57 protein-coding genes, 1 tRNA gene and 1 pseudogene (2 of these 59 running past the window's edge) are annotated in these 55,899 nt (G+C 71.5%); 39 read left to right on the top strand and 20 right to left on the bottom strand.

The window, feature by feature from the left end; all coding sequences use genetic code 11:
• From ITJ64_RS16300 to ITJ64_RS16235, 14 genes are all read left to right on the top strand, one after another.
• Positions 1 to 424: the 3' portion of a MazG family protein gene (locus tag ITJ64_RS16300; protein ID WP_194681742.1), read on the top strand. Its footprint begins 263 nt before the window's first position; the window shows 424 of its 687 coding nt (coding positions 264-687); its start codon lies off the left edge, out of view; it ends in the stop codon at positions 422 to 424.
• Positions 425 to 734: 310 nt separating this feature from the next.
• A complete protein-coding gene (locus ITJ64_RS16295) occupies positions 735 to 2,354 on the top strand; it encodes a cell wall-binding repeat-containing protein (protein ID WP_194681741.1) in 1,620 nt (539 codons plus the stop codon).
• Positions 2,355 to 2,394: 40 nt separating this feature from the next.
• A complete protein-coding gene (gene hisS / locus ITJ64_RS16290) occupies positions 2,395 to 3,648 on the top strand; it encodes a histidine--tRNA ligase (protein ID WP_194681740.1) in 1,254 nt (417 codons plus the stop codon).
• 72 nt (positions 3,649 to 3,720) lie between these two features.
• On the top strand, positions 3,721 to 4,185 hold the full coding sequence (locus ITJ64_RS16285) for a MarR family transcriptional regulator (RefSeq protein WP_194681739.1): 465 nt from the start codon (positions 3,721 to 3,723) through the stop codon (positions 4,183 to 4,185).
• Between the two features lie 74 nt (positions 4,186 to 4,259).
• Entirely contained in the window at positions 4,260 to 5,456 is a 1,197-nt protein-coding gene (locus ITJ64_RS16280; RefSeq protein ID WP_370545276.1) for an MFS transporter, read from the top strand.
• 142 nt (positions 5,457 to 5,598) lie between these two features.
• Entirely contained in the window at positions 5,599 to 7,281 is a 1,683-nt protein-coding gene (locus ITJ64_RS16275; protein WP_370545227.1) for an MDR family MFS transporter, read from the top strand.
• Between the two features lie 23 nt (positions 7,282 to 7,304).
• Positions 7,305 to 7,766 carry a MarR family winged helix-turn-helix transcriptional regulator gene (locus tag ITJ64_RS16270; protein ID WP_194681738.1) on the top strand — a complete coding sequence of 154 codons (462 nt, stop codon included), beginning with the start codon at positions 7,305 to 7,307 and terminating at the stop codon, positions 7,764 to 7,766.
• Positions 7,763 to 8,371, top strand: a complete 609-nt coding sequence (locus ITJ64_RS16265) for a TetR/AcrR family transcriptional regulator (protein WP_194681737.1) — start codon at positions 7,763 to 7,765, stop codon at positions 8,369 to 8,371. The genes ITJ64_RS16270 and ITJ64_RS16265 overlap by 4 nt, the downstream gene beginning before the upstream one ends.
• A gap of 50 nt (positions 8,372 to 8,421) precedes the next feature.
• The gene (gene eno / locus ITJ64_RS16260) at positions 8,422 to 9,702 is read left to right on the top strand and encodes a phosphopyruvate hydratase (protein WP_194681736.1); all 1,281 of its coding nucleotides are present in this window, start codon (positions 8,422 to 8,424) and stop codon (positions 9,700 to 9,702) included.
• A gap of 82 nt (positions 9,703 to 9,784) precedes the next feature.
• A complete protein-coding gene (locus ITJ64_RS16255) occupies positions 9,785 to 10,264 on the top strand; it encodes a septum formation initiator family protein (RefSeq protein ID WP_370545226.1) in 480 nt (159 codons plus the stop codon).
• Positions 10,261 to 10,776 carry a DUF501 domain-containing protein gene (locus tag ITJ64_RS16250; RefSeq protein WP_194681734.1) on the top strand — a complete coding sequence of 172 codons (516 nt, stop codon included), beginning with the start codon at positions 10,261 to 10,263 and terminating at the stop codon, positions 10,774 to 10,776. The genes ITJ64_RS16255 and ITJ64_RS16250 overlap by 4 nt, the downstream gene beginning before the upstream one ends.
• Entirely contained in the window at positions 10,776 to 12,029 is a 1,254-nt protein-coding gene (locus tag ITJ64_RS16245) for a S8 family serine peptidase (protein ID WP_194682201.1), read from the top strand. Before ITJ64_RS16250 ends, ITJ64_RS16245 begins: the two co-directional genes overlap by 1 nt.
• Positions 12,030 to 12,071: 42 nt before the next feature.
• Positions 12,072 to 13,643: an FAD-dependent oxidoreductase gene (locus tag ITJ64_RS16240; protein ID WP_194681733.1), complete on the top strand. Its 1,572-nt coding sequence runs from the start codon at positions 12,072 to 12,074 to the stop codon at positions 13,641 to 13,643.
• 142 nt (positions 13,644 to 13,785) lie between these two features.
• A tRNA-Leu gene (locus ITJ64_RS16235) sits at positions 13,786 to 13,862 on the top strand.
• A gap of 53 nt (positions 13,863 to 13,915) precedes the next feature.
• Here ITJ64_RS16235 and ITJ64_RS19410 read toward each other — a convergent pair.
• Genes ITJ64_RS19410 through ITJ64_RS19005 form a run of 4 tightly spaced genes read right to left on the bottom strand, consistent with a single transcriptional unit; the run spans position 13,916 to position 15,643 of the window.
• Entirely contained in the window at positions 13,916 to 14,143 is a 228-nt protein-coding gene (locus ITJ64_RS19410) for a tyrosine-type recombinase/integrase (RefSeq protein WP_370545225.1), read from the bottom strand.
• Positions 14,144 to 14,156: 13 nt separating this feature from the next.
• On the bottom strand, positions 14,157 to 15,038 hold the full coding sequence (locus ITJ64_RS16230; protein WP_370545224.1) for a site-specific integrase: 882 nt from the start codon (positions 15,036 to 15,038) through the stop codon (positions 14,157 to 14,159).
• A gap of 9 nt (positions 15,039 to 15,047) precedes the next feature.
• Complete coding sequence (locus tag ITJ64_RS16225; protein ID WP_194681732.1) at positions 15,048 to 15,419, bottom strand: ImmA/IrrE family metallo-endopeptidase; 372 nt, start codon at positions 15,417 to 15,419, stop codon at positions 15,048 to 15,050.
• A complete protein-coding gene (locus ITJ64_RS19005; RefSeq protein ID WP_228508700.1) occupies positions 15,416 to 15,643 on the bottom strand; it encodes a hypothetical protein in 228 nt (75 codons plus the stop codon). Before ITJ64_RS19005 ends, ITJ64_RS16225 begins: the two co-directional genes overlap by 4 nt.
• Here ITJ64_RS19005 and ITJ64_RS16220 point away from each other — a divergent pair.
• On the top strand, positions 15,632 to 16,156 hold the full coding sequence (locus ITJ64_RS16220) for a class C sortase (protein ID WP_370545223.1): 525 nt from the start codon (positions 15,632 to 15,634) through the stop codon (positions 16,154 to 16,156). The genes ITJ64_RS19005 and ITJ64_RS16220 overlap by 12 nt on opposite strands.
• On the opposite strand, the gene ITJ64_RS16215 is transcribed toward ITJ64_RS16220, so the two are convergent.
• Entirely contained in the window at positions 16,149 to 17,783 is a 1,635-nt protein-coding gene (locus ITJ64_RS16215; protein WP_194681731.1) for a right-handed parallel beta-helix repeat-containing protein, read from the bottom strand. The genes ITJ64_RS16220 and ITJ64_RS16215 overlap by 8 nt on opposite strands.
• A gap of 308 nt (positions 17,784 to 18,091) precedes the next feature.
• Between ITJ64_RS16215 and ITJ64_RS16210 the strand changes: the two genes are divergently transcribed.
• On the top strand, positions 18,092 to 18,430 hold the full coding sequence (locus tag ITJ64_RS16210; RefSeq protein ID WP_194681730.1) for a hypothetical protein: 339 nt from the start codon (positions 18,092 to 18,094) through the stop codon (positions 18,428 to 18,430).
• A 72-nt stretch (positions 18,431 to 18,502) separates the two neighbouring features.
• Positions 18,503 to 19,516, top strand: coding sequence for a glucose-6-phosphate dehydrogenase (coenzyme-F420) (gene fgd, locus ITJ64_RS16205; protein WP_194681729.1), 1,014 nt, complete (start codon positions 18,503 to 18,505; stop codon positions 19,514 to 19,516).
• Between the two features lie 36 nt (positions 19,517 to 19,552).
• On the opposite strand, the gene ITJ64_RS16200 is transcribed toward fgd, so the two are convergent.
• Positions 19,553 to 19,960: a hypothetical protein gene (locus ITJ64_RS16200; protein ID WP_194681728.1), complete on the bottom strand. Its 408-nt coding sequence runs from the start codon at positions 19,958 to 19,960 to the stop codon at positions 19,553 to 19,555.
• A 50-nt stretch (positions 19,961 to 20,010) separates the two neighbouring features.
• Between ITJ64_RS16200 and ITJ64_RS16195 the strand changes: the two genes are divergently transcribed.
• Complete coding sequence (locus tag ITJ64_RS16195; protein ID WP_194681727.1) at positions 20,011 to 20,721, top strand: hypothetical protein; 711 nt, start codon at positions 20,011 to 20,013, stop codon at positions 20,719 to 20,721.
• Between the two features lie 23 nt (positions 20,722 to 20,744).
• Here ITJ64_RS16195 and ITJ64_RS16190 read toward each other — a convergent pair whose 3' ends face one another.
• Positions 20,745 to 21,383: a flavin reductase family protein gene (locus tag ITJ64_RS16190; RefSeq protein WP_194681726.1), complete on the bottom strand. Its 639-nt coding sequence runs from the start codon at positions 21,381 to 21,383 to the stop codon at positions 20,745 to 20,747.
• A gap of 92 nt (positions 21,384 to 21,475) precedes the next feature.
• A complete protein-coding gene (locus tag ITJ64_RS16185; RefSeq protein ID WP_194681725.1) occupies positions 21,476 to 24,007 on the bottom strand; it encodes an Ig-like domain-containing protein in 2,532 nt (843 codons plus the stop codon).
• Between the two features lie 170 nt (positions 24,008 to 24,177).
• Between ITJ64_RS16185 and ITJ64_RS16180 the strand changes: the two genes are divergently transcribed.
• The 7 genes from ITJ64_RS16180 to ITJ64_RS16150 all read left to right on the top strand — a co-directional run bounded on the left by ITJ64_RS16180 (position 24,178) and on the right by ITJ64_RS16150 (position 31,886).
• Positions 24,178 to 24,900, top strand: a complete 723-nt coding sequence (locus ITJ64_RS16180; protein WP_194681724.1) for a TetR/AcrR family transcriptional regulator — start codon at positions 24,178 to 24,180, stop codon at positions 24,898 to 24,900.
• Positions 24,897 to 26,210, top strand: a complete 1,314-nt coding sequence (locus ITJ64_RS16175) for an MFS transporter (protein WP_194681723.1) — start codon at positions 24,897 to 24,899, stop codon at positions 26,208 to 26,210. Before ITJ64_RS16180 ends, ITJ64_RS16175 begins: the two co-directional genes overlap by 4 nt.
• A gap of 73 nt (positions 26,211 to 26,283) precedes the next feature.
• On the top strand, positions 26,284 to 27,546 hold the full coding sequence (locus ITJ64_RS16170; protein ID WP_194681722.1) for an alanine racemase: 1,263 nt from the start codon (positions 26,284 to 26,286) through the stop codon (positions 27,544 to 27,546).
• Positions 27,543 to 28,877, top strand: coding sequence for a D-arabinono-1,4-lactone oxidase (locus ITJ64_RS16165; protein WP_194681721.1), 1,335 nt, complete (start codon positions 27,543 to 27,545; stop codon positions 28,875 to 28,877). The genes ITJ64_RS16170 and ITJ64_RS16165 overlap by 4 nt, the downstream gene beginning before the upstream one ends.
• Positions 28,874 to 30,325, top strand: a complete 1,452-nt coding sequence (locus ITJ64_RS16160) for a glycoside hydrolase family 1 protein (protein WP_228508697.1) — start codon at positions 28,874 to 28,876, stop codon at positions 30,323 to 30,325. Before ITJ64_RS16165 ends, ITJ64_RS16160 begins: the two co-directional genes overlap by 4 nt.
• An 86-nt stretch (positions 30,326 to 30,411) precedes the next feature.
• Positions 30,412 to 30,978 (top strand): LemA family protein, encoded by a 567-nt coding sequence (locus tag ITJ64_RS16155; protein ID WP_173181474.1) that lies wholly within the window; start codon positions 30,412 to 30,414, stop codon positions 30,976 to 30,978.
• A gap of 35 nt (positions 30,979 to 31,013) precedes the next feature.
• Positions 31,014 to 31,886: a M48 family metallopeptidase gene (locus ITJ64_RS16150; RefSeq protein ID WP_194681720.1), complete on the top strand. Its 873-nt coding sequence runs from the start codon at positions 31,014 to 31,016 to the stop codon at positions 31,884 to 31,886.
• Between the two features lie 244 nt (positions 31,887 to 32,130).
• On the opposite strand, the gene ITJ64_RS16145 is transcribed toward ITJ64_RS16150, so the two are convergent.
• Positions 32,131 to 33,321 carry a DNA glycosylase AlkZ-like family protein gene (locus ITJ64_RS16145; RefSeq protein WP_194681719.1) on the bottom strand — a complete coding sequence of 397 codons (1,191 nt, stop codon included), beginning with the start codon at positions 33,319 to 33,321 and terminating at the stop codon, positions 32,131 to 32,133.
• Between the two features lie 126 nt (positions 33,322 to 33,447).
• On the opposite strand from ITJ64_RS16145, the gene ITJ64_RS16140 reads away from it, so the two are divergent.
• Genes ITJ64_RS16140 through ITJ64_RS16110 form a run of 7 tightly spaced genes read left to right on the top strand, consistent with a single transcriptional unit; the run spans position 33,448 to position 40,481 of the window.
• A complete protein-coding gene (locus tag ITJ64_RS16140; protein WP_194681718.1) occupies positions 33,448 to 34,596 on the top strand; it encodes an ABC transporter substrate-binding protein in 1,149 nt (382 codons plus the stop codon).
• A complete protein-coding gene (locus ITJ64_RS16135) occupies positions 34,593 to 35,483 on the top strand; it encodes an ABC transporter permease (RefSeq protein ID WP_370545222.1) in 891 nt (296 codons plus the stop codon). The genes ITJ64_RS16140 and ITJ64_RS16135 overlap by 4 nt, the downstream gene beginning before the upstream one ends.
• Positions 35,480 to 36,427, top strand: a complete 948-nt coding sequence (locus ITJ64_RS16130) for an ABC transporter permease (RefSeq protein ID WP_194681717.1) — start codon at positions 35,480 to 35,482, stop codon at positions 36,425 to 36,427. Before ITJ64_RS16135 ends, ITJ64_RS16130 begins: the two co-directional genes overlap by 4 nt.
• Positions 36,424 to 37,542 (top strand): ABC transporter ATP-binding protein, encoded by a 1,119-nt coding sequence (locus tag ITJ64_RS16125; protein WP_194681716.1) that lies wholly within the window; start codon positions 36,424 to 36,426, stop codon positions 37,540 to 37,542. The genes ITJ64_RS16130 and ITJ64_RS16125 overlap by 4 nt, the downstream gene beginning before the upstream one ends.
• Before the next feature lie 48 nt (positions 37,543 to 37,590).
• A complete protein-coding gene (locus tag ITJ64_RS16120) occupies positions 37,591 to 38,823 on the top strand; it encodes an AI-2E family transporter (protein ID WP_194681715.1) in 1,233 nt (410 codons plus the stop codon).
• Entirely contained in the window at positions 38,816 to 40,060 is a 1,245-nt protein-coding gene (gene ilvA / locus ITJ64_RS16115) for a threonine ammonia-lyase (protein WP_194681714.1), read from the top strand. Before ITJ64_RS16120 ends, ilvA begins: the two co-directional genes overlap by 8 nt.
• 46 nt (positions 40,061 to 40,106) lie before the next feature.
• Positions 40,107 to 40,481: a hypothetical protein gene (locus ITJ64_RS16110; RefSeq protein ID WP_194681713.1), complete on the top strand. Its 375-nt coding sequence runs from the start codon at positions 40,107 to 40,109 to the stop codon at positions 40,479 to 40,481.
• 324 nt (positions 40,482 to 40,805) lie between these two features.
• Here ITJ64_RS16110 and greA read toward each other — a convergent pair whose 3' ends face one another.
• Positions 40,806 to 41,294, bottom strand: coding sequence for a transcription elongation factor GreA (greA, locus tag ITJ64_RS16105; protein ID WP_173181466.1), 489 nt, complete (start codon positions 41,292 to 41,294; stop codon positions 40,806 to 40,808).
• A gap of 60 nt (positions 41,295 to 41,354) precedes the next feature.
• Positions 41,355 to 41,843, bottom strand: a complete 489-nt coding sequence (locus tag ITJ64_RS16100) for a DUF4307 domain-containing protein (RefSeq protein WP_194681712.1) — start codon at positions 41,841 to 41,843, stop codon at positions 41,355 to 41,357.
• A gap of 126 nt (positions 41,844 to 41,969) precedes the next feature.
• On the opposite strand from ITJ64_RS16100, the gene mca reads away from it, so the two are divergent.
• Both mca and ITJ64_RS16090 read left to right on the top strand, forming a co-directional pair.
• Positions 41,970 to 42,827, top strand: coding sequence for a mycothiol conjugate amidase Mca (mca, locus tag ITJ64_RS16095; RefSeq protein ID WP_194681711.1), 858 nt, complete (start codon positions 41,970 to 41,972; stop codon positions 42,825 to 42,827).
• Complete coding sequence (locus tag ITJ64_RS16090) at positions 42,824 to 43,156, top strand: hypothetical protein (protein ID WP_194681710.1); 333 nt, start codon at positions 42,824 to 42,826, stop codon at positions 43,154 to 43,156. Before mca ends, ITJ64_RS16090 begins: the two co-directional genes overlap by 4 nt.
• Here the strand turns inward: ITJ64_RS16090 and ITJ64_RS16085 are convergent.
• Positions 43,146 to 43,904, bottom strand: a complete 759-nt coding sequence (locus tag ITJ64_RS16085) for a hemolysin III family protein (RefSeq protein WP_194681709.1) — start codon at positions 43,902 to 43,904, stop codon at positions 43,146 to 43,148. The genes ITJ64_RS16090 and ITJ64_RS16085 overlap by 11 nt on opposite strands.
• An 84-nt stretch (positions 43,905 to 43,988) precedes the next feature.
• On the opposite strand from ITJ64_RS16085, the gene ITJ64_RS16080 reads away from it, so the two are divergent.
• The 3 genes from ITJ64_RS16080 to ITJ64_RS16070 all read left to right on the top strand — a co-directional run bounded on the left by ITJ64_RS16080 (position 43,989) and on the right by ITJ64_RS16070 (position 47,021).
• Positions 43,989 to 44,777, top strand: coding sequence for an isoprenyl transferase (locus tag ITJ64_RS16080; protein ID WP_194681708.1), 789 nt, complete (start codon positions 43,989 to 43,991; stop codon positions 44,775 to 44,777).
• Between the two features lie 219 nt (positions 44,778 to 44,996).
• Positions 44,997 to 46,367, top strand: a complete 1,371-nt coding sequence (locus tag ITJ64_RS16075) for a PhoH family protein (RefSeq protein ID WP_194681707.1) — start codon at positions 44,997 to 44,999, stop codon at positions 46,365 to 46,367.
• A gap of 96 nt (positions 46,368 to 46,463) precedes the next feature.
• On the top strand, positions 46,464 to 47,021 hold the full coding sequence (locus ITJ64_RS16070; RefSeq protein ID WP_194681706.1) for a prepilin peptidase: 558 nt from the start codon (positions 46,464 to 46,466) through the stop codon (positions 47,019 to 47,021).
• A gap of 2 nt (positions 47,022 to 47,023) precedes the next feature.
• Here ITJ64_RS16070 and ITJ64_RS16065 read toward each other — a convergent pair whose 3' ends face one another.
• From ITJ64_RS16065 to xseA, 5 genes and pseudogenes are all read right to left on the bottom strand, one after another.
• Positions 47,024 to 48,466 (bottom strand): class II fumarate hydratase, encoded by a 1,443-nt coding sequence (locus ITJ64_RS16065; protein WP_194681705.1) that lies wholly within the window; start codon positions 48,464 to 48,466, stop codon positions 47,024 to 47,026.
• A gap of 110 nt (positions 48,467 to 48,576) precedes the next feature.
• Positions 48,577 to 49,254, bottom strand: coding sequence for a carbonic anhydrase (locus ITJ64_RS16060; protein WP_304607875.1), 678 nt, complete (start codon positions 49,252 to 49,254; stop codon positions 48,577 to 48,579).
• Positions 49,251 to 49,919 (bottom strand): DUF4245 domain-containing protein, encoded by a 669-nt coding sequence (locus ITJ64_RS16055; RefSeq protein WP_194681704.1) that lies wholly within the window; start codon positions 49,917 to 49,919, stop codon positions 49,251 to 49,253. The genes ITJ64_RS16060 and ITJ64_RS16055 overlap by 4 nt, the downstream gene beginning before the upstream one ends.
• Before the next feature lie 2 nt (positions 49,920 to 49,921).
• Positions 49,922 to 50,143, bottom strand: coding sequence for an exodeoxyribonuclease VII small subunit (locus tag ITJ64_RS16050; protein ID WP_179548722.1), 222 nt, complete (start codon positions 50,141 to 50,143; stop codon positions 49,922 to 49,924).
• A 114-nt stretch (positions 50,144 to 50,257) separates the two neighbouring features.
• Positions 50,258 to 51,580, bottom strand: a pseudogene (gene xseA / locus ITJ64_RS16045) (exodeoxyribonuclease VII large subunit); the annotation flags it as partial.
• A gap of 84 nt (positions 51,581 to 51,664) precedes the next feature.
• Here xseA and ITJ64_RS16040 point away from each other — a divergent pair.
• Positions 51,665 to 52,699 (top strand): 4-hydroxy-3-methylbut-2-enyl diphosphate reductase, encoded by a 1,035-nt coding sequence (locus ITJ64_RS16040; protein ID WP_194682196.1) that lies wholly within the window; start codon positions 51,665 to 51,667, stop codon positions 52,697 to 52,699.
• A 73-nt stretch (positions 52,700 to 52,772) separates the two neighbouring features.
• Here ITJ64_RS16040 and ITJ64_RS16035 read toward each other — a convergent pair whose 3' ends face one another.
• Entirely contained in the window at positions 52,773 to 53,432 is a 660-nt protein-coding gene (locus tag ITJ64_RS16035) for a DUF6264 family protein (RefSeq protein ID WP_194681702.1), read from the bottom strand.
• Between the two features lie 8 nt (positions 53,433 to 53,440).
• The gene (gene fbaA / locus ITJ64_RS16030; RefSeq protein ID WP_194681701.1) at positions 53,441 to 54,466 is read right to left on the bottom strand and encodes a class II fructose-bisphosphate aldolase; all 1,026 of its coding nucleotides are present in this window, start codon (positions 54,464 to 54,466) and stop codon (positions 53,441 to 53,443) included.
• 128 nt (positions 54,467 to 54,594) lie between these two features.
• On the opposite strand from fbaA, the gene glpX reads away from it, so the two are divergent.
• On the top strand, positions 54,595 to 55,575 hold the full coding sequence (gene glpX, locus ITJ64_RS16025; protein ID WP_194681700.1) for a class II fructose-bisphosphatase: 981 nt from the start codon (positions 54,595 to 54,597) through the stop codon (positions 55,573 to 55,575).
• 157 nt (positions 55,576 to 55,732) lie between these two features.
• Here the strand turns inward: glpX and rmuC are convergent, their stop codons facing one another.
• Positions 55,733 to 55,899 carry the final stretch of a DNA recombination protein RmuC gene (gene rmuC / locus ITJ64_RS16020; protein WP_194681699.1) on the bottom strand. It continues 1,432 nt past the right edge of the window, so the window shows 167 of its 1,599 coding nt (coding positions 1,433-1,599); its start codon lies off the right edge, out of view — the gene reads right to left on this strand; its stop codon occupies positions 55,733 to 55,735.

Below are 55,899 nucleotides of genomic sequence, written 5' to 3'. Positions count from 1 at the left end.
GATCCAGGATGTCGCCGCGCACATGACCGCGAAGATGGTCGGCCGCCACCCGCACGTCTTCGGCGACCTCGACCTCTCGACCGCGGGCGACGTCGAGAACGCCTGGGACTCGTTCAAGGCCGTCGAGAAGCCCGGCCGCACCAGCGTGCTCGACGGGGTTCCGCTCGGCATGCCCGCCCTCGCCCTGGCCGACAAGCTGCTCGGCAAGGCGGCCAAGCTCGGGGTCGCCCCCGCCTCGGCCCCCGTGCCCGCCACCGAGGACGAGCTCGGCGCCGAGCTCCTCGCCCTCGTCGCCGGCGCCCGCGCGGGCGGCCTCGACGCCGAGCGCGCCCTCCGCACCGCGCTCCGCACCCTCCGCGCCGACATCACCGCCGCCGAGTCGACGGCCCGCACCGCCGCCGACACGACCACCAGCGCCGACTGACCGACCCCCACCGCTACGCTGTCCTCGGTGGGGTCGGACCGAGGGGGTTCTCATGGGCGCACGCATGCGCGTACTGGTGGTGAGCGGGCTCCTGGCCCTCATCGCAACGGGCGGGGTCGTCGCACCGGCGGCAGCGGTGGACGCCACGCCGGTGGTCTCCCCGGCGGCTCCGGCTTTCAATCGGCGGCTGACAGCCTTCTACCAGATGGACCCTTCCGATTCGACAGCGGAGATCCCGTCGGATTCGAGCTCTCTTCACGTCCTCCTGCCGGAGCAGGCATCCGGCTTCGCCTTCCCGAGGCTCTCCTGGGTGATCAGTGGCGCCGCGAAGTCGACCGTCGGCACGGTCGCGCTGCCTCTCGGTACCACTGAGCTCGACCTGGACGTCCCAGCCGGATTCTTCGCCGGCGGCGCGTCCCTCGACGCCGAAGGCCGGCCGTACTTCGACCTGGACCTCCTGGGCGTGGACGATGACCATTATCTGGCGTCCCTGCCCACCGGTTCTCATTCCCCGGGAGGCGAGGTGTTTCTCGAGCTGAGGGCCACGATCCGCCCTGTCGCTCCTTCGGCCGGTTCGCCCGCCGGCCCGGGTGTGCTGGATCTCGACGAGTCCCGGGCCGACACGTTCGAATACTCGCAATGGTTCTGGGCCGACCCGGTCACCCCGCTCTGGCTGACCGGCGGTGACTCGCTGACGGTCAGCGTCCCCGCCGCGCCGTTCGGGGCGGAGTACACGGCACAGATCGCCCCTCTTTCCCGTGATTGGTCCGATCCGGCCGGGCCGATCCCGGACACCCCGGTCGCCGTGTCAGCCGGCGACCCGGATCCCTCGGGCGCCGTGCCGGTCGCCGTCACGATCCCGTCCGACTTCGACACCGCGGCGTACCTGGCGAGGAACAGTACCGCGTTGCTCACGGTCTCGGCGGCCAGCGGAGACGTGACCTCGAACGTGAAGGTGCGGGTGCGGGTCGCAGACGTCGTCCGTGGCGTCTCGGTCACCCGGGTGTCGGGCTACGACCGGTTCCGAGGCGCCGCGGCCGCCTCCGAGGCTCTGGTCGAACACCATGTCGACACCGTCTACCTGGCCTCGGGCCAGAACTTCGCCGATGCATTGAGCATCGCTCCCGTGGCCGCCGCCGAGGGACGCCCGGTGCTCCTCGGCACCGCCGACGAGGCCACGCTGAACGACACCATCACGATCATGGAGAACGCCGCCCGTGCGGTCGGGGCCAGGACGGTGGTGCAGGTCGGAGGCGACGACGCCCTGCCCTGGATCTGGCGCTGGCACCTCGGCACGGCCGGTAACGGGCCGCAGTTCATCACCGATCAGATCAGCGGGCCCGACCGTTTCGCGGTGTCGCGGGAGATCGCGCTCCGCAGCTTCGAGAAATCCGGCGCGCCCGTGGTGTTCCTGGCCACCGGGCGCGCCTACGCCGACGCGCTGGCCGCGGCGCCCGCAGCGACGGCCAGCACGGCTCCGGTCGTGCTGATCGACGGTGCGGCCCAGTCGATCGATCAGGCGACCCTCGACCTCCTGACCTCGCTCCGCACCCGCGAGGTCGTCCTCGTCGGAGGTCCCGCCGCGATCACCCCCGGCATCGAGTCCTCGCTGCACAGCCGGTCGCCCGGAAGCGCCGTGACCCGCTACGGCGGTGCCGATCGGTTCGCCGTGGCCGAGGCCATCAATGCGGCGTATTTCCCCGATGCGACCTCCGCCTACCTCGCGAGCGGCGCCTCCTTCCCCGACGCGCTCACCGGAGGAGTGGTCGCGGCGGCCGCCGGCTCGCCGCTCTACCTCTCCCGCTCCGATTGCGTGCCCGGGCGGGTGCTCGACCAGCTCGCTGACTCGGGCACGACTCGGGTCACCCTTCTGGGAGGTCAGGCGGTGCTCTCGTCGTCGGTCGCCGAGCTCCGGCGCTGCGCATCCTGAGGTGGCGCTGAAGGCGGCCGGCCATCGGTAATCTGGGGAGATGGCTTCTCCGGTGACCCCGCCGCGCGGCATGCGCGACTTCCTGCCCGCCGACAAGGCAAAGCGCGAGCGCGTGCTCGGCGTCATCCGCCAGACCTACCGGGCGCACGGCTTCGACGAGATCGAGACGCCCGTGATGGAGGACTTCGGCCGCCTGCACGCCGGCCTCGGCGGCGACAACGAGAAGCTCGCCTTCAACGTCATGCGCCGCGGCCTCGACGCCGAGGCGCTCCGGGCGGCCGCCGAGAGCGACGACCCGGACGCGCTCGCCGACCTCGGCCTCCGCTTCGACCTCACCGTGCCGCTCGCCCGGTTCTACGCCAGCCACCGCGCGAGCCTGCCGCAGGTGTTCCGCTCCGTGCAGATCGCCCCCGTCTGGCGCGCCGAGCGCCCGCAGAAGGGCCGCTACCGCCAGTTCGTGCAGTGCGACATCGACATCATCGGCGAGGCGGGCATCCTCGCCGAGATCGAACTGCTCACGGCCACCCTCGCCACGCTCGACGCGCTCGGGCTCGAGGGCTGCCGCATCCGCATCAACGACCGCCGCATCCTGCTCGGGCTTCTCGAGCACTTCGGCTTCGAGGCGTCGCAGAACGACTCCGTGCTGATCACCATCGACAAGCTCGACAAGGTCGGCCCCGAGGGCGTCGTCGCCGAGCTGCGCGAGAAGGGCTCCCGCCCCGAGGCCGTCGAGGCGATCGAGCGCTTCCTCGCGGTGTCGCCGCCCGTGCTCCCCGAGGGGGTGGCTCCGGATGCTGTGGCCGACCTCGCCCGCATCGAGTCCGCCCTGGCCGCGGCCGGGGTCGACGGCGCCCTCGTCTTCGACCCGTTCCTCGTGCGGGGCATGGGCTACTACACCGGCACGATCTTCGAGATCGAGCACCCCGACTTCAGCTTCTCGCTCGGCGGCGGAGGCCGCTACGACGGCATGATCGGCCGCTTCCTCACCGAGTCGGTGCCGGCCTGCGGCTTCTCGATCGGCTTCGAGCGCATCATCGACCTCGTCGCCGACCCGGCGGCCGGTGCCGGCGACGCGGTGGCCCTGGTGCACGACAAGAACGCCGAGCCCGAGCGGCTGCTCGCCCTGAAGCGTCAGCTCGTCGCCCGGGGCAAGCGGGTGCGCCTCGAGCGCCGCACGAAGAACCTGGGCCCGCTGCTCGAGCGCCTCGCCGAGGCGGGCTTCGGCTCGTTCGCGCAGGTCGGGCGCGAGACGACCGACGCGGCCGAGTTGGAGTTCAAGCTGCTCGGTGGCTAGGGTCGCGCGATCGCCGGATCGATTTCCCGCGGAGTGACAAGTGCATAGCCAAGCTATGTACACTGGTTAACCGTGACTAACGAAACCCCCACCCCCGAACTCCAGACGCTGCTCTCCGACCTCGTCTCGGTCACGCACCGCCTCACCCGCATCGCCGCCCAGGCCACCGGCGAACAGACCTCACCCGCCACCTGGCGCACTCTCAGCGTGCTCAGCAGCTTCGGCCCCATGCGCCTCGGCGAGCTCGCCAAGCAGAGCCGCGTCAGCCAGCCGACGATGACGAAGATCGTCGCGAACCTCAACGAGGTGGAGTGGATCCGCCGCATCGCCGACGTCGACGACGCCCGCGCGTGGCAGATCGCCCTCGCCCCGAAGGGCATCCGCGCCCTCGCCGACTGGCGCGAGAAGCTCGGCGCCGCCCTCGCCCCGCTGTTCGACGACCTCGACCGCGAGGAGATCGAGGTCATCTCGCGCGCCGTCGACCTGCTGCACGAGTGCACCGACGTGCGCGCCGCCGACGTCGTGAAAGCCGCGTGATCGCGACGGCCACCGACACGGCGACGACCGCCACCACCACGAAGCACCCCGCCAAGACGGCCCCGAAGAACTCGATCCTGCACCAGCCCAAGGCCGTCTGGGCCGTGGCGTTCGCCTGCGTCATCGCCTTCATGGGCATCGGCCTGGTCGACCCGATCCTCCCGGCCATCGCCGAGAGCCTCGACGCCACCCAGACCCAGACCTCGCTGCTGTTCACCAGCTACCTGCTGATCACGGGCGTGGCCATGCTCTTCACGAGCTGGCTCTCGACCCGCATCGGCGCCCGCAAGACGCTGCTGATCGGCCTCGCGCTGATCGTCGCCTTCGCCCTCGCCGCCGGCCTGTCGCAGAACGTGGAGTCGGTCATCGGCTTCCGCGCCGGCTGGGGCCTCGGCAACGCTCTGTTCATCTCGACCGCCCTCGCCACCATCGTGGGCGCGGCGAGCGGGGGAGCGAGCTCGGCGATCATCCTCTACGAGGCCGCCCTCGGCCTCGGCATCGCGATCGGCCCGCTGCTCGGCGGGCTGCTCGGCTCGATCAGCTGGCGGGGGCCGTTCTTCGGCACCAGCGTGCTGATGGCCATCGGCTTCATCGCCATCGCGACGCTGATGAAGAAGGAGCCCACCAAGCCGACCCCCACGCCGCTCTCGGCGCCGTTCAAGGCGCTCGCGAAGCCGGCGCTGTCGATCCTCGCGATCGCCGCCCTGTTCTACAACATCGGCTTCTTCATCCTGCTGGCCTACACGCCGTTCCCGCTCGGGCTCGACGAGATGGGTCTCGGCCTCACCTTCTTCGGCTGGGGGATCGCGGTCGCGATCACCTCGGTCTGGGTGGCGCCGTGGCTGACCCGGCGCATCCCGCGCAGCCGCGTGCTCTGGACGGTGCTGCTCCTGCTCGGCGTCGACCTCGTGCTCGCGGGCGTCTTCGTCGACAGCGTGCCCGGCCTGATCACCTGCGTGGTCGCGGGCGGTGCCCTGCTCGGCGTGATGAACACCGTGCTCACCGAGTCGGTGATGGCGGCGACCGACCTGCCGCGCCCCGTGGCCTCCTCGGCCTACTCGGCCGTGCGCTTCATCGGCGGAGCGGTCGCCCCGCCCGCCGCCTCCCTGATCGCCGGTCTGTTCACCGCGGCGACCCCGTTCTACGTCGCCGCGGGCTCCGTGGTGATCGCCTCGATCATCGTCATCGCCGGTCACCGTGCCATCGCCCACATCGACCGCGAGGAGGAGGACGAGCTCGTCGAGGCGGAGGCCATCACGGCGGGGGAGTAGCCGAGCATCCTGAGCCGGATGGGTCGTACGGGCAGAAACCGTGCACAGCATAAAAGTTTGCACTTTCTGCAGGAATTAGTTGATCTGGGTCAACAACGGGTATATCGTTGATCCAGATCAACTTTTTTCGTACAGGAGAACCGTGTCCTCACAGACCATCGAAGCCCCGGCGCCCGCGGAGGGCGCCAAGACCCGCCGGCAGGTGCTCGTGCCCTTGTCGGGCCTCTTGCTCGGCATGTTCGTGGCGATGCTCGCCAGCACTGTCGTCTCGAGCTCGCTGCCGAAGATCATCTCCGACCTCGGCGGCACGCAGTCCGGCTACACCTGGGTCGTCACCGCGACCCTGCTCGCCACCACCGTCTCGACGCCCATCTGGGGCAAGCTCGCCGACCTGACGAACCGCAAGCGTCTGATCCAGCTGTCGCTGATCATCTTCGTCGTCGGCTCCGGTCTCGCCGGCCTCGCGCAGTCCACCGAGATGCTCATCTTCTTCCGCGTGCTGCAGGGCCTCGGCGCCGGCGGTCTGACCGCCCTCGTGCAGGTCGCGATGGCCGACATCATCCCGCCCCGTGAGCGCGGCCGCTACATGGGCCTCCTCGGTGCCGTGATGGCCGTCGCCACCGTCGGCGGCCCTCTGCTCGGCGGTGTCATCACCGACTCGGCCGGCTGGCGCTGGAACTTCTACATCGCCGTGCCCTTCGCCGTCGCCGCGCTGATCGTGCTGCAGCGCACGCTGCACATCCCCACGCAGAAGCGCAAGGTCACCATCGACTACCTCGGCGCGGCCCTGATCGCCGCCGGCGTCTCGCTGCTGCTGATCTGGGTCACCCTCGCGGGCAACGACTTCGAGTGGGGCTCCGTGCAGTCCATCGCCATGGTCGTCGGCGCCGTGCTGCTGCTGGCCGCCGCGGTCGTCACCGAGCTGAAGGTGAAGGAGCCCATCATCCCGATGACGCTCTTCAAGAACCGCACCTTCTGGCTCGCGGTCATCGCGAGCATCTCGGTGGGCGTCGCCATGTTCGGCACGAGCATCTTCCTCAGCCAGTACATGCAGCTGGCCCGCGGCAAGACGCCGACCGAGTCCGGCCTCCTCACCATCCCGATGATCGCGGGCGTCCTGGTGTCGAGCATCGTCATCGGCCAGGTGATCAGCCGCACCGGCGTCTGGAAGCGCTACATGGTGGTCGGCTCGGTGCTGCTCACCATCGGCCTCGCGCTGATGGGCACCATCCGCTACGACACGAGCTTCTGGCTGGTGTTCCTCTACATGTTCATCATGGGCTCGGGCGTCGGCATGGTCATGCAGAACCTCGTGCTGATCGTGCAGAACGCGGTCGACCCGCGGCAGATCGGTGTGGCCAGCGCCTCCGTCGCCTTCTTCCGCTCGCTCGGCGGCACGATCGGCGTGGCCGTGATGGGCGCCGTTCTCGGCAACCGCATCACCTCGCTGATCGCCGACGGGCTGCTGAAGCTCGGCGTCGACCCCTCGCAGACCGGCGGTCTCGAGAGCGGCGGCATCCCCGACCTGTCGACCCTGCCCGGCCCGATCCGCACCCTCGTGGAGTCGGCCTACGGTGAGGCGGTGGCCGACATCTTCCTGCTGGCCGTGCCGCTCGCGCTGCTGTCGATCGTCGCGATCGCCCTGCTGCCGAACCGTGCCCTCGGCACCAAGACCTCGCAGGAGCAGATCGCCGACCTGGAGCAGACGGTCGTCACCGTCTCGGCCGCCGAGATCGCGGGCGAGAGCACCGAGAAGATCCGTGACGACGAGGATGCGCGGCCGCACGCCCCGCGTCACGCCGAGGAGGCGCCCGAACGCCGGTGACCGCCCACGCTAGCCTGGGGGTCGTGACCGACGACCCCCAGGCCGACCCCCGCGGCGAGGCCGTCTCCGCCATCGAGAGCGAGATGGCCCGCCTCGTGCGCACCGTCCGCCGGGCGGTGCTGCACAACGCCGAACGGTTCTCCGAGGAGCTCCAGCCCTCGGGCTATTCGGTGCTGCAGTACATCGTGAAGCACCATCCCACGTCGCCCGGGGCGATCATCCAGGCCACCCGGATGGACAAGAGCGCCCTCAGCCGCCAGCTGCGCAGCCTCAAGGAGCTCGGCTTCGTCTCGAGCGTGCCCGACCCGGGCGACGGGCGCGCCCAGCTCTACGCCCCCACCGACCTCACCCTTGCCCGCCTCGAGGAGATGCGCGCGGAGACGAAGGAGCTCTACGCCGACGCCCTCGACGGCTGGCCCACCCCCGACGTGCAGGAGTTCGTGCGCCTGCTCGGCGAGTTCAACGACAGAACGGAGCGACGATGACGACGCTGAAGTCCGAGAACGAGCTGCCCCTCCGGGAGCGCAAGAAGGTGGAGACGCGCGCCGCGATCCACGACGCCGCCCTGCGCCTGGTGGCCGAGAACGGCGTCGGCCACGCCTCGGTCGACGCGATCTGCTCCGAGGCGGGCGTGTCCAGCCGCACCTTCTTCAACTACTTCCCCTCGAAGGTCTCGGCGATCGTCGGCCTGTCCGCGTTCACGGTGACGGATGCGCAGCGGCAGCGCTTCCTGGAGCGCGACGGTGAGCGCTGGCTCGTCCGCGACCTCTGCACCCTCGTCGGCTCGGTGATGGACGCCACCGCCCGCGACGGCGTCGACCGCGAGGCGATCCGCGACCTGCTCGGCCGGCGCCCGGAGCTCGCGCCCGACGTCATCCGCTTCGCCGCCGAGCTGCGGCACGAGATCGTCGCCCTGGCCGAGCAGCGCACGACGCCGGCCCGCGCCCGGCTCGCCGTCACCCTCGTGATGTCGGCCGTCGACTCGGCGCTGCACCGCCCGCTGGACGCCGCCTACGACGACGAGTTCTCGACCTGGCTGTTCGAGGCCGTGATGACCATGCAGGCCATCGCGCGCGAATCGTTAGACTAGCCATCGCCTGATACAGCAGGCCTTTGCCTGAAACAGAGGAGAAACCACCCGTGGCACTCATCGAAGCCGTTGGCGCTCGCGAAATCCTGGATTCCCGAGGGAACCCGACCGTCGAGGTCGAGGTGCTCCTCGACGACGGGATCGTCTCGCGCGCCGCCGTCCCCTCCGGAGCCTCCACCGGCGCCTTCGAGGCCTACGAGCTCCGCGACGGCGACAAGGGCCGCTACCTCGGCAAGGGCGTGCAGAAGGCCGTCGACGCCGTGATCGACGAGATCGGCCCGGCGATCGAGGGCTTCGACGCCACCGACCAGCGCCTCGTCGACGCCGCGATGATCTCGCTCGACGGCACCGACAACAAGAAGCGCCTCGGCGCCAACTCGATCCTCGGCGTCTCGCTCGCCGTGGCGCGCGCGGCGGCCGACTCCTCCGACCTGCCCCTGTTCCGCTACCTCGGCGGCCCGAACGCGCACACGCTGCCCGTTCCGCTGATGAACATCGTCAACGGCGGCGCGCACGCCGACACCGGCGTCGACATCCAGGAGTTCATGGCGGTGCCGCTCGGCGCCGAGAGCTTCTCCGAGGCCCTGCGCTGGGGCGTCGAGACCTACCACTCGCTGAAGTCGCTGCTGAAGTCGAAGGGCCTCTCGACCGGCCTCGGCGACGAGGGCGGCTTCGCCCCCGAGCTGCCGAACAACCGCGAGGCGCTCGACTTCATCCTCGAGGCGATCACCCAGGCCGGCTTCACCCCCGGAAAGGACATCGGGCTCGCGCTCGACGTCGCCGCGTCGGAGTTCTACGACAACGGCTCGTACACCTTCGAGGGCCAGCAGCGCTCGAACGTCGAGATGTCGGCCTACTTCGCCGACCTCGTCGCGAACTACCCGCTGGTCTCCATCGAAGACCCGCTGAACGAGGACGACTGGGAGGGCTGGGCCCACCTGACCTCCGAGATCGGCTCGAAGGTGCAGCTGGTCGGTGACGACCTGTTCGTCACGAACCCCACCCGCCTCGCCGAGGGCATCGCCAAGGGCACCGGCAACTCGATCCTGGTGAAGGTCAACCAGATCGGCACGCTCACCGAGACGCTCGACGCGGTCTCGCTCGCGCAGCGCTCCGGCATGACCGCGATCCTCTCGCACCGCTCCGGTGAGACCGAGGACACGACGATCGCCGACCTCGCCGTCGCCACCGACGCCGGCCAGATCAAGACCGGTGCGCCTGCCCGCAGCGAGCGCGTCGCGAAGTACAATCAGCTCCTGAGGATCGAAGAGGAGCTCGCCGAGGCGGCCGTCTACGCCGGCCGCGGCGCGTTCCCCCGCTTCTCCGCCTAAGGGCCGGAGCAGCCCGAGCACCACCCGAGCACCACCCGAGGGATTCATGCGGCAGCGCACATCAGCATCACGTCCGGCACGGATGCCGGTGGCGCTGCCGCAGCCCTCGGCGGCGGGTGCGGCCGGGGCCGGCTGGCTCCGGAGCATCCGCTTCTCCGGCTTCACGGTGCTGATGTTCGTCGTCATCGTGATGTTCGTCGTGATCATCGCGCCCGGCCTCCGCGTCTACATCGAGCAGCGCCAGCAGCTCGCGGCGCTGCACGCGGCGGTCGACGCCCGCGACGCCGAGAACGACGCACTGACCTCCGAGATCGCCCGCTGGACCGACCCGGCCTACATCAAGGCCGAGGCCCGCGACCGGCTCTACTACGTCATGCCGGGCGAGACGAGCTTCCTCGTCGTCGACGACGTCCCCGCCCCGGTCGAGCCGGGCGCCGACGTGAGCGACACCATCAGCACGACGCAGGTCGACTGGCTCTCGTCGCTGTTCGCCTCGGGCGTGACCGCCGGCCTGTCCACCTCCACGCCCCAAGAACTTCAGCAGAACGGAGTGGTGCCGTGAGCACGCCGCCCTTCGAGCCGGCCTCCGAGCATGACCTCGCGGTCGCGGGTGCCCAGCTCGGCCGACCGGTGCGCAACGTGCTCGGCATCGCCGCCCGCTGCGTCTGCGGCAACCCGACGGTGCTCGCCACGGCCCCCCGCCTGGCCGACGGCTCACCCTTCCCCACCCTCTACTACCTGTCGCACCCCGCCGCGACGGCCGCGATGAGCGACCTCGAGGCCGAGCACGTGATGGTCAAGTTCCAGGATGACCTCGCCGACCCCGAGCTGAACGCCGCCTACCTGGCCGCCCACGAGGCCTACCTCGCCGACCGCGCCGTGTTCGGCGAGGTGCCCGAGATCGCCGGCATCTCCGCCGGCGGCATGCCGGTGCGGGTCAAGTGCCTGCACGCCCTCGCCGCCCACGCCCTCGCGGCCGGCCCCGGGGTCAACCCGGTGGGCGACCTCGCACTCGAGCGCGGCGACTGGTCGCCGCTCGTCTGCGAGTGCGTCGACTACGACCTCGGCGAGTGATGACCGGCCGGCGGAGGGGCTGGGCGCTCGCCCTCGTCGGCGCGCTCGCGGTCGCCCCGGTCATCGCCGCCACTCCGGCGGCTCCGGCGCGGGCCGACTCCATCCGCGACGCCGAGTACTGGCTGAGCGACTACGGCTACCGCGCCGCGTGGGACGTCACGGAGGGTGAGGGCGCCACCGTCGCCGTCATCGACACGGGCGTCGACGGCAGCGTGCCCGAGCTCCGCGACGCGGTGGTCGACGGCACCGACGTCTCGGGCATCGGCTCGCCCGACGGGCAGAAGCCGGTGGGCGCGAGCCCCGAGCACGGCACCATGGTGGCCTCGCTGATCGCCGGTCGGGGCACCGGCTTCGGCGACGGCGTGCTGGGCGTGGCCCCGAAGGCCTCCCTGCTGTCGATCTCGGTGGCGCTCGGCGAGGGCTCGGTCGACTCCGACGAGCAGATCGCCGAGGCGGTGCGCTGGGCCGTCGACCACGGGGCCGACGTCATCAACATGTCGCTCACCCGCAACAGCCTCGACTGGCCCGAGAGCTGGGACGAGGCGTTCTCCTACGCCTTCGACAACGACGTGGTCGTGGTCGCGGCCGCCGGCAACCGGGGGAGCGGCACCACCGAGGTGGGCGCCCCCGCCACCATCCCGGGCGTCGTCGCGGTCGCGGGGGTGGACAAGCAGGGCGACGCGAGCTTCGACGCGTCCTCGCAGGGCATCACCATCGCGGTGGCGGCCCCGAGCGAGCAGCTGGTCGGCGTCATCCCCGGCGGCACCCACGTGATCTGGGACGGGACGAGCGCGGCGGCGCCGCTGGTCAGCGGTCTGGCCGCGCTGGTGAAGTCCGCGCATCCGGAGCTCTCGGCCGACGACGTGATCAACCGCATCGTCACCACGGCCGTACCGAAGGGGGAGCCGGTGCCCGGGCCGATCTACGGGTACGGGCTGGTCGACGCCGAGGCGGCGGTCAGTGCATCCGTCGCCCCCGTCGCCGCCAACCCGGTGGGCGACCTCGACGCCTGGATCGCCACCTACCGGCCGTCGTCGGCGACGACCTCGCTCGACACGCTCACCATCCCGCCGCCCGGCGGCCGCGACACCGAGGGCGGCAGCCCGGGAGCCGGCGCGATCGAGCCCGCGGGCGGGGTGTACACTCTCACCCACTGGGCGGTGCCGCTGGGGCTCCTGCTCGGGTTCCTCATGCTGATGGCGGCTTTCGCTCTGGGGGCCGTCTCGCATTTCAGAGGCGTGCTTCGCAAGTAGTACCCTGTTCGCAGGCCCCTGTACTGAGGAGATCGTTTCACTGTGCCCAAGATCCTGATTGTCGGCGGCGGCTACGCCGGTTTCTACACCGCTTGGAAGCTGGAGAAGTGGCTTCGTGCCGGTGAGGCAGACGTCACCGTCGTCGACCCGCTGCCGTACATGACGTACCAGCCCTTCCTCCCCGAGGTGGCCGCGGGCTCGATCGAGCCCCGTCACGCCGTCGTCGGCATCCGTCGTCACCTGAAGAAGACCCGCGTGATCGCGGGCAAGGTGACGGGCATCAGCCACGCCTCCAAGACCGCGACGATCGCCTCGAACGCGGGCGACACGTGGGAGGAGGAGTACGACCAGATCGTCGTCACCGCCGGTTCGGTGTCGCGCACCTTCCCCATCCCCGGTGTGGCCGACGAGGCGATCGGCCTCAAGACCATCGAGGAGGCGACCGCGATCCGCGACCGCATCCTCGTCAACTTCGACAAGGCCGCCCAGATGGCCCCCGGCCCCGAGCGCGACCGCCTGCTCACCGTCGTCGTCGTCGGCGGCGGCTTCGCGGGCATCGAGGTGTTCGCCGAGCTGCGCTCCTTCGTCAGCGCCCTCATCTCGAGCTACCCCGAGATCGACTTCGAAGACACCCACTTCCACCTGATCGAGGCCATGGGCCGGATCATGCCCGAGGTCAGCCTGAAGACGAGCCTCTGGGTGATCGACAACCTCGCCAAGCGCGGGGCCCAGATCCACCTCGACACGCAGCTCAAGTCCGCCGTGGGCGGCGTCGTCGAGCTGTCGACCGGCGAGAGCTTCGAGAGCGACCTGATCATCTGGACCGCGGGCGTCATGGCCTCGCCGATGCTGAAGGGCACCGACCTCCCGATCGAGGAGCGCGGCCGTCTGCGCGTGCGCGCCGACCTGCGGGTCGAGGGCGACGACGGCATCGTCGAGGGCGCCTGGGGCGCCGGCGACGTGTCGGCCGTGCCCGACCTCACCGGTGGCGGCGTCGGCGGCTTCTGTGTGCCGAACGCCCAGCACGCGGTGCGTCAGGGCAAGCTCCTCGCGAAGAACATCGTCGCGTCGCTGCGTGGCGAGGGCGTGAAGGACTACTTCCACAAGAACATGGGCGCGGTCGCCGGCCTCGGCCTCGGCGTCGGCGTGTTCCAGTCGGGCAAGCTCGCCATCAAGGGCCTCCCGGCCTGGTTCGCGCACCGCGGCTACCACGGCCTGGCCATGCCGTCGTGGGAGCGCAAGCTGCGCGTCATCTGGGGCTGGGTGAACAACTTCTTCCTCGGCCGCGACAACGTTTCGCTCGAGGCGCGCGTTCACCCGCGGGCCGTGTTCGAGGAGTTCGCGTCGCGTCCGCGTCCGGCGGCCCCCGCCGCCGCGCCGGTGCCGCCGACGGCTGCGCCTGCTGCGGCGTCCGCGCCCGACGCCGGCTCCGCTGCGCCGGCCTCCGGCGAGAAGCCGGCGAACGCCGAGCTGCCCGGCTCGTACTCGTCCGAGCCCGCCGCGACCGCCGAGGTCAACGGCGTGGCCGCCACCGACTCCTCGCCCGAGGCGCCCAAGGCGAAGGCCACCAAGCCGCGCACCAAGGCCGCCGCGAAGGCCCCGGCCGGCGAGTAGCCCCTCCGGGCCTCCCACGACGCGCGCCGCGCATCCCCTGCCCCTCACGGGCTCCGGATGCGCGGCGCTCTCGTTCCCGCCTCGCGTCGCCCGCCCGCGCCGCCGCCGCTCCACCGGCCGCGCCCGGTACGCTGAGGCTTCCGCCCCCATAGCCCAATCGGCAGAGGCAGACGACTTAAAATCGTTTCAGTGAGGGTTCGAGTCCCTCTGGGGGTACCACTCCCTAGACCCCTCCGTCCCGCATAATTGCGGGGCAGGAGGGGTCTTCGCCGTTAACCGGTGATCGCCTCTGCCCACGTCTTGCCCACACTTGCCTGGCGCGCGCTCTCCTGCAGGCGGTTGGCGACCGCATCGAGGTCGTCGTCGAATAGGTCGGCGTACGTGTCGAGGGTCATTGCGGCCGAGGCGTGGCCCAGCATCTTCTGCACGGCTTTCACGTTGGCGCCTGAGCTGATCGCTAGCGACGCTGCTGTGTGCCGGAGGTCGTGCGGAGTAAGCATGGGGAACTCCGGGTCACGGGACTGACAGCGGCGCACCGCTGCGACGAACCATCCGTTGGTGCTGTCGGGGCGGGTTGATGTGCGTGGAGCCGTCGCCGAAGACGAGAGCGCTGGGCCCCTTGCCTGTGCAGAGTTCGGCCAGGCGGAGGCCTACGAACGGTGGGTACGGGACCGACCGCTTCTCGTGCCCCTTGGGCGTTCCCACGTGAATGACCGGGCCCACCTTCACCGCGTTCTCTTCTACATGCAGCCGACGTCGGAGGGCGTTCACGTGTCGCACTCGGAGCGCTGTGAGCTCACCCCAGCGGAGGCCGGTGTAGGCCAGGCAGAGCACGATGCTCGGGTACGCGGATGTCGCTGCGAGGGTGTGAACCTGGTCGTGGGTGAGGTAGGCGCGCTGCGCCTTGCCGGTCTTGCGCGGAAGGCTCACGCCTCGTGCTGGGTTGCGGGGCAGTCGGCGGTCTGCGACAGCGGTGTCAAGGATGCCGGCGAGGATACCGTGAGCTCGAATGACCACCGTGGGCGACCGGCGCGACGAGAGTTCGCCTACCCACGCTTGAACCTCCGAGGGAACGATCGATGAGATCTCGCGATGTTCCCAGGTGGAAGCGACGTGCACCATCCACGCGGTCTCTAGTGGTCGAACCGACGACGGCTTCAGAAACTTCTTGGATGCGAGCCAGCGCGGGGCGAGGTCTCCAACTGTCACCCGCGAGAGTGCTGGGTCGATGTAGTCGCCGAGAGCCTTCGACACAGTGACGGAGGCCAGAAAGAGCTCGGCCTCACGCTTCGTGCGGAACCCGCGCTTGTCGGTTTGCGACTTGTCGGGCTTCCGGTACCGGACTCTGTAGCGCTTCCCTGCGGTGGTGTCGTACGGGGTGATGCTGCCGGCCACGGTGTCCTCCTAGGCGGGCTGGAGCGCGAGGTAGGTCTCGAGCATGTGGGGGGTGACATTGAGTTCGATGCACCACTGGGCGGGGTCGTGATGGACGCGAGCCACCTCGGCGAGGTGGTCGGGGGCAATGAGCTTGCGAGCGGCCCATCTGTCGGCGAGGAACTCGTTGCGGCTGTTCGACTCTTCGTGGCCGAGGCACACGTGACCGAGCTCGTGGGCAAGAACGCTGCGCTCGTGGAGCACGCGCATCCCGCGCTTCAGGATGATGGTGCGGTGGTCGGGCACCCAGAGACCGTGGGCGCTGCGGAGCCGTCCGAAGACCACTTCGATGCCTAGCCGTTCGGCGTGCTCGAAGGGGTCGTAGGCCCCGCTCTTGGTCATGTGGTCTCCGGGTCAATGTCCTCTGCGCTGTCGTCGCGGCCAGCCGCGTGGCGGAGGTTCTGCAGGTCGTCTTCGTCGATCTGGTCTAGATCATCACGTGTACCTCTGACACTCGGGAACGGAGTGACGTTGGCGCGCTCCTCTCGGATGGTCTTCTCGACCTCCTCTGCGGGCATGGGCTCGGTGATCGCTACCACGGCACGAGCGCCGACGTGCTCGACCACGGTGTCGGCCACCTCGAGGGCACCGCCGTCCCCGTCGGAGGCGTGACCACCCACTCGGTGCTCACCGCGCACCGCGGCCTCGCGACCTCCGAGCTCTTCACCCACCTCGACCGGGTCGAGCTCGACGACAGCTTCACCATCGAGGTGCTCGGCGAGGTGCTCACCTACCGCGTGGTCGACACACGGGTGGTCGAGCCGACCGAGACCCAGAGCCTCCTGCCCGTCGACGGGCGCGACCTCGTCACCCTCGTCACCTGCACGCCGCTGGGCGTGAACAGCCACCGCATCCTCGTGACCGGTGAGCGGGTCATCCCCACACCGCAGGTCGACGTCGACGGCGCGGGACAGCGACCCGAGATCCCCACCTTCCCGTGGTGGGTCGTGATCGCGGTCGCGGTGCTCACCGCCGCGTCGCTGTACGTGTGGTGGTCGGGACGCCCCGCCCGGGCTCGGCCCGCAACGCTCGCTCCGGCTGCCGCGCCCACCGAGGGCCCCTCGGCGCCGCTCAGCTGAGCACGAGATCCCCCGTCGAGGTCGCGTCGAAGCAGAACCCCGCGCCCTTCGTCGACCCGACGGCCGTGGCGACGAGACGGTCATCGGCGAGGGCCCAGGTGAACGACGGATGCTCGCTTGTCGACCCGTCGACACACCCCGCCGAGGCGACCAGAACGGCCGACCCGAGCGTCGGGCCCCCACCGGGCACCGGCGCCTTGGACACCAGCAGCAGGTAGGTCGCCGACGGGGAGCCGTCAGCGCCGTGCCGCCGTGCCGTCACCACGACGAGGGCCCCGTAGGCGGTCGTCGCCCTCCCGGCGCTCTGGCACGCGAACGTCGGGGCCGAGCCGCCCGCCGCGAAGTCGGCGACGACGTTCGCCGCGCTGGTCGCGGCGAGAGCGCCGAGGGCGGTGACGGACGTCAGGCCGGGGCCCGCGACTCCCGGCAGGCGGTCGCTCTCGCCGGCCCGGCCTGACGCGCCGGCCGCGATCGTCGGCAGCAGCTGCACCGAGTCGTCGACGAAGTAGCGGTGGTGGTCGTCGTCGGAACCGAGGTCGTCGCTGCCGAAGTAGGTGGGCGGATGCGCCTGGAAGTACACGGTGTCGAGCCCCAGGCTGCAGGCCTGGGCGGGGCCCGTGACCGAGACGGCGTGCCGGGTGTAGTAGGTGATCTGGTTCGACGCCACGACCAGCTTCAGGGTCTCGCTGCCCGGGTTGCCTCCGACCGCGATCCCGTCGGAGGGCGTCACCTGTCCGGGCCAGGCGATGTTGTTGCCGGTGATGTTGGCGGTGCGCGCCCCCTCCAGCCGGATGGCGTCGGTGCCGGCCTCGAAGCAGTTGTTGTCGTGCACGTGCACCCAGTTCGACTCGCCGATGAACACGTTGCTGCGCTTGTCCCGGATGCGCGACGGCGCTCCCGACGTGCCCTCCTGGTGCCCGGGGAAGAAGAAGGTGTTGCCCGTCACGCTCACCCCGTCGATCGAGTCGCAGTGCACGTGGGTGACGTAGGCGTGGTTGACGATGTTGCCCGAGAAGACGCTGTCGCTGTTCACGCCCCACTTCGAGCGGGCGTGCCGGCTCGCCCTCCAGGCGTAGTCCACCTCGCTGAAGTGGTTGCCGGCGATCACGATCATCGAGTTCGCATGGTTCGGCAGGCCGGCCGCCGCGGGCTGGGAGATCGCGACCTCGGCGCCGTGGAACGAGCATCCGCTGATCGTGAGGTCACGGCAGCCCTCGAGCTGCAGGAACACGGAGCCCTTCGGGATGGACAGGCCGTCGCTCGAGGCCAGGCTGCGGGTGATGCGGATGCCCTCGACCTTCGCCTGGAAGGTGGTGGAGTCGTGGCCCGTGCCGTAGATCCACTTCGCTCCCGGCGAGAAGGTGATCACCGCCCCGCCGCGGGCGCTGACGTTCGGAGGCATCCGCAGCGCGCCGTCGAACGCGAGGGGCAGGTCGGAGAAGTCCACCGTGCCGCCGCCGAGCTTCGCCACCGCCGCGACCGCGTCGGCGAAGGCGCTCGCGTTCTGGCTCCCGCTGTTGCCCGGCGCCGCGCCGTGCTCGAGCACGGAGGTGACGGGCCCGGTGGGGCCCGTCGAAGTGCCGGCGGCGGCTCGCGAGGGCGACCCGACGAGGCTCGCCGCGAGCACCGGGGTCGCGAGAAGACCGGCCCGCAGGAGGTCACGGCGGTCGAGGCCGGAGGGCGGTGGGGTGTGCGTGCGGATGGGGGCCTCCGAGGTGTCAGCCCGAGGCTAGATCCGCCTCGGCGGGCGTTCGCTGGACGTTCGGGGAAGCACCAGCGAACAGTCACCCGGGGTGCAGGATCGCGGCTCCGCCCGTTCGGGGCGGTGGGGGATGGGTGTACCGTCGGAGGGTCGGCTGCGCAGCCGGCGCGTGTGCGGTCGGGCGACGATGCCCGCGCAGACCGGGGGACGAGGTGGCGACGCAGATGGTGAAGGTGGGTCTGTTCGACGCCGACGCCGACGCCCTCGCCGCCAAGATCGAGCGGGTGGCGGAGGTCGAGGGCGTCGAGCTCACGGTCGCCGCGAGCTCGCTCGGGCAGCTGCTGACCTCGCCGAGCTTCCCGCCCGATGTCGTGGTGGTCGAGCAGCGGCCGCGCGAACGGGTGAGCGTCAACTACAAGATCCGGGTCTGCCGGCTGGCGGATGCCCGGGTGATCGTCGTCTCCGACCCCGACGGGGAGCGTGACGACGGCGGCCGGTTCGAACCCGATGTCGGGGCGATGATGACGCCGGTCGGCAGCTTCGAGGAGGCGCTGTCGCGCATCCGTCGCTGACCGCGTGCGCTTTAGACTGACGATCGGGCCCTCGATGCCGTCGGGGCCCCGCACTCGAGCGAGGAGCACCGCATGACCATCCCCTTCCGCTTCGGCTACAAGGCCTCGGCCGAGCAGTTCGGTCCCGCCGAGCTCCTGGAGTACGGGGTGCTCGCCGAGCAGGCCGGCTTCGACTCGATCTTCGTGTCCGACCACTTCCAGCCCTGGAACCACGAGGGCGGGCACGCGCCGGCCGCCATGCCGTGGCTCGGGGCGCTCGGGGCGCGCACCGAGAAGATCATCATGGGCACGAGCGTGCTGACGCCGTCCTTCCGCTACCACCCGGGGGTCGTCGCGCAGGCGTTCGGCACGCTCGGGGCGCTGTTCCCGGGGCGGGTCATCCTCGGGGTGGGCAGCGGCGAGGCGCTGAACGAGGTCGTGCTGGGGCTGCCCTGGCCCGAGATGAAGGAGCGCTTCGCCCGCCTGAAGGAGGCCATCACGATCATCGAGACCCTCTGGGCCGAAGACCGCGTGACCTACGAGGGCCAGTACTTCCGCACGCAGGACGCGACGATCTACGACAAGCCCGCGGCGCCCGTGCCGATCTACATCGGCGCCTCGGGCCCGGCCGCGACCCGCCTCGCCGGCCGCATGGCGAGCGGCTTCATCACCACCTCGGGCAAGAAGCGCGAGCTCTACACCGAGACGCTCCTGCCCGCGCTCGAGGAGGGCATCGAGAAGGGCGGGCGCACCGCCGACGACGTCGACACGCTGATGGAGATGAAGGTCTCGTTCGACCACGACCGCGAGCGGGCCCTGCAGGACACCCGGTACTGGGCGCCGCTCGCGCTCACGCCCGAGGAGAAGATGGGCGTCGAGGACCCGATCGAGATGCAGCGTCTCGCCGACGCCCTGCCGATCGAGCGCGCGGCCTCCCGCTGGATCGTCTCGACCGATCCCGACGAGCACGTCGCCCGCATCAACGAGTACATCGACCTCGGGTTCAAGCACCTCGTCTTCCACGGCCCGGGCGCCGACCAGCGCCGCTTCATCGAGCTCTACGGCGCCGAGATCCTCCCGCGCCTGCGGGAGCAGCACGGGGCCTGACGGGCGGCCCGGCCGGCCCCGGCGCGGTCGGGCTCGCTACGGCGCGATGACGTCGAACGGCCGGTCGGCCGAGGCGCAGCTGCCGGTGTCGTCGCAGGGCACGTAGACCCAGTTGGCGATGTCGACGTAGGCCTGGCCCTCGGGGAAGTCGGACGGCAGCTCGACGGTCAGCTCGAACGTCCCGTCGAAGGCCTGCGAGGTGGACTCGGTGACGATCGGGGCGCCTTCCGCGTGTCCGAGCACGACCGTCCAGCCCTCGTCGGGCACGGCGACGTCGCACTTCTCGGCGGTCACGGTGATCGTCTCTCCGGCGACGGCCGGGGATGGGGTGACGGCGAGCCCCGGAAGGCACGGGTTCGGGCCCGAGAGCAGCGCGCATCCGCTCAGGAGGCCCGCGGTCAGCGCCGCCAGGGCCGCCGCCGTCGCCGCCCTCCGCATCCGCATGGCCCCACGATAGTCGTGCCGCGCGCGCCCGGGAGTGGCATCATGGGCGCGTGCCCACCTCGGACGAGTCACCGCGGATCGCCTTCCACTCCGTCGACGCCGAGGCACTGGCGGGGGAGGGGCGGGCGCTGACGGAACTCGTCGTCGAGCTGGGGGCCGAGCAAGTCGTGGACGGTGCCGAGCACCTGCCCGCCGACGGCTGGCGGGTGCTCCACCGGTACTCGCCCGACTCGGTCGTCGTCGGAGCGCCGGAGGTGGCGAGCGGCGAGAGGCGGTGGTGGCTTGGCCAGTTGCAGCACGCTTACCTGGATCAGGAGCCCGACGGGCCGCCGGCTGCACCGCGCGCCGTCGTGATGATGGACCCGCTGCCCCACCCGGTACGGCCGTCCCGCGCCGAGCGCCGCCGGGCGCTGGAGCTGCGCTGGCCCGCCGACGGCTTCCCGTCGTCGATCGAGGTCGTCAACCGAGGGTCGGCGCCCGTCGAGCTCTTCTCGAGCGAGCTCGTGGTGCTCGGGGTGGTCACCGAGCCCGGCACCGCCGAGTTCTCGTTCGGGTACAGCGACTACGGGATGCTCGGCGAGACCGTCACCGTCCCGTCCGGCGGGAGCCGGGTGGTGCCGGTGCGGGTCATCACGGCTTCGGGGGCCGCTCTCGTGCCCGGCTCGTTCGAGCTGCACCCGGTGCTGGTCGATTCGGGGCTGCGGGGAGCGGCGGTGCCGTTCGAGGTGACGGCGGAGCTCGTCGCGCGGCTGCGGGGCTGACGCGGCCTGACCGGCCGGGTGGGTCAGACGATCTTGGAGTGGTCGCCGAGGCGGTGCCAGGTGCGGTTGTGGTAGACGAGCGGCTCGGCCGTGGCCGCGTCGGCCGCGGGGTCGTCGGCGGGCGGGGCCTTGGTCTCGAGGGCCTGCACGGCGACGACGGTCGAGCCGCCGGCCTCCATGGTGTTGACGACGCGGCCGCGGATCCACGCGTGCGCCGCCGGGAAGTAGGGCTCGCCCGTGGGCAGGCGCGTCCAGATCGAGGTGTCGGCGAAGCGGTCGATGCCGCTCGTGGCCCCGAGCTTGGCGATGTCGAGCTGGGCCGCGCCGAGCAGGTGCACGACGACGGTCTCGCTGCGCCGGATCGTGGGCGTCGAGGACGACAGCTCCGAGATCGAGAAGACGAGGAGCGGCGGCTCGACGCTGACCGAGAAGACGGAGGTGGCGGTCAGGGCGACGGGGCCGTCGCCGGCGTCGGCCGTGATGACCGCGACCCCGGCCGGGTGGTTGCGGAAGGCCGCCTTGAACTCCTCGGGCGTGACGGTGGGTGCGCTCGGGTGCGCGACGAGCCGGTGGTCGCGCGCGGTGTCGTCGTGGCCGGGCGCGGCGGCGGTGAGGCGGCCGGCGTAATCGTCGGAAGCGGGGGAGGGCTGCGTGTTCGTCACCCGTCAAGCCTAAGTCGGCCTCCGGGGAAGCGGCGCCGGGGGCGTAACATTCCGCGATGTCGCGAGAGCGAGCCGGCGCCGGGCAGGGCGGGCTAGGCGGCGTCCGGGTCGTCGTCGGTCGCGATGAAGCGCGTCCAGGCCCAGACCGCGACGCACACCGCCGCGAAGCCCGCGGCGAGCACCGGCAACAGCACCGCCGACCCCGGGTTCGCGGCCGTGCGCTCCAGGAACCACGGCGCGAACAGCATCGCGAGCACCGCGAACGACGGCACGGTCAGCAGCACCCACGTCGCCGGCGACCAGTCGAGCAGCCGGCGCCCGAGCGAACGTCCGACGGGCACGAGCAGCACGGCCGCTGAGCCGAACGACGCGAGCGCCACCACGTGCACGAACTCGGATGCCGCCGCGAGCACCGGATCGCCCGGGAGCGCGGCGGTCGACGTCGAGCCGAGCGAGGATCCGACGAAATCCGCGCCGGGCTGCAGCACGCCCGACACGAGCCAGGCCGCTCCGCCGAGCACGAGCAGCGCCACGAGCTGCACCGTGGCGAGCGCCCCGCGTTCGGCCCGGCGGGTGCCCTCGGCCACGGCGAGGCCCGCCACGAGCCCGAAGACGAGCGCGGGCTGCAGGTCGAGCATCCGCGTGACGAGGGCGAGCAGGGCCGACACGAGCAAGTACGACGGATGCACGTGCACCCGGCTCGCGACCCCGAACGCCGCCCGGGCCACGGCCGACGGCACCACCGTGGCGACCGCGCTGACGAGCGCGAGCGCGGCGGCCACCGCGAGGAACAGGCGCAGATAGGCGGGCTCGCCCGACACCGGGGCCGACAGCGTGACGGCCGCGGCCGAGGCGAGCAGCACGAGCACCCCCCGGGCGACGGGGCCGACGGTGAGCTGCGGGGCCACGTCGTACTCGACGGCCGAGCGGTTGCGGCCGAGCACGCGGTCGCTCGCCGCGACGAGGCGGGCGGCGAGCGCAGCGGTGCCGCCGGGCGCGGACGAAGACACGTGCCTCCCGGACCCGCCCCCGGACCTGCCCCCGGTCCCGCCAACGGACCCGACCCCGGTCCCGTCGCCGGCACCGACCGGCGCCAGGGCCCGCAGGGTCCCGAGCGCCCCCGCGAGCAGGCGCGTCGGCAGGGCGATCAGCAGCAGCGCCAGCACCCCGGCGAGCAGCGCCACCCACCACAGCGCCGTCGTGCTCGGCCCGAGGGCGGGCTGGAGGGCGGTGGTGAAGCGGGTGGCGTCCGACCAGGTGCCGGGCGCGGGGGCGGCGGGCGCCGGTGCGGTTCCGGGCGCCGCGGGGGTGCCGGGCGCGGACGGCGCGGCGTCGCCCGGCGTGGGCCCGGCGGGCGATCCGGGCGCGGCCGGGGTGCCGTCGGGCGTGGAGGGGGCCGCGCCCGGGGTGCCGGCCGCGGGGCCCGCGGGGGCGGTCGGCGTGCCCGGGGCGGTGCCCGGCGGGGTGGCGGGGGCGGCCGCATCCTGGAACAACAGGGTCGAGGGGCCGGACTGCACGCTGACGTTGCCCGCGCCGTCCTGCTGCAGCACGGCGACCCGGTGCGTGCCGGCCGGAGCCGCGGCGGCGGTGCACGACCACGCCCCGTCGGCGCCGACGGTGGTCTCGCAGAGCACCTGCGCGCCGGCGAACACCGAGACGGTCGCCTCCGGCTCGCCCCGGCCGCTGAACACCTGACCCGCGAGGGCGACGGTCGCCCCCGACGGCGGGGACGCGAGCGAGGGCGCCGCCGGAACGGTGACGTCGACACTGATGGCGACGGGTTCGCTCGACGGGGAGGAGGCGCTGCCGCTCCAGGCCGTGGACTGGATGGCGGTCACCGAGTAGTCGCCGTCGGCGATCCCGTCGGCGAGCGGGCAGACCCAGGCGCCCGAGGCGTCGGCGGTTCCGGTGCAGCTGAAGGCCCCGGCGGTCGCGGTGACGGTCGCGCCCGGGAAGGCGGTGCCCGCGACGACGCCGTTCGTGAGGCTGCCGCGCAGGCCCCCGGTGACGACGGGGGCGTTCAGCACGGCGAGGTCGACCGCGGTCGCCGCCGAGTCGGCGCCGGTGACGAGCGCGACGGCGCGCAGCGTGGTCGACGGTGAGCTCTCGAGTGCGACGGCACAGCTCCAGGAGCCGTCGCCGTCGGCGGTGGCGATGCAGAGCGGCTCCGACGATCCGGCGGTCAGCAGCTGAACCGAGGCGCCGGGCGTGGCGGTGCCCTCGACGACCACGCCGCTCGCCACGAGGGCGCCGGCGGCGGGGCTCAGGATGCTCGGCTGCACGTTCTCGACGGGTGGCGGCGTCGGCGTCACGGTCTCGCCCGGGGCGGGGGTGACTTCGGGCGGGGCGGGCGCGGGAGCCGGATCGGGCGCGGGCGACGGCGAGGGCGACGGAGCGCTGGGCGTGGGCGACTCGCTCGGCGCGACGGTCTCGCCCGGCGCGGCGGCCGGCAGCGGCGCGGCCGAGGCGGGGGCCGACGAGCCCGCGAGGCCCGGCACCGCTCCGAGGGCGGCGACCCCGGCAAGCGCGAGGGCCGAGGCCAGGACCAGCGCCGCGCGCACCCGTCCGCCGCCGTCGCGGCGGGGCGACGGCGTTCGTTCCCACCCGCTCCGCGATGCCGACACCGCGTCCCATTCAGCCAGACGGGCCCGCGCCGGCAAAACACCCCCGCCGCGTTTCGGATGGAATTCACAAGACAGCCGTAGACGTCACCACCGCCGCTGGGCCATACTGGCGCGACTGGGTCATCTGACCCACTCGCCGCATCCGGATCCGCCGACCGCGAGGAGCGCGCATGGCCCGCCTGCCCGTCGCCGAGCGCCGCCGCCGGCTGCTCGCCGCGGCCTTCACGGTGATCTCCCGCGTCGGGGTCGCCGGGGCCACGACCCGCGCGATCGTCGACGAGGCCGGCATGAAGCTGGCGAGCTTCCACTACGCCTTCGCCTCCCGCGAGGAGCTGCTCGCCGAACTCGTCGGCGACGTGATCGGCCGCACCGAGGTGGTGCTCGCCGTGCCGCCGCGCGACGGCGAGAGCCTCGGGCAGCTGCTCGAGCGCGGTCTGCTTCGCTACCTCGACACGGTGCGCGAGGCACCCGAGCGCGAGCGGGCGATGTTCGAGCTCACCCAGTACTCCATGCGCACGCCCGGGCTCGAGGGCCTCGCCGCCCGACAGTACGAGGGCTACCGGGCGCTCGCCGCGGCGTCGCTCACCAAGGCCGCCGAGAGAACCGGATGCGCGTGGCAGCGCCCCCTCGACGAGCTCGCCGCGCACCTGGTCGCCCTGACCGACGGTCTCGCCCTGGCGTGGCTCGCCGACGCCGACGACACCCGCGCCCACCGCACCGCGGCCTTCGCGGCCCGCGCCCTGGCGGCGGAGTCCCGCCCCCTCACCGTGCCGCCCCGCCCCCTCGGCGAGCCGCCCCGCCCCCTCGCCGACCCATCCCGCTCCCTCACCGAGCCATCCCGCCCCCTCGCCCCCACTCCGGCACCGCCCACCCGACCCGGGGAGCCCGCATGACCGCCGTCCCGCCCACCGCCTCCACCCCCGCCGCCGGCCCGCAGCCGGACGCGCTCGCCGAACCCACCCGCCGCGTCGGCGGCCGCTGGGTCGCCCTCTTCGGCGCCGCCTGGCTCGGCATCTGGATGGCCCAGCTCACCCCCGTGCAGCTCCTCCTCCCACTCCAGATCGACGAGCACCTGGCAGTGTCCGGCACCGGCGCCGGCGGCACCCCCGCGTGGACCGACAGCGTGATCGCCTTCGGCGTCATCTCGGCCGTCGCCGGCGTCTTCGCCCTGATCGCCTTCCCCGTCACGGGCGCCCTCTCCGACCGCACCACCTCCCGCTTCGGCCGCCGCCGCCCCTGGATCGCCGGCGGCACCCTCCTCTTCGCCGCCTCCCTCCTCCTCCTCGGCCTCCAGACCGGTCTCGTCGGCATCGCCGTCTTCTGGACGCTCGCCATCGTCGGCTTCTGCGTCCTCTCCGCCGCCCTCACCGCCGCCATCAGCGACCAGGTGCCGGTCGATCAGCGCGGTCTCGTCTCGGCGTTCATCTCCGCGCCCCAGGCGGTCGGCCTCATCCTCGGCGTGCTGCTCGCCACCCTGCTCTTCACCGGGCAGCTGCTCGGCTACACGGCGATGGCGGTGCTGCTGGTGCTGCTCGTGGCGCCGTTCTGCCTCCTGGTGCCGGATGCGCGGCTGCACCCCGCGCAACGGCCGCCCCTGACCCTCCGCGCCCTGGTGGAGGGCTTCTGGGTGAGTCCGCGCGAGCATCCGGACTTCGGCTTCACCCTGCTCAGCCGCATCCTCGTGAACATCGGCAACGCGCTCGGCACGACCCTGCTGCTGTACTTCCTGATGTTCGGCCTGAACGACCCGAACGCCGAGGACGACCTGCTCGTGCTGATCGTGATCTACACGATCTTCGTGGTGCTCGCCTCGGTGGTGGCGGGGGCGCTGAGCGACCGGCTGCGGCGACGGCGCGTGTTCGTGCTGGCGGCCGCGGTGCTGCAGGCGCTGGCCGCGCTGCTGCTCGCGTTCGTGCCCGAGCTGACGGCCACGATGATCGGGGCGGCCCTGCTCGGCCTCGGCTACGGCTGCTTCCTCTCGGTCGACCAGGCGCTCGCCACGCAGGTGCTGCCCGACCCGGCCTCCCGCGGCAAGGATCTCGGCATCATGAACATCGCCACCGCCGTGCCCCAGGCCGTCGCCCCGCTGGCGGGCGCGGCGATCGTCACCCTGCTCGGCGGTTTCCCGGCCCTCTTCCTCGTCTCGGCGCTCTTCGGCTTCGGCGGTGCCCTCGCCGTCAGCCGCGTGCGGAGCGTGCGATGAGTGCGACGCCCCCGGCCCTCGGCGCGAGCCGCGCATCCGCCCACCCCACCCATCCCGGCGCGAGGAGCGTGCGATGACCCTCGACCTCAGTCCGCACCCCGCCGACGGGCAGCCGTGGCGCGACCAGCAGCGCTACTGGCGCGGCCTCACCGCCGCGACCGCCGACCGCGAGCCGCCCGTCGCCGTGATCGGCCTCGCCGCTCTGCGCCACAACGCCCACTCCATGCTCCGGCGAGCCGGGGGCATGCCGATCCGGGTGGCGAGCAAGTCCGTGCGGGTGCGGGCGGTTCAGGATGCGGTGCTCGCGCTGCCCGGATACGCGGGCATTCTCGCCTACACGCTCCCCGAGGCGCTCTGGCTGGCGGGCCGCCGCCCCGACGAGATGCCCGACATCGTGGTGGGCTACCCGACCGCGGACCGGGAGGCGATCCGGGCCCTCGCGGCCGACGAGCGCGCGGCGGCGGGGGTGACCCTGATGGTCGACTCGGTCGCCCACCTCGACCTGATCGACTCGGCCGTCGCGCCGGAGGCTCGGCCGCGCATCCGCGTGGCCATCGAGCTCGACGCGTCGTTCTCCGCCCCGGGGCTCGGCCGCCTCGGCGTCTGGCGCTCGCCCGTCGCGACCGCCGACGAGGCACGGACGCTCGCCGTGGAGATCGCGCGCCGGCCCGGCTTCGCCCTCGTGGGAATGATGGCCTACGAGTCGCAGATCGCGGGCGTCGGCAACCGCCCCCGGGGCGGGCTCGCCGACCGCCTGGTGAAGGGCCGCGTGATCGACTGGATGCAGCGGCACTCGGCCGCCGAGCTCGCCGAGCGCCGCGGCGCCGCGGTGGCGGCGGTGCGCGCGGTCGCGCCGCTCGAGTTCGTCAACGGCGGGGGCACCGGATCGCTCGAGTCGACGAGCGCCGACCCCTCCGTGACCGAGGTCGCGGCCGGCTCGGGCCTGTTCGGCGGGCACCTCTTCGACACCTACTCCCGCTTCACGCCCGCGCCGGCTGCGGCCTTCGCGCTGCCGGTGGTGCGGAAGCCCCGCCCCGACATGGCCACGCTGCTCGGCGGGGGCTGGATCGCCTCCGGCCCGCCCGCCCCCGACCGGCTGCCCGAGGTCGTCTGGCCCCGCGGCACCCGGATGCAGGCCCGCGAGATGGCGGGGGAGGTGCAGACGCCCCTGTCCGGTCGCACGGCGGCGGCGCTCGCCGTGGGCGACCGGGTCTGGCTGCGGCACACCAAGTCGGGGGAGCTGGCCGAGCACGTGAACACCTTCTGCGTGGTCGACGACGGCGCCGTGGTCGACGAGCTGCCGAGCTACCGCGGCGAGGGGCAGGCGTTCCTGTGACGGCGGCGAACGGCACCTGGCGCAACTGGGCGCGCACCGAGCGGGTGAAGCCCCAGCGGGTCGAGCGGCCGACGAGCATCGGAGCCGTGCAGCGCGCCCTGCGGGCGGCGGCCCGCGGCGGGCAGCGCATCAAGGCGGTCGGCGCCGGCCACAGCTTCACGGGCATCGCGGTGGCGACCGGCGTGCTGCTCGAGCTCGACGCCCTGAGCGGCCTCGTCTCGGTCGACCGCGAGCGCTCCCGGGTCACCCTGCTCGCCGGAACCCGCCTGCACCAGCTGCCCGCCCTGCTCGGCCCCCACGAGCTCGCGCTGGCGAACATGGGCGACATCGACCGGCAGTCGATCAGCGGGGCGATCTCCACCGGCACCCACGGCACCGGCGCCCGCTTCGGCGGCCTCGCCACCCAGGTCGTCGGGCTCACCCTGGTGACCGCCGACGGCGAGCTGCTGCGCATCGACGAGCACGAGAACGCGGAGCTGCTGCCGGCGGCCGCGCTCTCGCTCGGCGCCCTCGGCATCATCGTCGAGGTGACGCTGCAGTGCGTTCCGGAGTTCGTGCTGCACGCCGTCGAGCGCCCGGCGCCGCTCGACGCGGTGCTCGACGCTCTGCACGGCCCCGAGGGCCTCGTCGACACGAGCGACCACTTCGAGTTCTACTGGTTCCCGCACACCCGTTCGGCCGTCACCAAGACGAACACCCGGCTCCCGGCCGGAGCGCCGACACGGCCCCTCTCGCGGATGAGCGCGTTCGTCGACGACACCCTGCTCGCGAACGGCGTCTACGGGGTCACCTGCGCCGCGGGCCGGATGGTGCCGGGGATCATCCCGACCGTGAACGGCCTGGCCGAGCGGCTCTGGTCGAACCGCGAGTTCTCCGACCGGTCGCACCGCGTCTTCGCGACCCGCCGCACCGTGCGCTTCCGCGAAATGGAGTACGCCGTGCCGGCCGCCGACGTGCCCGCGGTGCTGCGGTCGATCGACGCGCTGATCGAGGAGCGTGGCTGGCGCATCTCGTTCCCGATCGAGGTGCGGTTCGCCCCCGCCGACGACCTCTGGCTCTCCACGGCCTCGGGCCGCGACAGCGGCTACATCGCGGTTCACCGCTACTATCGCGAAGACCACCGCGAGTACTTCGAAGCGGTCGAGGAGATCATGACCGCCCACGCCGGCCGCCCCCACTGGGGCAAGCTGCACACCCGTTCCGCCGCCGATCTGTCGGCGCTCTATCCGCAGCACGGCGCCTTCGTGGCGCTGCGCGACCGGCTCGACCCCCGCGGCCTGTTCACGAACGCCTACCTCGACCGCGTGCTCGGGACGCCGGCCGGCGCATGAGCGGCGCCCTGCGGATGACGCCCGAGGAGCGCCGCGAGTTCGCCCGCGACCTCGGCGGCCGCCTGCCCGACGGCTTCGTGCTCGGCACGGCGACGAGCGCCTTCCAGATCGAGGGCGCCACCCACGAGGGCGGCCGCGGCCAGTCGGTCTGGGACGCGTTCACCAGTCAGCCGGGCCGCATCCTCGACGGCTCGACCGCCGACCGCGCATCCGATTTCTACCACCGGGTGGAGGAGGACGTCGAGCTGCTGCACGACCTCGGCGCCGACTCGTACCGCTTCTCGTTCGCCTGGCCGCGCCTGCAGCCCGAGGGCAAGGGGCCGTTGCGCCGCGAGGGCGTCGACTTCTACGAGCGGATGCTCGACCGCCTCGACGACGCCGGCATCGACACGATGGCGACGATCTTCCACTGGGACACGCCCAACGAGCTGGCCGGCGGCTGGATGGCCCGCGACACCGCGCTGCGCTTCGGCGACCTCGCCTTCGCGCTCGGGGAGCGCTTCGGCGAGCGGATCGGCCGCTGGGCCACGATCAACGAGCCCGCCACCGTGACGCTCTACGGCTACGGCCTCGGCGTGCACGCGCCCGGCGCCACCCGTCTGTTCAACGCGCTGCCGGCCGCCCACCACCAGCTGCTCGGGCACGGCCTCGCGGTGCAGGCGCTGCGGGCGGCCGACGTGCGCGGTGAGATCGGCATGGTCAACGTGCACACGCCGGTCGTCGCGGCCACCGACTCCGACGCCGACGTGGCCTTCGCCGAGCTGTTCGACGTGCTGCACAACCGCGTCTTCGCCGACCCGGTGCTGCTCGGCCGCTACCCCGAGTTCCCCGAGGGCTTCGAGCCGCTGTTCTCGGCCCTCGGCGAGGCCGATCCGGCCGACCTCGCGCTGATCGGGCAGAAGCTCGACTTCTACGGCCTGAACTACTACGCGCCCACGCGCATCGCCGCCGGCTCGGGCGGCCCGGCCACCCCCGACGGCACCTCCCGCGCGATGGGATCGCTGCCGTTCCATCTCGAGCCCTTCCCCGAGTACCGCAGCACGGGGTTCGGCTGGCCGATCGCGCCCGAGTACCTCGGCGTCGCCCTCGACGAGCTCGCCGAGCGCTACGGCGAGGCGCTGCCGCCGGTGTTCGTCACCGAGAACGGGGCGTCGTTCCCGGATGCGCGGGAGCTCGACGAGACCGACGGAACGCCCCACGTGCACGACGGCGCCCGCATCGACTACCTCGCCGGCCACCTCGACGCAGCGATCTCGGCCGTCTCCGGCGGCGGGCCGGCCTCGGCGATCGACCTGCGGGGCTATTACGTCTGGTCGCTGATCGACAACTTCGAGTGGGCCGCCGGGTACACGCAGCGCTTCGGGCTGGTGCACGTCGACTTCGAAGACTTCACCCGCACCCCGAAGGACTCGTACCACTGGTTCCGGCTGCTCGCCGAGTCGCGCTGACCGCGGCGGGCGCGACGACGACCGGATAGCTGGGAGAGCACCGCTTTCCCCCTGAGAGGGCGCTTTCCGGTCGATATACTGCTCGCATGGAATGGCTGATCCCGCTCATCGTCGTCGTCGCCCTGGTCGTCATCGCCGGCATCTACCTCTGGGCCACGTACAACTCGCTCGTCACCCTGAACGTGCGCGTCGACGAGGCGTGGAGCGACATCACCGTGCAGCTGAAGCGCCGTGCCGACCTGCTGCCCAACCTGATCGAATCGGTCAAGGGCTACGCCGCGCACGAGAAGGCGGTGTTCGAGAACGTCACCCGCGCCCGCGCCGAGACGCTCTCCGCCCAGGGCCCCGCCGAGGCGTCGCAGGCCGAGAACCACATGCAGAACGCGCTGAAGAGCATCTTCGCGGTGGCCGAGGCCTACCCGCAACTCCAGGCGAGCCAGAACTTCCTGCAGCTGCAGGCCGAGATCGTCGACACCGAAGACAAGGTGCAGGCGTCGCGCCGCTTCTACAACGGCGGTGTGCGCGAGCTGAACACCAAGATCAAGAAGTTCCCCAACACGATCTTCGCCCGCCGCCTCGGCTTCTCGGAGCGCGAGTTCTTCGAGGTCAGCGACGTCGCGGCGATCGCCGAGCCGCCGCGCGTGCAGTTCTAACGCTGCCCCGCCGGCCTGCCCCGCGATAGGAATCCATGTATTCCGCGATAGCGAAGAACAAGCGCAACACCGTCGTCATCATCCTGCTGTTCCTGCTGATCATCGGCGGGCTGGGGTGGCTGGCGTCGTACATCTACGGCAACCTGTCGATCGTGATCATCACGCTCGTGGTGGCCATCGGGTACGCGCTCATCCAGTACTTCGCGGCCTCCGGTCAGGCGCTCGCCATGAGCGGCGCGCACCAGATCGAGAAGCGCGACAACCCGCGCCTGTGGCGCATCGTCGAGAACCTCTCGATCACCACCGGCACGCCGATGCCCAAGGTCTACGTCATCGACGATCCGGCACCCAACGCCTTCGCGACGGGGCGCGACCCCGAGCACGCGATCGTCGCGGCGACCACCGGTCTCCTCGACATCATGGACGACGCGGAGCTCGAGGGCGTCATGGCCCACGAGCTCGGGCACGTGCGCAACTACGACATCCGCGTCTCGATGATCGTGTTCGGACTGGTCGTCGCCGTCGGGTTCATCGCCGACATGTTCCTGCGCATGGCCTTCTTCGGGCGCAACAACAACAACGGCAACCCGATCGTCATGGTCTTCGGGCTCGTCGCGATCCTGATCGCGCCGCTCGTCGCCACCGTCGTGCAGCTCGCGGTCTCCCGGCAGCGCGAGTACCTCGCCGACGCCACCGGCGCCCTCACCACCCGCCACCCGGATGCCCTGGCCAGCGCCCTGCAGAAGCTCGCCGCCTACGGCCGCCCCGTGCAGCGCCAGTCCTCCTCGATGTCGCACATGTGGATCGCCGACCCCAACAAGCCGGGCGTCATCGACAAGCTCTTCTCCACCCACCCGCCCATCCCCGACCGCGTCGAGCGCCTGCGCGCCATGGGCGGGGCGTTCTGAGCTAGCTGCGCTCGCGGCGCCGGCTGCGCGCGCTTCGCGCACTCCGCCGGTGCCGCTCGCTGTGCGCCGCCGCCTCTGCGGCGCACCTGGCCGGTGTCTTCCGCGAACCACCGTGTCGGCGGCTCCGACCGGCGGGCGCGCCGTACACGCCGCCGCGCCCGCCCCACTCCGTGGGCCGCGCGGTCTCGGCGCGGTGTACACCCACCCGCCCATTTCGCGAGTGGGCAGTTTTGGGGCCGGGGAATCAGGCCAGGGCGGCGGTGAGGGCGGGGGCCAGGGTGCCGCGGGGGGCGACGGCGAGGGCGGGGAGGTTCTGCCAGGCGGCCGCCGCGCGGAGGAGGGCCGCGATGCGCGGGACGTCGGAGGGGTCGAGGTTGGGCTCGGCCCAGGCCGCCTGCACGCGGAGCACGCCCGCCTGGCGGTCGCTCTTCAGGTCGAGGCGGGCCGGGATGCGGTCGTCGATCAGCACCGGCAGCACGTAGTAGCCGTAGGTGCGCTGCGGCTGCGGCGTGTAGATCTCGATGCGGTAGTGGAAGTCGAACATGCGCAGCGCCCGCTCCCGCCGCCACACCACGGGGTCGAAGGGGGAGAGGAGGGCGGCCGCCTCCAGCCGTCGCGGCAGCCGGGCGTCGCGGTGCAGCCACGCCTCCCGGTTCCAGCCCGCGACAGTGACCGGCCGCAGCTCGCCGGTGTCGACCAGCCGGGAGACGGCGGACCGCGCATCCGCCTGCTTCAGCCGGAAGTAGTCGGCGAGGTCGCCGAGCGTGCCCACGCCGAGGGCCCGGGCCGACTGCGAGACCAGCGCCGCGATGGCATCGGAGCGCGAGACCGAGGCGGCATCGTCGAGCACCGACGCCGGCAGCACCTGCGCCGGCAGCCCGTACACCCGCTCGAACCGCTGTCGCCCCGCCGACACCACGTCGCCCTGCCGGAACAGCGTCTCGAGCCCCCGCTTGACGTCGGACCACCCCCACCACGGCCCCTGCCGCCGGTTCGACTCGTGCTCGATCTCGCTCGCCCGCAGCGGCCCGCGCGCGGCGAGCTCGGCCCGCAGCCAGTCGAGCGTCGCCCCGTTCGACGCCGCCCACGAGTCGGGCCGGGCCGCGTAGTAGGCGCGGTACTCGTCTTTGCGCCACTGCAGCAGCGGCAGCGTCGCCACCGGCAGGAACGACGCCTCGTGCGCCCAGTACTCGGTGACCCCGCGCCCGTAGGTGACCCGGTCGAGCACCGCCTTGTCGTAGGCGCCGAGCCGCGCGAACACGGGCTGGTAGTGGCTGCGTTCGTAGACGTTCACCGAGTCGATCTGCAGCAGGGCGAGGCGCTGCAGCAGCAGGTTGAACTGCCTCGTGCCGGGCACGGCGACGGATGCTCCGCCGAAGCCCTGGGCAGCGAGGGCGACTCGACGGGCGAGTGCGGGGGACAGGTCATCGGCCACAGCAGAACCCTACCCACCACCGCCGACACCGAGCGTTCACGGACGGTTCACGGTCACGACGGCGCCGGGACGTCCGGCGCTCCTACTGTCCAGAGGTCACCCCGAACACAGCATGAAGGAGAACCCTTGCTCACCAAGCGCTTCGCGATCGCCGGCACCGCCGTCGCCGCAGCCCTCGCCCTCGGCCTCGCCGGCTGCTCCGCCGACGCCTCCGCCACCGGCGGCTCCAGCACCGACGGCGGATCGGTCGACGCCGCCACCGCCACGAACCTCGACGCCTTCGGCGGCCTGGAGGGCCTCGAGGAGGCCGCCAAGGCGGAGGGCGCGCTGAACGTCATCGCGCTGCCCCGCGACTGGGCGAACTACGGCGCCGTGCTCGACGCCTTCGCCGAGAAGTACCCCGAGATCACGATCAACGAGGCCACCCCCGACGCGTCCAGCGCCGAGGAGATCCAGGCCGCCGAGAACCTGGCCGGCCAGGACACCGCCCCCGACGTCTTCGACGTGGGCGCCGCGGTGGCCCTCGCCAGCACCGACCAGTTCGCCCCCTACCAGGTCGCCACCTGGGACGAGATCCCGGAGGCGCTCAAGGAGCAGTCCGGCCTCTGGACCGGCGACTACGGCGGATACATGGCCATCGGCTATGACCCCGACGCCGTTCCCGAGCCCAAGAGCCTCGACGACCTGCTCGGCGCCGACTACAAGGGCAAGGTCGCCATCAACGGCGACCCGACCCAGGCCGGTGCGGCCTTCGCCGCCGTCGGCCTCGCCGCGGTGCAGAACGGCGGCTCGGTCGACGACTTCCAGCCCGGCATCGACTTCTTCACCGAGCTGCAGAAGGCCGGCAACTTCGTCAAGATCGACCCGACTCCCGCCACCATCGCCTCCGGTGAGACCCCCGTCGTCTTCGACTGGGACTACCTCAACGTCGGCTACGGCAAGGACCTCGAGGGCCAGCGCAACTGGAAGGTCACCATCCTCCCGGACACCGGCTACGCGGGCTACTACAACCAGGCCGTGAACGTCGACGCCCCGCACCCCGCGGCCGCGCGCCTCTGGCAGGAGTTCCTCTACAGCGACGACGCCCAGAACCTCTGGCTCGCCGGCGGCGCCCGCCCCGTGCGCGCCGAGGCCATGGCCGAGGCCGGCACGATCGACGAGGACCTGTTCAAGGCCCTGCCGACCGTCCCGGGCGAGACCGTCGTGCCCGACGCCGACCAGGCCGAGGCCGCCTCGACCCTGCTCGGCGAGAAGTGGGCGTCGGCGGTCCAGTGACCTCGACCACCCTGCCCCGAGCACGCTCCCGTTCCCGGTTCGCCGGGAGCGGGAGCGTGCTCGGGCTCGTGCCGTTCACGGCCTACGTCCTGCTCTTCCTCGCCCTCCCGACCGTCATCGCGGTCGGCACCGGCTTCTTCGACGGCGACGGCGCGTTCACCCTCGACAACATCACCGCCCTCGGCGACCCGGTGCTCCTCGCCACCTTCGGCAACTCGCTCTGGCTCTCGGCCCTGACGGCCGTGATCGGCGCCCTCGTCGGCGCCCTGTTCTGCTACGCGCTGATCGGCGCGAAGCCCACGGGCATCCTGCGCTCGGTCGTCGACGCCGCGAGCGGTGTGCTCGCCCAGTTCGGCGGCGTGATGCTGGCCTTCGCCTTCGTCGCGACCATCGGCATTCAGGGCATGATCACCGTGCTCCTGCGCGACAACCTCGGCGTCGACATCTTCGCGAACGGCGTCTGGCTCTACGACGTGCCCGGCCTGATCCTCCCGTACATCTACTTCCAGGTGCCCCTGATGATCATCACCTTCTCGCCCGCGCTCGAGAGCCTCAAGCCCCAGTGGGCCGAGGCGACCGCGATGCTCGGCGGCGGCATCGGCAGCTACTGGCGTCACATCGGCCTGCCCGTGCTGCTGCCCTCCTTCCTCGGCAGCCTGCTGCTGCTGTTCGCGAACGCCTTCTCCTCCTTCGCCACGGCCGCCGCGCTGACCAGCCAGGGCTCGCAGATCGTGCCCCTGCAGATCCGCAGCGCCCTGACCAGCGAGACCGTGCTCGGTCACGAGAACCTCGCCGGCTCCCTGGCGCTCGGGATGATCGTGGTGATGGTCGTCGTGATGACCCTCTACTCGCTGCTGATGCGCCGCACCGCGCGGTGGGTGCGATGAGCGCGCGCGACACGGCCGGCACCGAGGCGGTGAGCCGCCGCGACGTCTCGGGCGTGCATCCGGGCCCCTCGACCGCCACGCGCTGGGTCATCGTCGCCGTGATCGGCCTGCTCTTCCTCGTGCCGATCGCCTCGATGCTCGAGTTCACCCTGCGCGGCGGCCTGGCCGGCGGCTACACCCTCGACCGCTGGGCCGCGGTGTTCGGCGGCGGCCTGACGGGGGAGTACAAGCCCATCGTCACCGGCCTGACGAACTCGCTGCTGCTCGCGGTCGTGACCGTGGCGGTGATGCTCGTGCTGCTGGTGCCGACGATGGTGCTGGTGCGCATCCGCTTCCCGAAGCTCCAGCGCGTGCTCGAGTTCGTCTGCCTGCTGCCCATCACCATCCCGGCGATCGTGCTGGTGGTGGGGCTCGCCCCGGTCTACTCGGTGGTCGCGCGGATGTTCGGCAGCGGTGTCTGGACCCTGGCCTTCGCCTACGGCGTCATCGTGCTGCCCTACGCCTACCGCTCCATCCAGGCGAACCTGCAGGCCGTCGACGTCGTGACCCTGAGCGAGGCGGCGCGATCGCTCGGAGCCGGCTGGGCGACGATCCTGTTCCGGATCGTGGTGCCGAACATCCGACGGGGCCTGCTCGCCGCCGCGTTCATCGCCGTCGCCGTCGTGCTCGGCGAGTACACGATCGCGGCCCTGCTCAACCGGGTGAACCTGCAGACGGCGCTCGTCGTCGTCTCGAAGGCCGACCCGTACATCGCCGTGATCATCGCCCTGCTCGCGCTCGTGTTCGCCTTCGTGCTGCTCGTCGCCATCGGCCGCATCGGCGGCGGGCCGGGCTCCCGGCGCCGCCGCACCGCGCCTCCCGCCGCCCCCGCGGCACCCACCACCCCGCTCGCCCCGGCCACCGGCGCCGCCGAGCCCACGACCCAGGAAGCAGCCCTCCGATGACCCTCTCGCCCCCGCGCCCCGCCACCCCGGCGCTCGACGAGCCCCGCAGCACCGGCTCCCGCGTCGAGCTCCGCGGCATCGTCAAGGAGTTCACCGGCGGCGCCCGCGCCCTCGACGGCATCGACCTCGTGATCGAGCCCGGCGAGCTGGTCGCCCTGCTCGGCCCCTCGGGCTGCGGCAAGACGACCGCTCTGCGCGTGCTCGCCGGGCTCGAGAGCGCCACCGACGGCACCGTGCTGATCGACGGCTCCGACGTGTCCGGCCTGCCCGCGCGCTCCCGCGACATCGGCATGGTGTTCCAGTCGTACTCCCTCTTCCCGCACATGACGGCGCTCGCCAACGTCGAGTTCGGGCTCCGGATGCGCCGGGTGCCCGCCGACGAGCGGCGCCTGCGAGCGGGCGACGCCCTCGAGATGGTCGGTCTCGGCGGCTTCGGCGGGCGCTACGCCCACGAGCTCTCGGGCGGCCAGCAGCAGCGCGTCGCCCTCGCTCGCGCGCTCGTCACCGAGCCGCGCGTGCTGCTGCTCGACGAGCCGCTCTCGGCGCTCGACGCCCGGGTGCGGGTGCAGCTGCGCGACGAGATCCGCCGCATCCAGCAGGAGTTCGGCATCACCACGGTCTTCGTCACCCACGACCAGGAGGAGGCCCTCGCGGCCGCCGACCGGGTCGCGGTGATGCGTTCGGGGCAGATCGAGCAGATCGGTGCCCCCGACGAGATCTACTCCCGCGCGGCGACGCCGTTCGTGGCCGAGTTCGTGGGGTCGAGCAACCGGATGCGAGGCTCGGTGTCCGGCGGGACGGTGCAGCTCGGCACCGTGCGGCTGCCGCTGATCGACGCCACGCAGCCCGACGGTGAGGTCGTGGCGTTCGTGCGGCCCGAGGACATCCGGCTGAGCCGGGCGTCGGACTGCGCATCCGGAACCGCCTCGGCCGGCGTCGTGCCCGCCGAGGTCGTCTCGACGAGCTTCCTGGGTTCGTACCGCCGCACCACGGTGGCGCTCGAAGACGGCACCGTGCTCACCGTGCAGCACCCCGCGAACCTCGTGCCGGTCGCCGACGAGCGGGTCGTGCTGGAGTTCGACGGAGCGCCCGTGGCGGTCTCCCGCTGGGAGTAGTGCCGCGCATGCGGGCGAACGCATACGACCGCTCCTAGACTGACCCCTATGGCCGAGAAGGAACCGGGCAGGACCCGTCGGGACGCACTGGACTCCGTGCCCGCCGGCATGCAGATCGCGGGCGCCTGGTCGTGGCGCATCCTCGTGGTGCTGGGCGTGCTCGCGGTGCTGATCTTCCTGATCATCCAGCTGCGGCTGCTGATCATCCCGGTGATGCTCGCGGTGGTGCTCTCGGCGCTGCTGGTGCCGTTCAAGAACTTCCTGGTGCGGCACCGCTGGCCCTCGTGGCTCGCGATCGTGACCGCCGAGGTGGGCACCCTCGTGGTGGTCGCCGCCCTGATATTCCTCGTCGCGACCCAGGTCTCCTCGGGCTTCGCCGACCTGCGCTCGCAGTCGATGACCTCGTACAACGACCTGAAGTCCTGGCTCGCCTCGTCGCCGCTGCAGGTCTCGGAGAGCGACTTCAACGGCTACGTCACCCAGGTCTGGGACGCGGTGCAGCAAGACAGCGGCATGCTCATCTCGGGCGCGGCCGCCGTCGGCTCGAGCATCGGGCACGTGCTCACGGGCGCGCTGCTGACGCTGTTCGCGACGCTGTTCATCCTGATCGACGGGGAGCGCATCTGGCGCTGGGTCGTGCGCCTGTTCCCGCGCAAGGCCCGCGCGGCCACCGACGGGGCGGGGCGCACCGGGTGGCAGACGCTGCAGAACTTCGTGAAGGTGCAGATCCTGGTGGCGTCGATCGACGCCCTCGGCATCGGCATCGGCGCCGCCATCCTGCAGGTGCCGCTCGCCATCCCGATCGCGGTGCTGGTGTTCCTCGGGTCGTTCATCCCGATCATCGGCGCGGTGCTCACCGGCGCCGTCGCCGTGTTCATCGCCCTGGTCTACAACGGCTGGGTGATCGCGCTGATCATGCTCGGCGTGGTGCTGCTCGTGCAGCAGCTCGAGGGGCACGTGCTGCAGCCGTTCATCATGGGCACGGCGGTGCGCATCCACCCGCTGGCCGTCGTGCTGGCGGTGGCGGGCGGGTCGATGGTCGCCGGGATCGCGGGGGCGTTCTTCGCGGTGCCCGTGGTCGCGACGCTGAACGTGATGGTGAACTACGTCGCCGGGGGGAGCTGGCGGGAGGACCGTGACACCTGGCTCACTCCCGCGGTCGCGCTGCCCGATGGCGGCCCGCCGGCGGCCGGCGCCGGCACGGCTGCTGCCGCGACACCTGCTCCCGCGCATCCTGAAGCCGCGCATCCTGACCCGAAGGACCCACCCGCCCATGACTGATTCCACCACGCGGCTCGCCTACCCGTCGCTGGCCGAGATCGAGGAGGCGCGCATCCGCGTCTCGCAGGTCGCCCAGGTGACGCCGATGGAGAGCTCGCGGTTCCTCGCGGAGATCATCGGCTCGCCGGTATACCTCAAGTGCGAGAACCTGCAGCGCACGGGCTCGTACAAGATCCGCGGGGCGTACAACCGCATCTCGGCGCTCAGCGACGTCGAGAAGTCGCGCGGCGTCGTGGCGGCCTCGGCCGGCAACCACGCCCAGGGCGTCGCCTTCGCGGCGCGCGAGCTCGGTATCGCCGCCACCATCTTCATGCCGATCGGCGTGCCGCTGCCGAAGCTCCAGGCCACCCGGGCCTACGGCGCCGAGGTGATCCTGCGCGGTCACTCGGTCGAGGAGGCGCTCGGTGCCGCCGCCGAGTACTCGCAGGCCACCGGTGCCGTGATCATCCCGCCGTTCGACCACTTCGACGTCGTGATGGGCCAGGCGACCCTGGGGCTCGAGATCCTCGACCAGGTGCCGGATGCCGACACGCTCGTCGTGCCCATCGGGGGCGGCGGGCTGATCGCGGGCATCGCGGCGGCCGCCAAGCAGCAGGCCGCGGCGCTCGGGCGGAGCATCCGCATCGTGGGCGTGCAGGCCGAGAACGCCGCCGCGTACCCGCCCTCGCTCGCCGCGGGAGAGGCCGTCTCGATCGTGACGACGCCGACGATCGCCGACGGCATCCAGGTCGCGCGCCCGGGCCTTCTGAACTTCGCGATCATCCGCGAGCTCGTCGACGAGGTCGTCACCGTCTCGGAGGCCGACACCGCTCGCGCGCTGCTGCTGCTGCTCGAGCGGGCCAAGCAGGTCGTCGAGCCGGCCGGTGCGGTCGGCGTCGCCGCTATCCTCGCGGGCAAGGTGAAGAACGCGGGCACCACCGTCACCGTGCTCTCGGGCGGCAACATCGACCCGCTGCTCATGCAGCGCGTGATCAGCCACGGCCTCGCGGCGAGCGACCGCTACCTCAAGCTGCGGATCATGCTGCCCGACCGCCCCGGCCAGCTCGCCCGCACGGCGGAGCTCGTCGCCGAGGCCAACGCGAACGTGGTGGAGGTGCAGCACACCCGGCACGGCAAGGGGCTGCAGATCAGCCAGGTCGAGCTCGAGCTGCACATCGAGACCCGCGGGCCCGAGCACCGCGACCAGGTCGTGGCGAAGCTGCGCGACGCGGGCTACGAGGTGCGCGTCGAGGAGTAGGAACTGCTCATAACGCTCTCCCGCGCGATGCCCTGACCATGAGTGGATGATCAAGAACTCGACCCGGCGACTCAGCGTCGTCTCCCTGTCCCTGCTCGCGACGATCGCCGCGGTGGCGGTTCCGGCTGCCGCCCATGCCGAGATGCACGAATTCCCGGCCTGCACCGAGATGCCCTCCGGCGGCTGTCAGGACGGCCCGCTCGGCAACGGCTCCGGCGGCGGTGGCTGGGGGCCCTGGGGTCCGGGCGGTCCGCTCGACTACTATTCTGTGTCTCAGCAGACCGCGGGTGGTTTCACCGCATGGTTCTTCGACCGACGCGACGGAACACCCATGACTGACTCTGACGCAGTGCTCCTGAAGTACACCTACAGCTTCAGCGATTGCCTGAGGCTGCCGCGCGACAGTGTCATCTGCTATTGAGTGAGCCTCCTCTCACGCCGAACCGAAAGTGGCAAGAGTGCTCGATAACAGTTTCACCAGCCGACTATGTTCGCTTGGAAGCGACTCGTCGGCCCTCGGTCATCTCCTCTTCCAGCCCGTCGTGATCATTGTGGTCGCGGTCTGAGGTGCTTCCCGAGGACGATGGCTACCGGGCGGAAACGGGGGGTACGCGGCTGTCATCAACCGGCGGGCATTGGGAGAAGTTCGCACGAGTAGGCGGACGACTATGAGGAGGCCGCCCCCGACAAGAGAAGCCCATGTGATCAGATGATGGTCGGGGTCATGCCTCCGCGGGCGCCGGGGTCAGCCGTTGAAGGTCTCGACGTCGGTGATCTCGACCGTGATGTCGCGGCCGTTGGGGGCCGTGTAGGTGGTCTTCTCGCCGATCTTCAGGCCGATGATGGCCGCGCCGAGCGGGCTCTGCTCGCTGTAGACGTCGAGGTCGGCGTTGCCCGCGATCTCGCGGCTGCCGAGCAGGAAGCGCTCCTCGCCGCCCGCGACCAGCGCGGTGACGACGACGCCCGGCTCGACCTCGCCGTGGCTCTCGCGCTTCTCGCCGACCTGGGCGGTGCGCAGCAGCTGCGTGAGCTGACGGATGCGCGCCTCCATCTTGCCCTGCTCGTCCTTCGCGGCGTGGTAGCCGCCGTTCTCCTTGAGGTCGCCCTCCTCGCGCGCCTGCTCGATGCGCTTGGCGATCTCGAGCCGGCCCGGTCCGCTGAGCTCCTCGAGCTCGTTCGTGAGACGGTCGAACGCCTCCTGCGTGAGCCAGGTGACCTGGGTGTCGTCAGCCATGGAGTACCTCCCTCGAACATGCGGACGCCCGAGCCACCCGGCCCGGACGATCAGGAAAGACTATGTGAGCCAGCAGCTGGAAATCAAACCCGTCGAGGCCAGCTCACTCGTGCGGACGACCTCGGTGAACGAGCGCGTGGGGTTCTCGGACGCGGGCAGCTCGATGACCTTCCAGCCCACCACCGCGAAGCGGTCGTTCAGGGCCTGCACCACGCAGCCCGCCGTCGTGCCGGTGGGCACCGTGACGTCGAACTCGACGCGCACGCTGCGGTCGTCGAGCACCTCGTGCGCCGTGTCCTGCGTGGCGACCGTGGCGTTGGTGCCGTCGAGACCGGCCCAGACCACCCAGACGACGAGCACCACGGCGACGGCGCCGCCGGCGATCCAGGCGAGCAGCCGATTGCCGGCCCGCCTGGCCTTCGTGCGGCCGTAGCGCTCCGCGAGGGCGGGGGAGTCGGTGGTCGCGGCTGCGGCGGCTGCGGTCGCCCGGGAATCGGCGACGGATGCTCCGTCCTCACGCTCCTCGTCGCTGGCCGCTCGCCTGCTCACGTGCCCTCCCTGGGGCCCACTGTCGGATGGACCGATTAGTCTTGTCTGGCCTGGTTTCCCAGGCTCCTGCCTCATTCCAGGCTAATCGCAATTGACGAGGAGTTGAGACCACTGACGCTTCGCCTCATGGCCGTGCACGCGCATCCCGATGACGAATCGAGCAAGGGCGCCGCCACCTACGCCTACTACCTCGACCGCGGTGTCGAGGTGATGGTGGTCAGCTGCACCGGCGGCGAACGGGGCTCGGTGCTGAACGAGGGCCTCGAGCCGCGCCTCTGGGCCGAGCGCGACATGGCCGGCCTCCGCCGCGTCGAGATGGCCGCCGCTCAGGATGCGGTGGGCTTCCAGCACCGCTGGCTGGGCTACGCCGACTCCGGCTACGTCGAGCCCGGCTCGGGCGACTCGCTGCCCGTCAACTCGTTCGGCGTGCTCCCGATCGACATCGAGACCGCGCCGCTCGTGAAGGCCGTGCGCGAGTTCCGCCCGCACGTGCTGATCACCTACGACGAGATCGGCGGCTACCCGCACGCCGACCACATCCGCTGCCACGAGATCTCGATGCGCGCCTGGGAGCTCGCCGGCGATCCGGCCGCCTACCCCGAGGCCGGCCCCGCGTGGCAGATCTCGAAGCTCTACTACGACCGCATCATGAACCCCGACAAGTTCGAGGCCGTGGCGAAGGCGCTCGAGGAGGAGGAGCCCGAGCATCCGTTCCTCGCCCAGGTCGCCGAGATGCGCGAGCGCATGAAAGACCGGCCGAGCTACACGGTCGTGCAGATCCCGTCGGGCGACTTCTTCGACGTGCGCGATCGTGCCCTGCGGGCGCACGCCAGCCAGGTCGCGCCCGACCACCCCTTCTTCTTCTGGCCGAACGACATCCAGCGCCGCGCCTGGCCGTACGAAGACTTCCAGCTGATCGAGTCAAGGGTCGCAGGCCCCGAGGTCGAGACCGACCTGTTCGACGGGATCGAGGACTCCGAATGACGCTCTCGCTCCTCACGACGGCGGGCGCGCTGGGCGCGGCGGGCGCGCTGGGCGCGGTGGTCGCCGACGAGCGCATCCCCGACCCCGACAGCGTCACCCCGGGCATCATCGGCTTCATCGTGACCTTCGGCATCGCCATCGTCACGCTGCTGCTCGTCATCGACATGGTGCGGCGCGTGCGACGGGTCAACCTCCGCGCCCAGGTGCGCGAGGAGCTCGAGGCCGAGATCGCGGCGCGCGACGCGGCGGCCGACGGGCCTGAGGGCACCGCCGGGCCAGCGGGCACCGCCGGGGGGCCCGGTCCGGAGGCTGCGCCGCCTAGCCGTTGAACGGCGGGTCGATCGCCAGCAGCAGGATGGCGGTCCAGTGGCAGAGGAACGCCACGACCGTCAGCGTGTGGAACACCTCGTGGAACCCGAAGCGCCCCGGGAAGAAGTTCGGCCGCTTCAGCGCGTAGGCGAGCGCACCGACCGTGTAGGCGAGCCCGCCGGCGGCCACCAGGATCATCGTGGCCGGGTTCACCGCGAAGATGTCGCCGAGGTACGCCACGGCGGCCCAGCCGAGCGCCAGGTAGAGGATGACGTAGAGCCAGCGCGGCGCCCCGATCCAGAACACCCGGAAGCCGATGCCGAGCAGGGCTCCCGACCACACGATCACGAGCAGCAGCGTGCCCTGCGCCGGTGGCAGCGCGAGCACGGCGATGGGCGTGTAGGTGCCGGCGATCAGAAGGAAGATGTTCGCGTGGTCGATGCGCTTGAACAGCAGCTTCGTCTTCGGCTTCCAGTCGATGCGGTGGTAGAGCGCCGAGTTGCCGAACAGCAGCATCGAGGTGAGCGTGAACACCACGCTCGCCCACTTCGCCGGCGCCCCCTGGGCGAGCGAGATCAGTACGATCCCGGCGACGATCGTGACGGGGAAGGTGCCCGCGTGGATCCAGCCGCGCCAGGTCGGCTTCTGCTCGACCGGGGGGTGCTCGAGCGCGTCGTCGAGCAGCGGGATGTTCGGCAGGTCGGGCCCGCCGTCGGCCGGGTCGGTGCGGCCGGGGCCGGTGGGCGGGACGGGGTGGTGCTCGGGCATGATGCTCACAGTACGCCAGCCCGCGGCCGCACCGGCTGGGAGCGCCGATCAGCGGCAGGCCGCGCGAGCGGGTAACGTATCGATGTGCCGAATGGACAGAAGCGGGTCGCGAAGGGCCTCCTCTACCGTCTCTACCAGCGGCGCATCCGCAAACGCCTCGACAGCGGCGCCGTGCTGCCGAAGCACGTCGCCATGATCCTCGACGGCAATCGCCGGTGGGCCAAGCAGCGGATGCTCGAGACCGCCGCCCACGGACACCGGGCCGGCGCGGCGAAGATCCGCGAGTTCCTCGTCTGGTGCGACGACCTGGGCATCGAGGTCGTCACGCTCTACCTGCTCTCCACGGACAATCTCACCAACCGCTCCGGCGCGGAGCTCACCGAGCTGATCGAGATCATCGCCGATCTCGCCGATGACATCTCGCGCTACCGCGACTGGCGGGTCAAGCACGTCGGCACGAACGAGGGTCTGCCCGAGCCGCTGATCGCCGCGCTCGACGGTGCCGAGGCGCGCACGGCGTCCCGCACCGGGCTGCACGTCAACCTCGCGGTCGGCTACGGCGGGCGCTCGGAGATCGCCGACGCGATCCGCAGCATCATCCAGAAGCACCGCGGCCTCGGTCACGGGCTGGACGAGCTCGAGGCGGCCATCGACCAAGACATCATCGCCGAGCACCTCTACACGGGCGGCCAGCCCGACCCCGACCTGGTCATCCGCACCTCGGGGGAGCAGCGCCTCAGCGACTTCATGCTCTGGCAGTCGGCGCACAGCGAGTTCTACTTCATGGAGGCGCTCGGGCCGGATGTGCGCGAGGTCGACTTCCTGCGGGCGCTGCGCGACTACTCGCGGCGGCAGCGGCGCTTCGGCAGCTGAGCCCCCTCCGGCCGAATTACACCCGTGTAACACACCGTTAATCTTTTGTGATGCGTGTCGTAACCCACGCCCCCGCCATCGGACGTAGGTTCGACTCATCAGGCATGGCGCCTGATCGAGACGGCCACATAAGTACGTTTCGACGATCTCCACCGTGGCCGAATCGCCTACTGATCCGAGCGCCGAGCGCTCGGGGTTGGAGTGGATGTGGCCGAGCCCATGACTCACAGGACCAGCGGGAACAGCACCGGAGAGGACGCAGCACCCAGCACCACCGTTTCGAGTTCGACCAAGACCGCCGAGGTGACCTACGTTCTGGACACCTCGGTTCTTCTGTCCGATCCGAAGGCGATCTTCCGGTTCGCCGAGCACGCCGTCGTCCTCCCGGTGATCGTGATCACCGAACTCGAGTCCAAGCGCAACGACCCCGAGATCGGGTACTTCGCGCGCCAGGCGCTGCGGAACCTCGACGAGCTGCGGGTCAAGCACGAGCGGCTCGACTTCCCGATCTCGGTGGGCACGGAGGGGGGAAGCCTCCGTGTCGAGCTGAACCACTCCAACACCTCGGTGCTGCCGTCGGGGCTGCAGCTGGGGGACAACGACACGCGCATCCTGGCCGTGGCGCAGAACCTGTCGAACGACGGCCTCAACGTCACGGTGGTCTCGAAAGACCTGCCGCTGCGCGTCAAGGCCGCCTCGATCGGCCTCGCCGCCGAGGAGTACCGGGCCGAGCTCGCCGTCGACTCCGGCTGGACCGGGCTCGACGACATCACGCTGCCGGCCGACGCGATGGCGAAGCTCTACGACGAGGAGCGACTGTCGACGCCGCTGGTGCGGGACATGCCGATCAATACCGGCCTCGTCATCCACTCCGATCGCGGCTCGGCGCTCGGCCGCGTGACCGGGCGGGACTCGTTCCAGCTCGTGCGCGGCGACCGCGACGTCTTCGGCCTGCACGGCCGCTCGGCCGAGCAGCGCGTGGCGATCGACCTGCTGCTCGACCCCGAGGTCGGCATCGTGTCGCTGGGAGGTCGAGCGGGGACGGGGAAGTCGGCGCTCGCCCTCTGCGCCGGGCTGGAGGCCGTGCTCGAGAAGCAGCAGCACAAGAAGATCATGGTGTTCCGGCCGCTCTACGCGGTCGGCGGCCAGGAGCTCGGCTTCCTGCCGGGCGACGCGGCCGAGAAGATGAACCCCTGGGCGCAGGCGGTCTTCGACACCCTCGGCTCGCTGGTGTCGCAGAACGTGCTCGACGAGGTGATCGACCGCGGGATGCTCGAGGTGCTGCCGCTGACCCACATCCGCGGACGCTCGCTGCACGACGCCTTCGTGATCGTCGACGAGGCGCAGTCGCTGGAGCGCAACGTGCTGCTGACCGTGCTCTCGCGCATCGGCCAGAACTCGCGGGTCGTGCTCACCCACGACGTCGCCCAGCGCGACAACCTGCGCGTGGGCCGGCACGACGGTGTCGCCAGCGTGATCGAGACGCTGAAGGGCCACTCGCTCTTCGGGCACATCACGCTGACCCGTTCGGAGCGCTCGGCCATCGCGGCGCTCGTCACCGAGATGCTGGAGTCGAACGAGCTGGCGTAGCCCGGCCTCTCCTGCACCATCCCGTCGGGGGCGGTGGCTCTGCACAGTCTGCGGAGCCGCCGCCCTCGTCGTCGTCTTGGCCCCTACCGTGGCCGCATGCAGTTCGTGGTCGTCTCGGTGCCGTTCCTCCACCTGGCTCTCGTCAGCGTGCCGCTGGCGGTGACGGATGCCCGGACCGGGCGTCTCCCGAACGCCCACCTGGTGCCGGGGCTGGTGCTGCTGGCCTGGGCGCTCGCGGCGGTGGGGCTGCACGACCCGCCTTCGGCGTTCGGAGCCGCCGCTGCCGCCCTGGCCGTCGGCGCCGTCGCGGTGGGGCTCTGGGCGGTCGGCGTGCTCGGGATGGGCGACGTGAAGCTCGTGCTGCTCCTGGCGGGGCTGCTGGCGCTCGTGCAGGATGTCGACGGCGGTGCGGCCGTGCGGGTGGCGTTCTGCGTCTGCGCCCTGGTGCTAGCGAGCCTGCTCAGCGCCACGATGGGCGGCGGTGGTGCCGGTGGCGGTGGTGCCGGCGGAGGTGGTGCCGGCGGTGGCGGTTGCGGTCGCGGCGGAGGCGACGGTCGCTTGGACGGCGAGAAGGGCCGGATCCCCGTGGGTCCGGCCCTTCTCGGAGGGTTCTGGCTCGGGCTGCTGCCTTCGCTCGCGCTCTTCGCCGCGTGAGGCTACTTGGCGGCGGGGGGCGCCGTCATCGAGAGCACGTCGAGCGCGGTGTCGAGCTGCTCGAGGGTGACCTCGCCGCGCTCGACGAAGCCGAGGTCGATGACGGCCTCGCGCACCGTGATGCCCTTGGCCACCGAGTGCTTGGCGATCTTCGCCGCGGCCTCGTAACCGATCACGCGGTTCAGCGGCGTCACGATCGACGGCGACGACTCGGCCAGGGCGCGGGCGCGCTCGAGGTTCGCCTCGAGGCCGGCCACGGTCTTGTCGGCCAGCAGCACCGCCGAGTTCGACAGTAGGCGGATCGACTCGAGCAGCGCCGTGCCCATCACCGGGATGGCCACGTTCAGCTCGAAGGCGCCCGAGGCACCCGACCAGGCGATCGAGGCGTCGTTGCCGATGACGCGCGAGCACACCATCAGCACGGCCTCGGGGATGACCGGGTTCACCTTGCCGGGCATGATCGACGACCCGGGCTGCAGGTCGGGGATGTGCAGCTCACCGATGCCGGTGTTCGGGCCGGAGCCCATCCAGCGCAGGTCATTGCAGATCTTGGTGAGCGACACGGCGAGCACGCGGAGCGCGCCCGAGGCCTCCACGAGGGAGTCGCGGGCGCCCTGCGCCTCGAAGTGGTCGCGGGCCTCGGTGATCGGCAGGCCGGTCTCCTCGGCGAGCAGCGAGATGACGAGCTGCGGGAAGCCGGCGGGGGTGTTGATGCCGGTGCCGACGGCGGTGCCACCGAGCGGAACCTCGGCGACGCGGGGGAGGGCGCTCTGCACCCGCTCGATGCCGAGGCGGATCTGCGAGGCGTAGCCGCCGAACTCCTGGCCGAGGGTGACGGGCGTCGCGTCCATCAGGTGGGTGCGGCCCGACTTCACCGCGGTCTTCCAGAGCACCGCCTTCTCCTCGAGCGCCTCGGCGAGGTGCTCGAGCGAGGGGATGAGGTCGTGGATGAGCGCGCCGGTCACGGCGACATGCACCGAGGTGGGGAAGACGTCGTTCGAGGACTGCGAGGCGTTGACGTGGTCGTTCGGGTGCACCTTCGAGCCGAGCGCCGTGCTGGCGAGCGAGGCGAGCACCTCGTTCATGTTCATGTTCGAGGAGGTGCCGGAACCCGTCTGGTAGACGTCGATCGGGAAGTCCCCGTCGAACTCGCCCGCGGCGACCCGGTCGGCCGCGCCGGCGATGGCGTCGGAGATCGACTGGTCGAGCACGCCGAGTCGCGCGTTCGCGATCGCGGCGGCCTTCTTGATGCGGGCGAGGGCCGCGATCTGGGCCGGCTCGAGCACGCTGCCCGAGACGGGGAAGTTCTCGACCGCGCGCTGCGTCTGCGCGCCGTACAGGGCGGACGCGGGAACCCGCACCTCGCCCATGGTGTCGTGCTCGATGCGGTAGTCCGTCGAGGCGCCGGAGGTCGAGGCGTCGGTTCCGGAGGCGTTGTCCACCACTGTGTGGTCGTCCTTTCTTCGTGACCACGACGCGCCGGGCGCCGGAGTCGGTGAGTGCTGGTGTGAAGCGGAGGGGCCGGATCCGCCCGGGAGCGGGACGGCCGGAGGGCTCAGATCTGGCCGATCACCACGTCGGGCACGGCCCGGCCCTCGGCCAGGCGGTAGTTCGCGCCGACGACGGCCAATCTACCGTCGGCCACCGCCTGGGTGATGATCTCGGAGGACTCCAGGAGCTGGCGCACGGTGTCGCGGAGGTGGGCCTTGCCCACCAGCCCCGCATCCGGAGCCGTCAGCAGCGTGCCGTCGTCGGCCCGCTCGGTGGGCACCTCGGCGATGGCCGGGACGATCTGCGAGACGAGCGACTGGATGTGCCGCGGCAGGGGAGCCGCGTCGGGCAGCTGCGAGTCGATGGCCGCGCGCACGGCGCCGCACTCGTCGTGGCCGAGCACGACGACGAGCGACACCCCGAGCACCTCGACGGCGTACTCGAGGCTGCCGAGCACCGACTCGGAGATGACCTGACCGGCGTTCCGCACGACGAAGAGGTCGCCGAGGCCGAGGTCGAAGATGATCTCGGCCGCGAGGCGCGAGTCGCTGCAGCCGAACAGCGCCGCGCGGGGCGTCTGCAGGTGGGCGAGCTCGGCGCGGGTCTCGACGTCTTGGCGCGGATGCTTCGGGGTGCCGGCGACGAACCGCTCGTTGCCGCGTGACATGGTCGCCCACACGCGCGCCGGCGTGGTGGCCTCGCCCGTCGAGTCGTCGGGCTCGGGAGTGGTGGTGTCGGTCATCGCGTCGCCTCCGCGGGCTGCTCCTGCACGTTGGCCGCGAGGGCCGCCGCGACCTGCTCGATCTCGTCGGGGTCGGCGGTGCCGAACACGACGTAGGTGGTGGCGCCCGACTCGGTGGTCAGGGCGTACTCGGTGTTGCCGACCTCGTCGGACGAGCCGGCGCGGTCGCGGTTGTCGTAGACGGTCCACTCGACGCCGTCGAGCGAGACCGTTCCGGAGGCGAGCCCGCGGGCGACCTGATCGGCGAGCCAGGTGGGGTTCGCGTCGACCGCCTGGGTCAGCCCCACGTACTGCTTCGTGGGGGTGATCAGCCCGACGTACCAGGACAGCACCCCATCGGCCGCGCCCGAGCGCACCTCGGCGGCATTCGACGACCAGCCCTCGGGGAGTTCGGGCGCGGCGAGCGGCACCGGCATCGACGCCTGGGCGCTCGCGGCGACGTCCTGGTAGTCGATGCTCTGCAGCAGCGACTCCTCAGGGCGCGGCACGAGGAAGATGATCGCGGCGACGAGCCCCACCGAGACGAGCAGGGCGTAGAGCAGATTGCGCAGCGTCTTGCGGTCGCGGTAGAGACGGGACTGCTCGGCCTTCCTGGCCGCGGTCTCCTCGGGGGTCTCGGGGCGGCCCAGCTCGGCGACGACGCGGGGTTCGGTGCTCTTGGCCACGGCTACTCGCCCGCCGCGCCGCTGCGGGCGGCGTCGAGCCGCTCGCGGGCTCCGATCAGCCACTGCTCGCAGCGTGCCGCGAGCGACTCGCCGCGCTCCCAGAGCGCGAGCGACTGCTCGAGGGTGGCGGAGCCCTGCTCGAGCTCGCCGACCACGCGGATCAGCTCGTCGCGCGCCTCTTCGTAGGAGAGGGCTTGCACGTCGGGGGAGGGCGAGGAGGCCATGGCTCAATCCTATCGATCGGAGGCGGAGTGCTCGGCGGTGCCGCCGGACTCGGCGTCAGGCTGCGCATCGGCCAGGCCTGTGGAGGAGGAGACCCCGGCTGCGGCGTCTGCACCTGTGGAGGAGGAGACCGCGGCTGCGCCGTCCGCAGCTGTGGAGGAGGGGACGCGGGCGGCGGCGGCCGCGCCCGAGGCGGACGGGCCGGACGAGACCGCGTCGAGCGCTCCGTCGGCGACCGTCACCGCGACGAGGGAGCCCTGCGGAGCATCCGTCGCCGCCCGCACGATGTGCCCGGCGTTCGGCCCGGAGACCGACTGCACGATGGCGTAGCCGCGGTCGAGGGTGCGCTGCGGCGAGAGCGCCCGCACGTGCGCCACGAGCTCGCGCACCCGGTTGCCCTCGCGCTCGAGCACCCGGCTGACCAGCTCCTCACCGCGGGCGACGAAGCGGGTGAGGTCTTCGGAGCGGGAGTCGATGATCCAGGCCGGGTTCGACAGCGCCGGCCGCGAACGGATCTGCGTCAGCCGGTCGACCTCGATCGAGACGGTCGCGGCGACGCGGGTGCGGATGCGCGTGCGCGCCTGATCGACCCGCATCAGCTCCTCGGTGACGTCGGGGACGACCCGCTTCGCGGCGTCGGTAGGGGTGGAGGCGCGGAGGTCGGCGACGAGGTCGAGCAGCGGAGCATCCGCCTCGTGGCCGATAGCGCTGACGATCGGCGTCGTCGCCGCGGCGGCCGCGCGCACCACGGCCTCGTCACTGAAGCCGAGCAGGTTCTGGAAGTCGCCGCCACCGCGGGCCACGATGATGACCTCGACTGCCGGATCGGCGTCGAGCAGCTCGATGGCCGCCACGACCTCGCGGGCCGTGCGGTCGCCCTGCACCGCCGCGTGCACCACGCGGAACCGAACAGAGGGCCAGCGCAGCTGCGCGTTGCGGAGCACGTCCTTCTCGGCGTCGCTGTCCTTCCCCGTGACGAGGCCGACGGTGCCCGGCAGGAAGGGCAGGGCGCGCTTTCGGCCGCGGTCGAACAGGCCCTCGGAGGCGAGCTGCGCGCGCAGCCGCTCGAGCCGTTCGAGCAGGTCGCCGAGGCCGACGTGCCGCATCTCGAACACCTGCATCGAGAGCGAGCCGCCCCGCACCCAGTAGCTCGGCTTGATCAGCGCGATCACGCGGTCGCCCTGCTTCAGGTCGGCCGGCAGCTTCGCCTTGACGGAGGACCAGATGGTGAAGCTCACGGTGGCGTCGCCCGACAGGTCTTTCAGCTTTCCGTAGACGTTGCCGCCCGACACGCCCCACTGCGTGATCTCGCCCTCGACCCACGCGGTGCCCAGGCGCTCGATGTAGCCGCGGATCTTCTGCGCCAGCTCGCCCACGGGCCAGGGGTTCTCGAGCGTCGGAGGCCCCGACGAGAACGAGGGGGCGGATGCGTCGGACACGTCTGGTTCTCTCCTTCAGGCCTTCACCCAGTTGTGCTCACGTAGAATCGAAGGGTGAGCAACGCGACGACCATCAGCCTGCCGATGCCGAGGATTCCCGGCACTCGCAACAGGCTAAAGGATAACCCGGTGACCGGTCACAAGCGTGTGCTGCTGGCAGCCCCTCGTGGCTACTGTGCAGGAGTGGACAGAGCGGTCGTGGCCGTCGAGAAGGCGCTCGAGAACTACGGCGCCCCGGTCTACGTGCGCAAGCAGATCGTGCACAACGTGCACGTCGTGTCGACGCTCGAGAAGCGCGGCGCCATCTTCGTCGAGGAGATCGACGAGGTGCCCGAGGGCGCGCACGTCGTGTTCTCGGCCCACGGCGTCTCGCCGGCGGTCGTGCAGGGTGCCGCCGACCGCGGCCTCCAGGCCATCGACGCCACCTGCCCGCTGGTCACCAAGGTGCACCGCGAGGCCGTGCGCTTCGCCCGCGACGACTTCGAGATCCTCCTCATCGGCCACAAGGGCCACGAGGAGGTCGAGGGCACGGCGGGCGAGGCCCCCGACCACATCACCCTGGTCGGCAGTCCGGATGCGGTGGCCGACATCGAGGTCAAAGACCCCGACAAGGTGGTCTGGCTCTCGCAGACGACGCTCTCCGTCGACGAGACCATGGAGACGGTGCGCCGGCTGCGGGAGAAGTTCCCCAACCTGCAGGACCCGCCCTCGGACGACATCTGCTACGCCACCCAGAACCGCCAGGTCGCCATCAAGAAGGTGGCGCAGGGCGCCGACCTCGTGATCGTGGTCGGCTCGGCCAACTCCTCGAACTCGGTGCGCCTCGTCGAGGTCGCCCTCGAGTACGGCGCGAAGGCGGCGTACCGCGTCGACTACGCGCACGAGGTCAAGCAGGAGTGGCTCGACGGCGTCGAGACGGTCGGCGTCACCTCCGGCGCGTCCGTGCCCGAGGTGCTCGTGCAGGAGCTGCTGGATGACCTCGCCGCCGCCGGCTACGGCGACATCGAGACCGTGCAGACGGCGGAGGAGGACCTCGTGTTCTCGCTGCCCAAGGAGCTGCGCCGCGACACCGCGGGCAACCGCGACGCCCGCGCGCTCGGCGGCCGCCACAGCGCCTAGGGCGCGGGCGGGCGCGCCCCGCCGGGCCGGGCGGGCGCGCCCCGCCGGGCCGGATCGGGCCGGCGGGACGCCGCTAGGGTGTCGGCGTGATCGTCGCGACCGCCGGCAGGGTCGTCAGCGAGTCGAGCAGCTCCGGCGCCTGCGAGAACGCGATCGCCACGCAGACGCAGGTGATCAGGAACGACACGATCGCGGCGGTCAGCGGCACCCAGAACGCGAGCTTCTGGCGCTTGATGCGCCGGATCGACAGCCACACGGTGCCCGCGATCAGCAGCACGTGCAGCACCGCCCCGGTCACGCCCGTGATGCGGGTGACCTCGTTGGCGGGGTAGCCGCCGAGCCCGAAGGTCGCGCCTGCCGTCGTCATGTAGCCGTTCAGGTCGAGCAGCGTGGCGACGCTCGATCCGACCGAGAGGGTGCCGAGCACCAGCAGCACGATCGTGATGTTCACGTCGACGGTGAGGCCGCGCTTCGGGGCCGGCACGTCAGACGGTTCGGCACCCGTGGCGGGGTCGCCCGACGGGGCGCCCGTCGAGGAGCGGGCGGCACGCGCATCCGGAGCCGGCCACCGCGGATCGACCGGGGGCCGGCCCGACGGACGAGCGACCGGAGCCGGTGCCGGAGGGGCCTCGTTCTCGGGGACGGGGTCGGGGGTCGCCTCTTTCGGCGGCTGCCAGACCCAGCCCTCGGGGGCCAGTTCTCCGTACTTGGGCTTCGGTCGCTCGTCGGTCACGCGTGGCCCTACTTGCCGGAGTGGCCGGCGGAGCCCAGCTGCTGGGTGGCCTCGACCACGCGGGCGGCCATGGCCGTCTCGGCGATCTTGCCCCAGGCGCGCGGGTCGTAGACCTTCTTGTTGCCGACCTCGCCGTCGACCTTCAGCACGCCGTCGTAGTTCTTGAACATGGTGTCGGCGATGGAGCGGGTGAAGGCGTACTGGGTGTCGGTGTCGATGTTCATCTTCACGACGCCGTTCTGCACCGCCTCGTGGATCTCGGCGTCGGTCGAGCCCGATCCGCCGTGGAAGACGAGGTCGAGGGGCTTCGGGCCGTGACCGTACTTGGCGGTCAGGCCGTCCTGGATCTCCTTCAGCAGCTCGGGCTTGAGCTTGACGTTGCCGGGCTTGTACACGCCGTGCACGTTGCCGAAGGTGAGGGCGGCCATGTAGCGGCCGTTCTCGCCCAGGCCGAGGGCCTCGACGGTCGCGATCGCGTCGTCGAGCGTGGTGTAGAGGTGCTCGTTCATGTCGTGGCTGACACCGTCCTCCTCGCCGCCGACGACGCCGATCTCGACCTCGAGGATGGCGTTGATGGCCTTGGTGCGCTTCAGCATGTCTTCCGCGATGCGGAGGTTCTCACCGAGCGGCACGGCCGAGCCGTCCCACATGTGGGACTGGAAGATGGGGTTGCGGCCGGCCTTGACCTCCTCCTCCGAGGCCGCGATGAGCGGCAGCACGAAGTCGGCGAGGGCGGGCTCGGGGCAGTGGTCGGTGTGCAGCGCGACCGTTACGGGATAGTTCTTGGCCACCTCGTGGGCGAACGCGGCGAAGGCGAGCGCGCCGGTGGCACGCGCCTTGACGGTCTGGCCGGCGAAGTAGTCGGCGCCGCCGGTGGTCACCTGGATGATGCCGTCCGACCCGGCCTCGCTCAGGCCCTGCAGCACCGCGTTCAGCGTCTGCGACGACGAGACGTTGACGGCGGGGTAGGCGAAGGCGCCGGCCTTGGCCTTGTCGAGCATCTCGGCGTACTGGTCGGGGGTTGCAATGGGCATGTCATCTCCTTTGGTGGGCGCAGCGGTCGGCGAGCGAAGTCGTGCGCTCCAGCCGGTGCCGTGTCAACGACGAGTCTAGCCAGCCACCACCCGGATAGGCTGGCGGGGAACCCTCGGAAGGAACGTCGATGAACGACAGCGCACCTCTCTATGAGAATCCCGACCGCAACCTGGCGATGGAGCTGGTGAGGGCCACCGAGGCCGCCGCCATCCGGGCCCAGCCCTTCATCGGCAAGGGTGACAAGAACGCCGCCGACGGTGCTGCCGTGGATGCGATGCGCAAGTTCCTCGGAACGGTCGACTTCGCCGGGGTGATCGTCATCGGCGAGGGCGAGAAGGACGAGGCGCCGATGCTCTTCAACGGCGAGCACGTCGGCACCGGCCGCGGCCCCGCCTGCGACATCGCCGTCGACCCGATCGACGGCACCTCGCTGACCGCCGCCGGGCGCCAGAACGCCATCTCGATGCTGGCGGCCTCCGACCGCGGTGCCATGCTCGACGCCTCGAGCGTGTTCTACATGAACAAGATCGTCACCGACGCGGACGGCATCGGCATCATCGACATCGACCGGCCGATCGGCGACAACATCCGCGCGTTAGCGGCGGCGAAGGGCAAGGACGTCGGGGACATCCGGGTGGCCGTGCTCGACCGGCCGCGGCACGCGCAGCTGATCGAGGACATCCGCGCCACCGGCGCCGGCACCCGCCTGATGCTCGACGGCGACGTCGCCGGCGGGATCAACGCGGCCCGGTACGGCACGCGCATCGACATGTGCGTCGGGATCGGCGGCAGCCCGGAGGGTGTCGCGACGGCGTGCGCGATCAAGGCGCTCGGCGGGTTCATCCAGACGCGGCTCGCTCCCAAGGACGACGAGGAGCGGCAGAAGGGGATCGACGCGGGGCTCGACATGGACATGATCTACGGGGCCGACGATCTCGTGCGGAGCGACAACACGTTCTTCGTGGCCACGGGGGTGACCGACGGGGGGCTCGTGGCCGGCGTGAAGCGGTTGGGGCCGATCATTCGGACTGAGTCGATCGTTCTTCGGTCGCACTCGGGGACTATTCGGCGGATCGAAGCTGATCACCTTATGGAGAAGTGGCTTTAGGGGTTCCACTGCCCGGCGGGCCGGGTGATATTTCGCCTCAGCCTAGGGGTTGAGCGGAGCTCAAAGGCGGCTGAGACGAAACATCACCCGGCCCGCCGGGCGCCGTTGTGGGGGTGGGGAGGTAGGGGCTGCGCCCGCTACCCGCGGGGTGGTGGGGTCAGGCGTTGGCGGCTTTGTCGTCGCCGAAGTCGAGGGTGACCACCGTGGAGGGGGCCTCGGGGTGGGTCGACTCGTGGTCTAGGTAGGCGGCGTCTCGGGTGGCGTCGGTGTCGGGGGTCGCCGCCTCGAGTTCGGCCAGGAGTTCGTGGCCCGAGAGTTCGCGGG

The sequence above is a fragment of the Herbiconiux sp. VKM Ac-1786 genome (genome assembly GCF_015350805.1).
In the GTDB taxonomy this organism is placed as follows: Bacteria; Actinomycetota; Actinomycetes; order Actinomycetales; family Microbacteriaceae; genus Herbiconiux.
The sequence above is the reverse complement of the archived record's forward strand: the minus strand, read 5'-3'. Positions and strand labels throughout refer to the sequence as shown.

What these genes read in the sequence shown, in the direction of transcription:
- ITJ64_RS16180 (WP_194681724.1), top strand. Translation starts at nt 24,178, where the DNA reads ATGGCCCGCCTGCCCGTCGCCGAGCGCCGCCGCCGGCTGCTCGCCGCG.
- ITJ64_RS16040 (WP_194682196.1), top strand. Translation starts at nt 51,665, where the DNA reads ATGCCGAGGATTCCCGGCACTCGCAACAGGCTAAAGGATAACCCGGTG.
- ITJ64_RS16060 (WP_304607875.1), bottom strand. Translation starts at nt 49,254, where the DNA reads ATGACCGACACCACCACTCCCGAGCCCGACGACTCGACGGGCGAGGCC.
- ITJ64_RS16110 (WP_194681713.1), top strand. Translation starts at nt 40,107, where the DNA reads ATGATCAAGAACTCGACCCGGCGACTCAGCGTCGTCTCCCTGTCCCTG.
- ITJ64_RS16245 (WP_194682201.1), top strand. Translation starts at nt 10,776, where the DNA reads ATGACCGGCCGGCGGAGGGGCTGGGCGCTCGCCCTCGTCGGCGCGCTC.
- ITJ64_RS16170 (WP_194681722.1), top strand. Translation starts at nt 26,284, where the DNA reads ATGACCCTCGACCTCAGTCCGCACCCCGCCGACGGGCAGCCGTGGCGC.
- fgd (WP_194681729.1), top strand. Translation starts at nt 18,503, where the DNA reads ATGACCATCCCCTTCCGCTTCGGCTACAAGGCCTCGGCCGAGCAGTTC.
- hisS (WP_194681740.1), top strand. Translation starts at nt 2,395, where the DNA reads ATGGCTTCTCCGGTGACCCCGCCGCGCGGCATGCGCGACTTCCTGCCC.
- ITJ64_RS16130 (WP_194681717.1), top strand. Translation starts at nt 35,480, where the DNA reads ATGAGCGCGCGCGACACGGCCGGCACCGAGGCGGTGAGCCGCCGCGAC.
- greA (WP_173181466.1), bottom strand. Translation starts at nt 41,294, where the DNA reads ATGGCTGACGACACCCAGGTCACCTGGCTCACGCAGGAGGCGTTCGAC.
- ITJ64_RS16175 (WP_194681723.1), top strand. Translation starts at nt 24,897, where the DNA reads ATGACCGCCGTCCCGCCCACCGCCTCCACCCCCGCCGCCGGCCCGCAG.
- ITJ64_RS16085 (WP_194681709.1), bottom strand. Translation starts at nt 43,904, where the DNA reads ATGCCCGAGCACCACCCCGTCCCGCCCACCGGCCCCGGCCGCACCGAC.
- glpX (WP_194681700.1), top strand. Translation starts at nt 54,595, where the DNA reads ATGAACGACAGCGCACCTCTCTATGAGAATCCCGACCGCAACCTGGCG.
- ITJ64_RS16200 (WP_194681728.1), bottom strand. Translation starts at nt 19,960, where the DNA reads ATGCGGATGCGGAGGGCGGCGACGGCGGCGGCCCTGGCGGCGCTGACC.
- ITJ64_RS16225 (WP_194681732.1), bottom strand. Translation starts at nt 15,419, where the DNA reads ATGACCAAGAGCGGGGCCTACGACCCCTTCGAGCACGCCGAACGGCTA.
- ITJ64_RS16155 (WP_173181474.1), top strand. Translation starts at nt 30,412, where the DNA reads ATGGAATGGCTGATCCCGCTCATCGTCGTCGTCGCCCTGGTCGTCATC.
- ITJ64_RS16265 (WP_194681737.1), top strand. Translation starts at nt 7,763, where the DNA reads ATGACGACGCTGAAGTCCGAGAACGAGCTGCCCCTCCGGGAGCGCAAG.
- ITJ64_RS16120 (WP_194681715.1), top strand. Translation starts at nt 37,591, where the DNA reads ATGGCCGAGAAGGAACCGGGCAGGACCCGTCGGGACGCACTGGACTCC.
- ITJ64_RS16070 (WP_194681706.1), top strand. Translation starts at nt 46,464, where the DNA reads ATGCAGTTCGTGGTCGTCTCGGTGCCGTTCCTCCACCTGGCTCTCGTC.
- ITJ64_RS16160 (WP_228508697.1), top strand. Translation starts at nt 28,874, where the DNA reads ATGAGCGGCGCCCTGCGGATGACGCCCGAGGAGCGCCGCGAGTTCGCC.
- ITJ64_RS16125 (WP_194681716.1), top strand. Translation starts at nt 36,424, where the DNA reads ATGACCCTCTCGCCCCCGCGCCCCGCCACCCCGGCGCTCGACGAGCCC.
- ITJ64_RS16150 (WP_194681720.1), top strand. Translation starts at nt 31,014, where the DNA reads ATGTATTCCGCGATAGCGAAGAACAAGCGCAACACCGTCGTCATCATC.
- ITJ64_RS16090 (WP_194681710.1), top strand. Translation starts at nt 42,824, where the DNA reads ATGACGCTCTCGCTCCTCACGACGGCGGGCGCGCTGGGCGCGGCGGGC.
- fbaA (WP_194681701.1), bottom strand. Translation starts at nt 54,466, where the DNA reads ATGCCCATTGCAACCCCCGACCAGTACGCCGAGATGCTCGACAAGGCC.
- ITJ64_RS19410 (WP_370545225.1), bottom strand. Translation starts at nt 14,143, where the DNA reads ATGCTTACTCCGCACGACCTCCGGCACACAGCAGCGTCGCTAGCGATC.
- ITJ64_RS16255 (WP_370545226.1), top strand. Translation starts at nt 9,785, where the DNA reads ATGCCGGTGGCGCTGCCGCAGCCCTCGGCGGCGGGTGCGGCCGGGGCC.
- mca (WP_194681711.1), top strand. Translation starts at nt 41,970, where the DNA reads ATGGCCGTGCACGCGCATCCCGATGACGAATCGAGCAAGGGCGCCGCC.
- ITJ64_RS16050 (WP_179548722.1), bottom strand. Translation starts at nt 50,143, where the DNA reads ATGGCCTCCTCGCCCTCCCCCGACGTGCAAGCCCTCTCCTACGAAGAG.
- ilvA (WP_194681714.1), top strand. Translation starts at nt 38,816, where the DNA reads ATGACTGATTCCACCACGCGGCTCGCCTACCCGTCGCTGGCCGAGATC.
- ITJ64_RS16075 (WP_194681707.1), top strand. Translation starts at nt 44,997, where the DNA reads ATGACTCACAGGACCAGCGGGAACAGCACCGGAGAGGACGCAGCACCC.